This window comes from Roseateles sp. (assembly GCF_039595595.1).
Lineage (GTDB): Bacteria > Pseudomonadota > Gammaproteobacteria > Burkholderiales > Burkholderiaceae_C > Roseateles.
On record NZ_JBCNLG010000015.1, the window covers coordinates 1 to 57,671 of the forward strand.

At 69.7% G+C, this 57,671-nt stretch carries 40 protein-coding genes and 1 pseudogene (1 of these 41 running past the window's edge); 15 read left to right on the forward strand and 26 right to left on the reverse strand.

The window, feature by feature from the left end; genetic code table 11:
* The 7 genes and pseudogenes from ABDW61_RS17310 to ABDW61_RS17340 form a co-directional block, all read left to right on the forward strand.
* Positions 1-109 (forward strand): annotated as a pseudogene (locus ABDW61_RS17310) (IS110 family transposase); the annotation flags it as partial.
* A gap of 195 nt (positions 110-304) precedes the next feature.
* On the forward strand, positions 305-1,066 hold the full coding sequence (gene trmB, locus ABDW61_RS17315; protein ID WP_343640402.1) for a tRNA (guanosine(46)-N7)-methyltransferase TrmB: 762 nt from the start codon (positions 305-307) through the stop codon (positions 1,064-1,066).
* Positions 1,067-1,104: 38 nt separating this feature from the next.
* On the forward strand, positions 1,105-2,334 hold the full coding sequence (gene coaBC / locus ABDW61_RS17320) for a bifunctional phosphopantothenoylcysteine decarboxylase/phosphopantothenate--cysteine ligase CoaBC (protein ID WP_343640404.1): 1,230 nt from the start codon (positions 1,105-1,107) through the stop codon (positions 2,332-2,334).
* A 48-nt stretch (positions 2,335-2,382) separates the two neighbouring features.
* Positions 2,383-2,832: a dUTP diphosphatase gene (gene dut / locus ABDW61_RS17325; protein WP_343640406.1), complete on the forward strand. Its 450-nt coding sequence runs from the start codon at positions 2,383-2,385 to the stop codon at positions 2,830-2,832.
* Between the two features lie 138 nt (positions 2,833-2,970).
* Positions 2,971-5,193, forward strand: a complete 2,223-nt coding sequence (locus ABDW61_RS17330; protein ID WP_343640408.1) for an Ig-like domain-containing protein — start codon at positions 2,971-2,973, stop codon at positions 5,191-5,193.
* Between the two features lie 55 nt (positions 5,194-5,248).
* Complete coding sequence (locus ABDW61_RS17335; RefSeq protein ID WP_343640410.1) at positions 5,249-6,457, forward strand: nucleotide disphospho-sugar-binding domain-containing protein; 1,209 nt, start codon at positions 5,249-5,251, stop codon at positions 6,455-6,457.
* A gap of 10 nt (positions 6,458-6,467) precedes the next feature.
* A complete protein-coding gene (locus ABDW61_RS17340; RefSeq protein ID WP_343640411.1) occupies positions 6,468-7,220 on the forward strand; it encodes a class I SAM-dependent methyltransferase in 753 nt (250 codons plus the stop codon).
* A 44-nt stretch (positions 7,221-7,264) separates the two neighbouring features.
* Here the strand turns inward: ABDW61_RS17340 and ABDW61_RS17345 are convergent, their stop codons facing one another.
* The 5 genes from ABDW61_RS17345 to ABDW61_RS17365 all read right to left on the reverse strand — a co-directional run bounded on the left by ABDW61_RS17345 (position 7,265) and on the right by ABDW61_RS17365 (position 14,364).
* Positions 7,265-10,654, reverse strand: coding sequence for an amidohydrolase family protein (locus ABDW61_RS17345; RefSeq protein ID WP_343640412.1), 3,390 nt, complete (start codon positions 10,652-10,654; stop codon positions 7,265-7,267).
* Positions 10,655-10,819: 165 nt separating this feature from the next.
* Positions 10,820-11,662, reverse strand: a complete 843-nt coding sequence (locus ABDW61_RS17350; RefSeq protein ID WP_343640414.1) for a hypothetical protein — start codon at positions 11,660-11,662, stop codon at positions 10,820-10,822.
* The gene (locus tag ABDW61_RS17355; protein WP_343640415.1) at positions 11,659-12,276 is read right to left on the reverse strand and encodes a hypothetical protein; all 618 of its coding nucleotides are present in this window, start codon (positions 12,274-12,276) and stop codon (positions 11,659-11,661) included. The genes ABDW61_RS17350 and ABDW61_RS17355 overlap by 4 nt, the downstream gene beginning before the upstream one ends.
* A gap of 458 nt (positions 12,277-12,734) precedes the next feature.
* A complete protein-coding gene (locus ABDW61_RS17360; protein WP_343640417.1) occupies positions 12,735-13,973 on the reverse strand; it encodes a type II toxin-antitoxin system HipA family toxin in 1,239 nt (412 codons plus the stop codon).
* Positions 13,954-14,364: a helix-turn-helix transcriptional regulator gene (locus tag ABDW61_RS17365; protein ID WP_343640418.1), complete on the reverse strand. Its 411-nt coding sequence runs from the start codon at positions 14,362-14,364 to the stop codon at positions 13,954-13,956. The genes ABDW61_RS17360 and ABDW61_RS17365 overlap by 20 nt, the downstream gene beginning before the upstream one ends.
* A gap of 220 nt (positions 14,365-14,584) precedes the next feature.
* On the opposite strand from ABDW61_RS17365, the gene ABDW61_RS17370 reads away from it, so the two are divergent.
* Entirely contained in the window at positions 14,585-14,812 is a 228-nt protein-coding gene (locus ABDW61_RS17370; RefSeq protein ID WP_343640420.1) for a hypothetical protein, read from the forward strand.
* A 72-nt stretch (positions 14,813-14,884) separates the two neighbouring features.
* Here the strand turns inward: ABDW61_RS17370 and fusA are convergent, their stop codons facing one another.
* The gene (gene fusA, locus ABDW61_RS17375) at positions 14,885-16,987 is read right to left on the reverse strand and encodes an elongation factor G (protein WP_343640422.1); all 2,103 of its coding nucleotides are present in this window, start codon (positions 16,985-16,987) and stop codon (positions 14,885-14,887) included.
* Positions 16,988-17,258: 271 nt separating this feature from the next.
* Here fusA and ABDW61_RS17380 point away from each other — a divergent pair, with 271 nt between their 5' ends.
* Positions 17,259-17,558 (forward strand): hypothetical protein, encoded by a 300-nt coding sequence (locus tag ABDW61_RS17380; protein WP_343640424.1) that lies wholly within the window; start codon positions 17,259-17,261, stop codon positions 17,556-17,558.
* Between the two features lie 156 nt (positions 17,559-17,714).
* Entirely contained in the window at positions 17,715-21,719 is a 4,005-nt protein-coding gene (gene purL / locus ABDW61_RS17385) for a phosphoribosylformylglycinamidine synthase (RefSeq protein ID WP_343640426.1), read from the forward strand.
* A gap of 47 nt (positions 21,720-21,766) precedes the next feature.
* Here purL and ABDW61_RS17390 read toward each other — a convergent pair whose 3' ends face one another.
* The 9 genes from ABDW61_RS17390 to ABDW61_RS17430 form a co-directional block, all read right to left on the reverse strand.
* Positions 21,767-23,137, reverse strand: coding sequence for a hypothetical protein (locus ABDW61_RS17390; RefSeq protein WP_343640429.1), 1,371 nt, complete (start codon positions 23,135-23,137; stop codon positions 21,767-21,769).
* 189 nt (positions 23,138-23,326) lie between these two features.
* Complete coding sequence (locus ABDW61_RS17395; protein ID WP_343640430.1) at positions 23,327-24,331, reverse strand: LLM class flavin-dependent oxidoreductase; 1,005 nt, start codon at positions 24,329-24,331, stop codon at positions 23,327-23,329.
* Positions 24,332-24,386: 55 nt separating this feature from the next.
* Positions 24,387-25,475: a trypsin-like peptidase domain-containing protein gene (locus ABDW61_RS17400; RefSeq protein WP_343640431.1), complete on the reverse strand. Its 1,089-nt coding sequence runs from the start codon at positions 25,473-25,475 to the stop codon at positions 24,387-24,389.
* Positions 25,476-25,509: 34 nt separating this feature from the next.
* The gene (locus ABDW61_RS17405) at positions 25,510-26,052 is read right to left on the reverse strand and encodes a response regulator (protein ID WP_343640432.1); all 543 of its coding nucleotides are present in this window, start codon (positions 26,050-26,052) and stop codon (positions 25,510-25,512) included.
* Positions 26,049-29,936 carry a response regulator gene (locus ABDW61_RS17410; RefSeq protein WP_343640434.1) on the reverse strand — a complete coding sequence of 1,296 codons (3,888 nt, stop codon included), beginning with the start codon at positions 29,934-29,936 and terminating at the stop codon, positions 26,049-26,051. Before ABDW61_RS17410 ends, ABDW61_RS17405 begins: the two co-directional genes overlap by 4 nt.
* Entirely contained in the window at positions 29,933-33,235 is a 3,303-nt protein-coding gene (locus tag ABDW61_RS17415) for a response regulator (protein WP_343640435.1), read from the reverse strand. Before ABDW61_RS17415 ends, ABDW61_RS17410 begins: the two co-directional genes overlap by 4 nt.
* Positions 33,236-33,352: 117 nt before the next feature.
* The gene (locus tag ABDW61_RS17420; protein ID WP_343640552.1) at positions 33,353-34,537 is read right to left on the reverse strand and encodes a two-component system response regulator; all 1,185 of its coding nucleotides are present in this window, start codon (positions 34,535-34,537) and stop codon (positions 33,353-33,355) included.
* Positions 34,538-34,566: 29 nt separating this feature from the next.
* The gene (locus tag ABDW61_RS17425; RefSeq protein WP_343640436.1) at positions 34,567-38,130 is read right to left on the reverse strand and encodes a response regulator; all 3,564 of its coding nucleotides are present in this window, start codon (positions 38,128-38,130) and stop codon (positions 34,567-34,569) included.
* Between the two features lie 154 nt (positions 38,131-38,284).
* Complete coding sequence (locus ABDW61_RS17430) at positions 38,285-39,067, reverse strand: hypothetical protein (RefSeq protein ID WP_343640438.1); 783 nt, start codon at positions 39,065-39,067, stop codon at positions 38,285-38,287.
* Between the two features lie 301 nt (positions 39,068-39,368).
* Between ABDW61_RS17430 and ABDW61_RS17435 the strand changes: the two genes are divergently transcribed.
* Genes ABDW61_RS17435 through pdeM form a run of 4 tightly spaced genes read left to right on the forward strand, consistent with a single transcriptional unit; the run spans position 39,369 to position 45,464 of the window.
* On the forward strand, positions 39,369-40,454 hold the full coding sequence (locus ABDW61_RS17435; protein ID WP_343640439.1) for a ligase-associated DNA damage response exonuclease: 1,086 nt from the start codon (positions 39,369-39,371) through the stop codon (positions 40,452-40,454).
* A complete protein-coding gene (locus tag ABDW61_RS17440; protein WP_343640441.1) occupies positions 40,451-42,178 on the forward strand; it encodes an ATP-dependent DNA ligase in 1,728 nt (575 codons plus the stop codon). Before ABDW61_RS17435 ends, ABDW61_RS17440 begins: the two co-directional genes overlap by 4 nt.
* A complete protein-coding gene (locus tag ABDW61_RS17445) occupies positions 42,175-44,730 on the forward strand; it encodes a ligase-associated DNA damage response DEXH box helicase (RefSeq protein ID WP_343640443.1) in 2,556 nt (851 codons plus the stop codon). The genes ABDW61_RS17440 and ABDW61_RS17445 overlap by 4 nt, the downstream gene beginning before the upstream one ends.
* The gene (gene pdeM, locus ABDW61_RS17450; RefSeq protein WP_343640445.1) at positions 44,727-45,464 is read left to right on the forward strand and encodes a ligase-associated DNA damage response endonuclease PdeM; all 738 of its coding nucleotides are present in this window, start codon (positions 44,727-44,729) and stop codon (positions 45,462-45,464) included. Before ABDW61_RS17445 ends, pdeM begins: the two co-directional genes overlap by 4 nt.
* 152 nt (positions 45,465-45,616) lie before the next feature.
* Here pdeM and ABDW61_RS17455 read toward each other — a convergent pair whose 3' ends face one another.
* From ABDW61_RS17455 to ABDW61_RS17495, 9 genes are all read right to left on the reverse strand, one after another.
* Complete coding sequence (locus tag ABDW61_RS17455) at positions 45,617-45,853, reverse strand: hypothetical protein (protein WP_343640446.1); 237 nt, start codon at positions 45,851-45,853, stop codon at positions 45,617-45,619.
* Positions 45,854-46,118: 265 nt separating this feature from the next.
* Entirely contained in the window at positions 46,119-46,658 is a 540-nt protein-coding gene (locus tag ABDW61_RS17460; RefSeq protein WP_343640448.1) for an MgtC/SapB family protein, read from the reverse strand.
* The gene (locus tag ABDW61_RS17465; RefSeq protein WP_343640449.1) at positions 46,655-48,388 is read right to left on the reverse strand and encodes an ABC transporter ATP-binding protein/permease; all 1,734 of its coding nucleotides are present in this window, start codon (positions 48,386-48,388) and stop codon (positions 46,655-46,657) included. Before ABDW61_RS17465 ends, ABDW61_RS17460 begins: the two co-directional genes overlap by 4 nt.
* A 295-nt stretch (positions 48,389-48,683) precedes the next feature.
* Positions 48,684-49,277, reverse strand: a complete 594-nt coding sequence (locus ABDW61_RS17470; protein ID WP_343640451.1) for a hypothetical protein — start codon at positions 49,275-49,277, stop codon at positions 48,684-48,686.
* Positions 49,278-49,432: 155 nt separating this feature from the next.
* Complete coding sequence (locus ABDW61_RS17475) at positions 49,433-50,632, reverse strand: FAD-dependent oxidoreductase (RefSeq protein WP_343640452.1); 1,200 nt, start codon at positions 50,630-50,632, stop codon at positions 49,433-49,435.
* Between the two features lie 81 nt (positions 50,633-50,713).
* Positions 50,714-51,751 carry a serine hydrolase gene (locus ABDW61_RS17480; RefSeq protein ID WP_343640453.1) on the reverse strand — a complete coding sequence of 346 codons (1,038 nt, stop codon included), beginning with the start codon at positions 51,749-51,751 and terminating at the stop codon, positions 50,714-50,716.
* A gap of 141 nt (positions 51,752-51,892) precedes the next feature.
* Positions 51,893-52,366, reverse strand: a complete 474-nt coding sequence (locus ABDW61_RS17485) for a hypothetical protein (RefSeq protein ID WP_343640454.1) — start codon at positions 52,364-52,366, stop codon at positions 51,893-51,895.
* A 2-nt stretch (positions 52,367-52,368) separates the two neighbouring features.
* Complete coding sequence (locus ABDW61_RS17490; RefSeq protein ID WP_343640456.1) at positions 52,369-52,863, reverse strand: hypothetical protein; 495 nt, start codon at positions 52,861-52,863, stop codon at positions 52,369-52,371.
* A 110-nt stretch (positions 52,864-52,973) separates the two neighbouring features.
* On the reverse strand, positions 52,974-55,064 hold the full coding sequence (locus ABDW61_RS17495) for an ATP-dependent helicase (protein ID WP_343640458.1): 2,091 nt from the start codon (positions 55,062-55,064) through the stop codon (positions 52,974-52,976).
* A gap of 190 nt (positions 55,065-55,254) precedes the next feature.
* Here ABDW61_RS17495 and ABDW61_RS17500 point away from each other — a divergent pair, with 190 nt between their 5' ends.
* Entirely contained in the window at positions 55,255-56,109 is an 855-nt protein-coding gene (locus tag ABDW61_RS17500) for a hypothetical protein (protein ID WP_343640459.1), read from the forward strand.
* Here ABDW61_RS17500 and ABDW61_RS17505 read toward each other — a convergent pair.
* Positions 56,024-57,079 carry an ABC transporter ATP-binding protein gene (locus ABDW61_RS17505; protein WP_343640460.1) on the reverse strand — a complete coding sequence of 352 codons (1,056 nt, stop codon included), beginning with the start codon at positions 57,077-57,079 and terminating at the stop codon, positions 56,024-56,026. The genes ABDW61_RS17500 and ABDW61_RS17505 overlap by 86 nt on opposite strands.
* 13 nt (positions 57,080-57,092) lie before the next feature.
* On the reverse strand, positions 57,093-57,671 hold the 3' portion of the coding sequence (locus ABDW61_RS17510; protein WP_343640461.1) for a carbohydrate ABC transporter permease. The gene runs 306 nt beyond the window's last position; the window shows 579 of its 885 coding nt (coding positions 307-885); the start codon falls outside the window, past its right edge; it ends in the stop codon at positions 57,093-57,095.

A 57,671-nucleotide genomic window follows, 5' to 3' on the forward strand; every position in this document is an offset into this window, starting at 1 on the left:
GGGAAAGGCCTACAAGGTCGCCATGACCGCGTGCATGCGCAAGCTGCTGATCATCCTCAACGCCATCCTCAAGTCCGGTCAACCATGGAGGCAAATCGAGAGCGCTTGACACGGTTGCTCTCCCCCTCGCGGGGGCGAGGGAATGAGCCCGGCGAGGGAACGATTCCGGTGAGGGAATGATTCCGGCGAGGGAACGAATTCAACTCCCTCGCCCCGCTTGCGGGGAGAGGGCAGGGGAGAGGGGTCTTCGAAGTACATCAATGCCGGCCGATAGAATCCCGCCCCTCGTTCCCTGATTCCCGACATGTCCGATTCCATCGCCCCCATCGACGATCCCATCGACAGCGACGACGCTGGCGATTCGCCCGCAGGCGAGAGCGCGGCGCACCCGCGCGCCCGCATCCGCAGCTTCGTCGTGCGCGCGGGCCGCATGGGCACGGGGCAGATCAAGGCGCTCGCGGAACTGGGCCCGAAGTTCGTGCTGCCGTTCAAGCCCGAGGCGCTCGACTACGAAACCGTCTTCGGCCGCAAGGCTCCGGTGGTGTTCGAGATCGGCTTCGGCATGGGCGGCCCGACCGCGCAGATCGCCCGCACGCTGCCCGATGTCGACTTCATCGGCTGCGAGGTCCACGAGCCCGGCGTCGGCGCCTTGCTGAAGCTGATCGGCGAGCAGGACATCCCCAACATCCGCATCTTCCAGCACGACGCCGTCGAAGTGCTGGACAGCATGATCCCGAAGGCCTCGCTGGCCGGCGTGCACATCTACTTCCCCGATCCCTGGCACAAGAAGCGGCACAACAAGCGCCGCCTGGTGCAGCCGCCGTTCGTGGCCAAGCTGGTGCGGCACCTGGCTCCGGGCGGCTACCTGCATCTGGCCACCGACTGGGAGCCCTACGCGCAGCAGATGCTCGAGGTGCTGTCCGCCGATCCGGACCTGGTCAACGCCTCGACCCGCCCCGACGGCTACGCCGACAAGCCCGAATACCGTCCGCTGACCAAGTTCGAACACCGCGGCCTGAAGCTGGGCCATGGCGTCTGGGACCTGGTGTTCAAGCGCAAGGGCTGAGCCGCGCTTGCGCAGCCGCGCTGGTAGAGTTCCGCCCCATGTCCGAATCCAACTCCCTCGCCGGTCGGCATGTGCTGCTGGGCCTGTCCGGCGGCATTGCCTGCTACAAGATCGCCGAGCTGACCCGGCTGCTGGTGAAGGCTGGCGCGACGGTGCAGGTCGTGATGACCGAGGCCGCCGAGGCCTTCATCACGCCGGTGACGATGCAGGCGCTGTCGAACCGGCCGGTGTTCACCAGCCAGTGGGATGCGCGCCCCGAGAACAACATGGCGCACATCAACCTGACGCGCGAGGCGGACGTGATGCTGATCGCGCCGGCGAGTGCCGACATGATCGCCAAGCTGGCACAGGGGCGCGCGGACGAGTTGCTGTCGCTGACGGCGCTGGCGCGCCCGGCGCAGCGCTGCGCGCTGCTGCTCGCGCCGGCGATGAACCGCGAGATGTGGGCCCACCCCGCGACGCAGCGCAACCTGGCGCAGGTGCAGGCCGATGGCGCGCGCGTGCTGGGCGTGGGCAGCGGCGACCAGGCCTGCGGCGAGGTCGGCGACGGCCGCATGCTGGAGCCGCAGCAACTGCTCGAGCACGTGATCGCGCATTTCCAGCCGAAGGTGCTGGCGGGGCGCAAGCTGCTGATCACGGCGGGCCCGACCTACGAGGCCATCGATCCGGTGCGCGGGATCACGAACCGCTCGAGCGGCAAGATGGGCTTCGCGATCGCGCGCGCCGCCGCGGAGGCCGGAGCCGAGGTCACGCTGGTGGCCGGCCCGGTGCACCTGCCGACGCCGCTGGGCGTGACGCGCATCGACGTGCAGAGCGCGCGCGAGATGCTCGACGCCGTGTTGCCGCGGGCGGCGACGCACCAGGTGTTCGTGGCGACGGCGGCGGTGGCGGACTGGCGTCCGGCGCAGACGGCCGAACACAAGATCAAGAAGAACGCCAAGGCCGGCGAGGCGGTCGCGCCCGAGCTGACGCTGGCGGAGAACCCCGACATCCTGGCGACGGTCGCCGCGTTGCCGCATCCGCCGCTGTGCGTGGGTTTCGCGGCGGAGAGCCAGGACCTGATCAAGCATGCGCGCGAGAAGCTCCAGCGCAAGAACGTGCCGCTGATCGTGGCCAACGTCGGCCCGGCGGCCTTTGGTCAGGACGACAACGCGCTGACGCTGGTCGACGCGCGCGGCGAACGCGAGCTCTCGCGCGCCGACAAGCTGACGCTGGCCCGCGAGCTGGTGCGCGAGATCGCGCAGCGGCTGACGACCTACGGCGCCTGAGCCCGGCGCCGGCCTTCAGACATCCCGATTCCTCTTTCGACTGATTCCATGACCACCATCGATCTGAAGGTGCTCGACCGCCGCATGGCCGAGCAGCTCCCCGCCTACGCGACGGCCGGCAGCGCCGGCCTGGACCTGCGCGCCTGCCTGGACGAGGCGATCACGCTGGCGCCCGGCGACACCGTGCTGGTGCCCACGGGCCTGGCGATCCACATCGGCGACGCGGGCCTGGCCGCGATGATCCTGCCGCGCTCGGGCCTGGGTCACAAGCACGGCGTGGTGCTGGGCAATCTGGTGGGGCTGATCGACTCCGACTACCAGGGCCAGCTGATGGTCAGCGTGTGGAACCGCGGCAAGGACGTGTTCACGATCCAGCCGATGGAACGCATCGCGCAGATGGTGATCGTTCCGGTGGTGCAGCCGACCTTCCGCGTCGTCGACGATTTCGACGCGTCCTCGCGCGGCGAGGGCGGGTTCGGGTCGACGGGCAAGGCCTGACCCCGAACACGGCTCCCTTCTCCATGGGCCGGTCTGTTCAAGATGGGCCATGGCCGTGCCGACGGAGATCCGTTTCAAGCGAGTGCCGGATGACGTGCTCATCGACAAACTCATCGACTTTCCAATCGTTGAGATCCGATGTCGATGTCAGAACGCCAAGCAGTGAACCCGCCCTCCCAACGCGCCAAGCAGGTGCGCAAGCGCAAGTCGGCGGACAGCGGGGAGGATGTGGCCGTGGTGGCAGACGCGGGGGACAGTGCCGCGCAGGCATCCCCGCATAAGGATGGGGCGGACGTCGAGCCCGATGGCCGAGGTCTCGAGCCTGATGGCCGAGGTCTTGAGGCGATCGAGGGCTTGATCGGCCTGGCGGGCCTGGGCGTCGTCGGCGCGGCCGCAGCGGGACTGCGTGGCGGCGGCTCAGGAGGTGGGGAAGTGGTCCCGGCCACCGCAGCCGTCGCAACGAACGCCCTGTTGCCCGCCGTTGGAACGTCGATCCCGGGGCGCCCGGAACCTTCGGTCTCGCAGCCTGTGACTTCGACGACGAAGTCGCTCGACCCGGTGGAGGAGACGGATGCGAAGGTCCCCGGAGCCAACCGGCCGGGCGTCGTCGAGCCGAAGACCGAGCCGAAGATCGAACCCGAGGTTGATCTGAAGATCGAATCCAAGGTTGATCTGAAGATCGAACCCACGGTTGATCCGAAGATCGAACCCACGGTTGATCCGAAGATCGAACCCACGGTTGATCCGAAGTTCGTGTTGCCGGTCGAAGTCGACACCTCGCCGCCTGCTCGCCCCACCGTCGCGTTGAAGCACGACACCGGCGTCAGCGCCACGGACGGCATCACGAGCGACTCGACGATCACGGTCTCGGGACTGGAGCAGGACGCCACATGGCGCTACAGCCTGGATGACGGCAAGACCTGGCGGGATGGCCTCGGGTCGGAGATCTCGGACATCAGATTCGATGGCGCCCACACGGTGCAAGTGGTCCAGACCGATCGGGCGGGGCATGTCAGCGAGGCGACGTCGTTGACATTCACGCTTGACACCGGCGCGCCGACCCTGTCCTTGAAGAGCGATACCGGGCGCATGAAGTACGACGAGGCGGCGGATGAAGACGTGCTCGAGGACGAGGCTTACGGGCGCGATGGCGTGACCAAGGACGGCACGCTGATCGTCTCCGGCCTCAAGGAGGGCGCGAGTTGGCGGTACAGCCTGGACGAGGGCAAGCATTGGACAGCCGGTGCCGGGAACGAGATCGAGTCACGCGAGTTGGGCGCCGACGGCAGGAAGACGGTGTGGGTCAGCCAAGCCGTTGCCGGTGAGGAGAGCGGTGTGTCGACGTTCTCCTTCGTCCTCGACACCCACGCGGATCGCGTCGTCCCAAGGTTGAAATCCGTCGACTCCTGGGACCGGGAGAATCATGCGGTCACCTCGGAGCCGGTGATCGTGTTCGACGGATTTGAAGAGGGGGCTGTGGCAAGTTGGAAGATGTACGGCGGCAAGCCCTGGGAAGGGCGCCCTAGCGGCTCCAGCCACGCGGCTGAATTCTCCTTCGTTGGCGACGTGCCGTCGGGCAGAGTTCGACTGAATGACGTCATCCAAACGGACATCGCGGGTAACAGCTCGCCAGGCACGCCAGAGTTTTACTTTGTTATCGCTCCGCCTGACGCGGGCAAGCCGGGTTTGATTGACACCGGCGCGCCGACCCTGTCCTTGAAGAGCGATACCGGGCGCATGAAGTACGACCGGGCGGCGAAGGAATTCCTGCTCGAGGACGAGGCTTACGGGCGCGATGGCGTGACCAAGGACGGCACGCTGATCGTCTCCGGCCTCAAGGAGGGCGCGAGCTGGCGGTACAGCCTGGACGAAGGCAAGCATTGGACAGCCGGTGCCGGGGACGAGATCGCGTCAGGCGAGCTGGGCGCCGACGGCAGGAAGACGGTGTGGGTCAGGCAAAAGGACGAAGACGGAGAAAGCGGCGTGTCGACGTTCTCCTTTGTCCTCGACACCCACGCCGGTAAGCTCCTCCCCAGGTTGAAGTCCGTCGACTCCCGGGACCGGGAGAATCGTCCGGTCACCTCGGAGCCGGTGATCGTGTTCGACGGATATGAAGAGGGGGCTGTGGCGAATTGGTACATGTACGGCGGCACACCCGGTCCCGGCTCCAGCCCCACAGCAGAAGTCTCCTTCGTTGGCAAGCTGCCGGGGGGCGAAGTTGGACTGAGTGGAGTCATCCAAACGGACATCGCGGGTAACAGGTCGCCATACGCGCCCGAGTTTTACTTTGTTTTCGCTCCGCCTGACGCGGGCAAGCCGGGCTTGATGGTTCCCCCGTCCGATTCGATATTTCCAGGATGAATCTCCGTGCCCATGCCCGCGATGCGCAGGTGTTCAGGCGGGGAAAGTCCTCGGCGTGAAGACGTTCGTGTTGTGCTGGGAGCTCGGGGCAGGGCTGGGTCACGTGGGGCGGCTGGTCCCGATCGCGAAAGCCCTGGAGGCGCGCGGCCATCGTTGCGTATTGATGGTGCGGGACCTGGTCCAGTCGGGCGGGCTGTTGCGGGAGCTGGGACTGCCGGCGCTGCAGGCGCCGGTCTGGCTGCACCACGTCGCCGGTCTGCCGGATCCGCGGGTGAGCTTGCCGGAGATCCTGCTCGGTCAGGGTTACCTGCTCGCCGCCACGCTGTCCGGTCTGGTGGGCGGCTGGACCTCGGCGTTGGAGACGATCGGCGCGGACGCGGTGATCGGCGACTACGCGCCCACGGCGGTGCTGGCGGCGCGCGTGCTCGGCTTGCCGTCGATCACGGTGGGACTCGGCTTCTACATGCCGCCGGATGCGCATCCGATGCCGTCCTTCCTGACCGGCGCGGCCGTGTCTGCGCAGCGGCTGCAGCAGGCGGACGCGCGAGTGCTCACGACCGTCAACGCGGTACTGGACGCGGCTGGGCGCGCGCCACTGGCGCGCGTATCGACGCTGTTCCGCGGCGATGCGCCGCTGCTGTGCACATGGCCGGAGCTCGACCACTACGGCCGCGGCGCGCTGCCGCCCGGACAGCGATGGCTGGGGCCGAGCTTCATGACCCGGGGCGGCGAGCCGCCCGCGTGGAACGACGGAGACGGCCCCCGCGCCTTCGCCTATCTGAAGGCCGGGCACCTGGCCAGCGCCGACGCGCTCCGGGCGCTGGTCGCGGCGGGATGCCAAACCTTGTGCTACATGCCCGAGGTGGCTGCGGGACGGGCACCTCCCGTGAGTTCGCCGCTGATCCGCTACGCGAAGGCGCCGGTGGACGTCGCTGCGGCGATGAAGGACTGTCGGCTGATGGTCACGCATGCCGGCGAGGCGACCGTCGTGCAGGGCCTGATGGCCGGCGTGCCGGTGCTGATGCTGCCGATGCACCTGGAGCAGGCGCTGATGGCGGCGCAGGTCGCGCGCAGCGGCGCGGCGATCGACGCCAATGGCATGAAGGGCCCCGGCCCATTGACGACGGCCGTGCGGCGGCTGCTGCACGAGCCCGCCTTCGCCGCACAGGCGCGCGCCTTCGCCGAGCGGCATGCGACCTTCGATCAGCAGGCGCAGATCGAGGCGATCGCCGAGGCGGCGCTGGGGCTGCTGCGGTTGCACTGAGGGAAGCAAGATGGACCAGCGCCAGAGTCAGGCATTGAGCACGTCCGAGCCGTACGACGGCGATTTCTACGCCCGTCAGGTCGCTGGCAGTCTGTCCTCGGCTCGGCGGTATCTCGATCACCTGTTCAGTTTCTGGCGACCAGAGCGCGTCGTCGATCTCGGTTGTGGAAGAGGGGCGTGGCTGGCGGTATGCGGCGAGCATGGCGTTCGCGAGCTGGTGGGCGTGGATGGAGGCTGGGTTCGCCAGGACATGATGCTGGACCCGCGCATCGAGTTCCGCCAAGCGGATCTCCAGGCCCCCCTCACGCCCCACGCCGATTTCGACTTGGTGATTTCGCTGGAAGTGGCGGAGCATTTGCCGGCTTGTGCGTCGGATCGCTTCGTGGACACGCTGGCCGCTCATGGAGGCGCGTTGCTGTTCGGTGCGGCCTTCACCGGTCAACCCGGCCAACATCATGTCAACACCCGGCCCCATAGTTTCTGGGCGCGAAAGTTCGCCGAACGGGGCTTCGACCTCTTCGATCTGTTTCGTCCGCGGTTCTGGGCCGATGAGGCCGTTGAGCCGTGGTATCGGCAGAACACGTTCTTGTACGTCCGGAAGGAGCATGCCCTTTGGCGGGCGCTTCAACAGGCGGGCCAGAGGCCGATCGAGGACGCAGGATTCGTTGACTGCGTGCACCCCTGGCTATATTTGGGCATGATGCGGGCGCTGAGCCGCTGTCAAGCGCTGCTCGCGCAGCGCGGTGGCGCTGGCCTGGAATGACAGGGCCGGGTGAGGAAGGGGCGTCCCGGCGCCCCTTCCGTCGTTCAATCCCCGTGCCCATGCCCCTCTTCGACGCCCGCAGCCGCCGCATCCACCGGCGCGCTCGCATTCACGCCGTCGAAGAAGAACGGCTTGCGCGCCTTCTTCGCCGGCCAGACTTCGTTCATCGACGGGATGTCGAAGACCTTGCCGCCCTGCATGACCTGTGAGATGCGGTCGCTCTGCCGGATGTCCTTGAGCAGGTCCCCGTCGACGATCACCAGATCCGCGAGCTTGCCCGTCTCGAGCGAGCCGATGTCCTTGTCCAGTCCCAGGTAGCGCGCCGGGTTCAGCGTCGCGGTGCGGATCGCCTCGAGCGGGGTCATGCCGCCCATGCCCATCATCCACATCTCCCAGTGGGCCCCGAGCCCTTCGCGCTGCCCGTGCGCGCCGATGTTCACCGGCACGCCGGCGCGCTGCAGTTCGGTGGCGGTCCTGGCGACCTGGATCACGTTGAAGTCCTCCTCCGGTGCCGTCTCGCGGCGCACGCTGCGCGGCTCCAGCACCGCCTTGGGCACGAACTGGCTGAGGATCGGATGGCGCCACACGTCGGTGCGCGCGTACCAGTAGTGCTCGCCGTCGAGGCCGCCATAGGCCACGTTCAGCGTCGGCGTGTAGCCCACCTGCGTCTGCGGCCAGAGCTGCTTCACGTCGTCGTAGACCTTGGCCACGGGCAGCGCGTGCTCGATGCCGGTGTGGCCGTCGATGACCATGCTCATGTTCATCTGGAACAGCGAGCCGCCCTCGGGCACGACCATCATCTGCGTCTCGCGCGCGGCCTCGAGCACCTGCTGGCGCTGATCGCGGCGCGGCTGGTTGTAGCTCTTGACGCTGATCGCGCCGGCCGACTTCAGCCGCTTCAGATGCGTCCGCGCGTCCTCCAGGCTGTTGATCACCGCGCTGAAGTCGGCCTTGGCGCCGTACAGCACCGTGCCGGTCGAGAAGATCCGCGGTCCCACGACGCGGCCGGTGCGCTGCATCTCGGACTGCGTGTAGATGTCGCTGGTGCGGTTGGACGGGTCATGCAGCGTCGTGAGCCCGAACGCCAGCGACGCGTAGTTGACCCAGCTCTGCTGCGGAATGATTTCGCTCTCGGCCATGGTGCCGTGCCAGTGCGCGTCGATGAGGCCGGGGATCACGGTCTTGCCGCTGGCCTGGATGGTCTGCGTGCCGGCGGGGATGGCCACCGACGCGCGCGGCCCGATGGCGGCGATGCGGTCGCCGTCAACCAGGATGGCGCCGTCCTCGATGACCTCGTCGGGCTTGCTCGCGTTCATCGTGACGATGCGCGCGCCGACGATCGCGATGCGGCCCTTGGGCTTGTCGGCGGTCAGCGTCAGCGTGATCGGCGCGCCGCGCTCGGCCGGCTTGAAGCCGGGCTGCAGCGCCTGCGCCAGCGGCACGGTGAAGAGCTCGTTGCCGAGCGCGTAATGCAGCGCATAGGGCCGCGACTTGCCGTCGCCGGACCAGTCGAGGTCGTCGCCCGCGTTGACGTCGAGCTTCCTGACCGGCATCGCGTCGGCCTTGGGGCCGACGGTCTGGAGCTTGCCGGCTGGTGCGAGCGGCGTGACGTAGGTGTGGAAGCGCTCGGTGAAGCCCAGCCACTGGCCATCGGGGGACACGGTGAAGCGCGTCGCGAATTCGCTCTTGGCGACGGCGAGCTCGCTGTGCTCCGCCAGGCTCAGGCGGATGAGCTGGTGGTTGCTGTCGACCTCGCCGGTCTGCTGGCGGCGGGTGACATAGAGCGTGTCGTTGTCGGCGCCGAACTGCGGCGCCTCGCCGTCCTTGGTGACGCGGCGCGGCTGGCCCTTGCCATCGGCCGAGGCGACGTAGATGCCGGGTTCCAGGCTGTTCCAGGGCGAGGTCAGGTAGCCGCCCTTGGCCTTCTGATACGCGATGGCCTTGCCATCGGGTGAGAACGCCGGCGACAGGTACTTGCCGGGCTCGGGCGTGACGACGGTGTCGCGGCCGCTTGCAAGGTCGAGCGTGCGGACGCGGCCTTGCTCGGCATCGTTCCAGCTGACGTAGACGAGCTGGCGTCCATCGCGCGAGAACGAGGGGAAGTATTCGAAGCGATCGGTCTGCGCGGTCAGGCGCTTCGCTTCGCCGATGGGCTGGCCATCGCGCAGCTCGCTCGCGTAGAGGTAGCCCGCGGACGAGAACACGACGCGGCGGCCATCGGGCGAGACCTTCACCCAGCGCAGCATCTTCGAGTCGAAGCGCGCTGGCGCCACCTCATGCGCGAAGCGGACGGCGGGGGAGACCTGGCGTTCGTCCTTCACGTGGAAGGGGATCTCGGCGGCGGAGGCCTTGAACGGATCGATGCGCCAGAGCTTGCCCTGGGCCCAGGCGACGACCTGCTTGCCATCGGGCATCCAGGCGATGCCGGGGTAGACGCCGTGGACGGACCAGGACTCCTGGAGGTCGCGTTCCATGCCGGTCCAGGCGGGGAACTCGCGGCCGGTCTTGAGGTCCTTGAGGAAGAGGGCGGTGCGGCTGCCCGAGGCGTCGCGCAGGCGGCGGATGAAGGCCAGGTACTTGCCGTCGGGCGAGGGCGTGGGGCGGATCGCGCCGCCGGCGCCGGTGACGAAGGGCTCGGTGGTGCCGTCGGTCAGGTCCTGGCGATAGATGCGGAAGATCTCGCCATTGCTGTCCTTGTTGTATTCGAACTGGCGGCCCGGGGTGCTGTCCTGCGAGTAGTAGAGGTATTTGCCGTCGGGCGAGAGCGCGGGCTCGCCGAGGTCCTTCTGCCAGTTCGGCTTCTCGTTGAGCTGCTGACCCTTGCCGCCGTCCAGGTGATAGAGCCAGATCTCGCCGCTGCCCAGCGAGCGCGTGCCGGTGAAGTGCTTGCGGGCGGCGATGTACTTGCCGCTGGGGTGCCAGACGGGGTTGTTGAGCAGGCGGAAGTCTTCGGTGGTGAGGGCGCGGGCGTTGGCACCGTCGGCATCCATGACCCAGATGTTGTCGCCGCCGCCGGCGTCGGAGACGTAGGCGATCTGCTTGCCGTCGGGGGAGAAGCGGGGCTGCATCTCCCAGGCGATGGAATGGGTGAGGGCCTTGGCTTCGCCGCCGTCGATGGGCATCACGTAGAGGTCGCCGAGCAGGTCGAAGACGACGCGCTTGCCATCGGGGCTGACGTCGACGGACATCCAGGTGCCGGAGCGGACGTCGAGCGTGGCGGTCTTCTTGTCGCCGGGGGGCTGGTTGACGTCCCACTTGGGAGCGGAGGCCGAGGCGGCGGGCGCGGGCGCAGCGGTGGGAGTGGGGACGGGGGCGTCGGCGGCGAACGCCGCAGCCTGCAGCGCGAGACCGAAAGCGATCACGCCCGCGCGGGCGGGCGTGACGGTGAAGAGGCTGGGGAGCGAGGTCGGCTTCGTGAGCGTCTTGGTCGGCATGGGGCACCCTGGGATGAAGAGTGCCGGGAGCATATTCGGCGGCCCCGGGCCAACCCGGGAGGGTTTGCGAGGGCGTGACGAATGGCGGTGCGAGGAACGCGCCGATGGCTGTGTCCGGTTTGGATCAATCTGCTGGTAGCAGGTATGACCAGGGTGGGCCCGCTATCAGATTCGGACTCCGATCGTTGGAGCCAGCGGGTCTTTTTTCAGTATCTCCAGAAGCCTTTTTGACTCGGCGATATCGCTTGTCGTCGCGGCTCGGAGGATATCCGACCTAATCATCGCCATATTTTCTGCGGGGCCTCCCATATCTACGTAGAGCTCCGCGACCACCAGTGCCATCGCAAGGTCTCTTTTGCCGAGTGTTCCGTCGAAGTAATAGCCGGCCGTTGTCGGAAACGCTTCGAGGACGCCACTCGAAATCAGCGAGAAGAGATGGCCGCGCGCCTTTGACTCGATGGCTTGTCGGTCGGCGTCGGAGAGGTCGGGGGCTTGAGAAAAGAGCACCTCTGCCTGGCCACCGTAGAGCCACATGGCGTAGAAATCACCATTCCTGGCGGCTTTGTCGAGCCAGTCGAATGACTGAATCCGGTTGGGAATCCAGTCGTCGGCCGAATGGGACGGAGTGCCCCAGAGGCTTGGCGCCCGATTGGCGACAGCGAGGAAGGCAGCAGCCGAGACCCCGGATTCTCCCTTGCGGGCCCTGTCCAGTATTTTCTGCGGCTCGGAAAATGCCTGAGGCAGCCACCGGTCGGCGGCGGCTTTTTGCTCCTGGAATCGCTTATTTTCCGGACTTTCCATGCTGGAGTTTTGGATTGGGATCTTGGGAATTGGCTTTTCCCGGGATTGTGCCGATGCGGCACCAGTTGGCGGCGCTTCATAATATTGAGCGCTGACATCCGGCCTGGTTTTAGGAATATTCGTGTCGGCGTTGCGATCAGCAGCGAAATATCCCGCCGTTACCGCGATGGTGCCAAGCAAGAGGATGCCGTAGATTAATTTTCTCATCCGCAACTCCCCGCCTCCATCGAGATGATATCGCCGCCGACGTATCCGGAGCCAGTCTCACAGCTTCCGCCGCCGCAAGCTTCCCAACGGACCCACGTGTTTTCCCGAGTGACCGAGCCAGCGGAGCAAGCGTTCGTCCCATCTCTCGAACCGGACTCTCCGTCGCCCCCTGAATTGCTTCCGCCGCTTCCGGAATTGGCCGTGCGCCGGGGGATCGTCTTGCCGGTACAACCTTCCTGATATGAGTTCTTCAATTTCATCTGAGCCCATGCACCGGTCACCTTGTTGAAGAGGTAGTGGATGACGTATTTGTATTCTTGCTCGGTGGCTTCGTTTGCACGGCTCCAATCATTTTGGTATTCGGTGAATTCGTACTTCTCCCAACCTTCGCTGCCCGGGTAGCGAGGATCGCGCATATCGGCGGCTCGAACGATCACGGGGCCGATAGGCACTTTACGAACGCCGAGCATGTAATTGAGATTGTCATACACGGCTGCTTCGCGTTGGCATTCTGGCTGGCGATTCTCTGCTGGATCTGATCGCGCAGGAGGGGCCAGCAGACAAAACGTCAAAAGAATGGCCAGCGCTTTTCCACAAAGGAGTTCAGTCTTCACTCGCACCTCCGAAGGATAGCTGTCGCTCAAAACGTTGAGCGCGCCGCCCTTGGTAGTGCTCCGAGCGCTTAGATACTAGGGGGTTTCCCGCGGTTGGGAGGTATGTAGAGTGTCTTTTTCGGACGGAGCGCAGCCCGAGCGCTCGCGTGACGCACATGAGCGAGCTCACGGAGGATTCCTGACCCGCTTCTAGTCGATAGATCACTTCCCGGACTCTGAAGGCATCTCGCGCGAGCGCTGATATGGACATGCCGCGCGCTTCACGGCGCGCCTTCAGGATCAGTCCGACGTCCTCGGGGAAGCTTGCAGGGCGGTTTCAAGCTTCAAGTGCAACACCTCTGACGAGGTCCAGGGTCAACATTGAGAAGACTCCTGGGGCGTATGCCAATTCAAAATCTTACGTGGTCGTCCGTTGATTGATTCCTCGACGGCGGTGAACTGCTGATGGGAGACCTAGCTCAGCGCCCGTGCATGAGCCCCTCTTCCCAAACCGCGGAAAGCTCGTTCAACAACGTATTCGGAATGCGCGCGTCCCCAACTGCCTGTTGGAGGGTGGCTTGCATTGCCTCAGCAATGCGCGAGAGCACGGCCTTCGGATCCGAGGTGCCGCACAACCTGCCGAACTCGATCAGCTCTTCCGTCGTGGGATAAGCCTTCGTTGCATGGCGACCGGAAAAGAGTTTGAGCGCCATCGTGCGGTCCACCAATTCGGGCCCGCCCGCGTATTGCGTGTAGCGGTACACGGATGTCGTCACGACGTCGAACATGGGCGCGAGCCAGGCGTCTTCGGCCGACCGGTACAGCACGCCGAAATTCTTGAGATGCGCATCCCCGTTATGAACCATCACCGAGAAGGCAACCTGCTCGAAGAACCGGTGCAACTGCGATGGCGGCAGATTGATCAGCACCAGTAACTCGGCGATGCGCTGATAGCTGCCGTGATATTTGCGGTCGGACAGGATGTCCCGCACCCGTTTACCCGACAGCGCGGCCAGATCCTCGAAACCAAGGCGCTCGATATTGCCGCCCGGGTGCGAAATCACATCGAAGCGATCAACAAGCAGAAGTTGCCCGTCATCGGAAAGGTCAAAGCCCGGCACTTCGATACCGGCCCGCTTGGCTGCGCTCAAGCACAGGAACTCGTTGGCCGCCAGGCCAGGGTACGCGGGGCTGGCCGCCTTGACGATAAGTGACGGAATGGGAACCGTCGGCCGGTCCGGCACCATGATCTTCGGCTGCATGCCCGCGATCCCAGCACCCGTGTTCAGGTAGGCGCGAACAAGCTCGTCGAACAACTCCGGCGTGTAGCGCATCCGGAGCAGCGAATCCCGACTCAAGGTCTGGGGGCGAGGGGAGGGCACCGCTCCCGGCATCGTGAATCCCAGACGTCCGATGCCGTTCTCCCCGATCAGCGCGAGCAAGTGCATCGGCGTCGTCGGCTGTTTGGGGAACAGCTGCCGGATTCTCATGAACAGATCGCCTTCCGGGAGGTTCTGGTCCATGGAGGGAAATAGATCTCCGGACTGCCACGTCAGCTTCGCGCTAGGTGGCATTAACAGTGATACGGAAGGCTGTTCGAGCGATGGATCGAGGTAACGAAACTCGTAGGTAGAGCCCTTGACGAGCTGTCCCGCCTGACGCAGAGCGCCGATGCTGACGTCCAGGACGGGCAATTTGTCAGGCAGCATCGTCGTCATCCCGAGCGAATCGCTCCGCGAGTTCCTCCATCGTCGGCATTCCTGCCCGTTCGAAACGGATGCGCAGGCCCAGGGCCCTGACCACAGCCATGAGCGAGGACACGGTGGACTCTTGCCCTGCCTCAAGGCGGTAGATGACCTCGCGCACGCGGTTCGACAGGGCGGCCAGCTCCGTTTTCGAGAGGCCTTTGGCCTCCCGTTGTTCCTTCAGGATCAGTCCGATGTCTTCGGGAAAGCTTGCAGTGTCAGGCATGGCTTGCAATTTAGGCTGTAACTTGGATTTTTGCAAGCTATAGCTTGCGATCGCTGTCTTTCGATCGTCAGCTATGGCTTGCATTTCAGCGAAGAACTGCACCTTTTGTAAGCTATGGCTTGCGTTGTAAATCGGCAAGGAACTTGAAGCTGCTGCGGGCCCGGGAAACTGCAGACCTTCACTCGCCCGTAGCTCGCCACGGACTGGCGTCGGACCTGACCTTGGTCATGGTCCCGCCGCGTTCGCAAATTTTCAGAATGATGCTCACCTCTTCGGCTGGGAGGTATGACAAGCCCACGTTTGCCGCGATGTTGGGCGATTACAAAAGGGCCAAGGCCATCTGGTTCTGGCTGATGCAATGAAGCGACTTCTTTTCACGATCCTTGGCGCAGCGCTGTTTGACCGCGTCTCCTACGCGCTGGTGGAGCTCTTCGCGCTCTGGTACGCCCCGCGCTACATCAAGTCCGATTCGGACATAGGCAACTCCTTCATGGCCGCCTTGGGACTCATCGTCCTGTGCTCGATCGCGGGCGGCGTGCTGGGATTCCGGCGGACCAGCCGCAAGGCGCCGGCACCGAGACCATGAAAAGAAAAACGGGCCGCGCATGCGGCCCGTCTGTTTCGGCGCGTCAAGCGCCGATCTGCTCGTCGATTCGGATCACTTGGCCCGCGCCGTCATGATCGCGTCCGCGACGTTCTTCGGCGCTTCGGAGTAGTGCTTGAACTCCATCGTGTACGTCGCGCGGCCCTGCGTGGCCGAGCGCAGCGAGGTCGAGTACCCGAACATCTCCGACAGCGGCACCTCCGCCTTGATGATCTTCCCGCCGCCGACCATGTCGTCCATGCCCTGCACCATGCCGCGCCGGCTGGACAGATCGCCCATCACCGTGCCCGCATAGTCCTCCGGCGTCTCGACCTCCACGGCCATCATCGGCTCCAGGATCACCGGGCTGGCGCGGCGGCAGGCTTCCTTGAAGCCCAGCGACGCCGCCATCTTGAACGCGTTCTCGTTCGAGTCCACGTCGTGGTACGAGCCGAAGGTCAGCGTGACCTTCACGTCCACCACCGGATACCCCGCCAGCACCCCATTGGGAAGGGTGTCGATCACCCCCTTCTCCACCGCAGGGATGTACTCGCGCGGCACCACACCCCCCTTGATGGCGTCCACGAACTCGAAGCCCTTGCCCGCCTCCTGCGGCTCGACCGTGAAGACCACGTGCCCGTACTGGCCCTTGCCGCCGGACTGGCGCACGAACTTGCCTTCCACATCGCTCACCGACTTGCGGATCGTCTCGCGGTACGCCACCTGCGGCTTGCCGACATTGGCCTCGACGCCGAACTCGCGCTTCATCCGGTCGACGATGATCTCCAGGTGCAACTCGCCCATGCCCGAGATGATGGTCTGCCCCGACTCCTCGTCCGTGCGCACCCGGAAGGACGGATCCTCCGCCGCCAGCCGGCCCAGCGCGATGCCCATCTTCTCCTGGTCCGCCTTGGTCTTGGGCTCCACCGCCTGCGAGATCACCGGCTCCGGGAACACCATCTTCTCCAGCGTGATGATCGACTCCGGATCGCACAGCGTCTCGCCCGTCGTCACGTCCTTCAGGCCCACGCAGGCCGCGATGTCCCCCGCCAGGATCTCCTTGATCTCCTCGCGCTGGTTCGCATGCATCTGCAGGATCCGGCCAATCCGCTCCTTCTTCCCGCGCGTCGGGTTGAACACCGAATCCCCCGATTTGAGGATCCCGGAATACACCCGCACGAAGGTCAGCTGACCCACATAGGGGTCGGTCATCAGCTTGAAGGCGAGGGCGCTGAACTTCTCGTTGTCATCGGCCCGGCGCGTCGTGTCCTTCTCGTCGTCGTCGGTGCCATGCACCGGCGGAATGTCGATCGGCGACGGCATGAAGTCGATCACCGCGTCCAGCATCCGCTGCACGCCCTTGTTCTTGAACGCCGTGCCGCACAGCATCGGCTGGATCTCGCCCGCGATCGTGCGCTGACGGATCGCGCGCTTGATCTCGGCCTCGTCCAGTTCCCCGCTCTCGAGGTACTTGTTCATCAGTTCCTCGTCCGCCTCGGCCGCCGCCTCGACCATCTTCTCGCGCCATTCCTCCGCCTTGGCCTTCAGATCGGCCGGGATGTCCTGGTACTCGAATTTCATGCCCTGCGACGCGTCGTCCCAGATGATCGCCTTCATCTTCAGCAGGTCGATCACGCCCTTGAACTGGTCCTCCGCGCCGATCGGCAGCACGATCGGCAGCGGGTTGGCCTTGAGCCGGTCCACCATCATCTGGCGCACCCGGTAGAAGTCCGCCCCGATCCGGTCCATCTTGTTCACGAAGGCCAGCCGCGGCACCTTGTACTTGTTGGCCTGACGCCAGACCGTCTCGGACTGCGGCTGCACGCCGCCCACCGAGTCGTACACCATCACCGCGCCGTCCAGCACGCGCATGGACCGCTCCACCTCGATCGTGAAGTCCACGTGCCCCGGGGTGTCGATGATGTTGATGCGGTGCTCCGGATAGGACAGGTCCATGCCCTTCCAGAAACAGGTCGTCGCGGCCGACGTGATGGTGATGCCGCGCTCCTGCTCCTGCTCCATCCAGTCCATCGTTGCCGCGCCGTCGTGCACCTCGCCGATCTTGTGATTGACCCCGGTGTAGAACAGGATGCGCTCCGTCGTCGTCGTCTTGCCGGCGTCGATGTGCGCCGAGATGCCGATGTTGCGGTAGTGCTCGATGGGAGTCTTGCGGGACATGCTGGTCTCCAGTGGCGATGAACGACCCGCGCGCCTGCTCTCCTCGCAGTCGCGCGCCGGTCCAAAACCGGTCAATGTAGCGACAAGCCATGACAGCCGCCATCCGCCATCCGGAAGAGCCCGCCGGCACCGGGGCTGAGCCCCGCCCCCGCCACGCGCGCCACCCCCGCGAATGAGGGTGCGGCAACTGGGCGAAGGGTGGTGTTCCCGCCCGGTTACGTCATGGGACCTCGATACATTCGGTCACTTCAACAGTCAGGGAGAAGACGAGATGTTGCGTGCTTTGGCAGGCCTGTTGTCATCAGGCCCGGCGACTCTTGCACTGGCCGCCACCGTGGCGGCGGCACCCGGGGCGGTCAACGCCGCCGTCGCCGAGGGCATGACCTGCACGGTCCCGGACGGCTGGTGGTCGCTGGATCGCGACCGCCCGACCCAGCCCGAGCCGGTCAAGGTGCTGGCGCTCAAGTCGCTGGTCACCGGCGCGCCGGGCGCCTGGGTCCAGCCGCTGCGCGGCAAGCTCGCGGACCAGCAGCTGCACCTGGCGCTCGACCGCCTGACGGAGTGCCACTGAACGGGCCCGGACCTGCGCAGAAGGCCGCGCGGAGCCACCGCCGGCCAGCGCCCAGGAGCGCGGCCCGCAGGGGGTAAACCCGGGCCGTGCGGCCGCGCTGGCTAGAATGCCGGGCTCTCCGCCGCGGCGCGCGCGGCGCAAACCCCCCGGGATCCCATGGCCAGCACCACCTCGTCCAAGCATCTGATTCACTTCGAGGGGGGCAATGCCCTCTCGTCCTTCCGGTCCGCGGCGCTGCTGGCGCGCCTGCAGGCCGTCAGCGACCGCATCGCCGCCGTCCACGCGCGCCACGTGCACTGGGTCTGGACCGATGCCGCGATCGACGCCGAGGGCCGTTCCAAGCTCGCCTCGCTGCTGGACTACGGGGACCGCTACGAAGGCCCGTCGGACGGCGCGCTGATCGTCGTCGCCCCGCGCCTGGGCACGCTGAGCCCCTGGGCCTCCAAGGCCACCGACATCGCCCACAACTGCGGCCTGGCGATCCACCGCGTGGAGCGCGTCACCGAGTTCCGCCTGACGCTGAAGTCGGGCCTGCTGGCCGGCCTGACCGGCGGCGCCAAGCCGCTGTCCGAGCAGGAACTGCTGGCCTGCGCCGCGCTGCTGCACGACCGCATGACCGAGAGCGTGCTGCTGTCGCGCGAGGCCGCCACCCATCTGTTCGACGACAAGCAGGCCCAGCCGCTGGCCCACGTGGACGTGAGCGGCCGCGGCCGCGCGGCGCTGGTGGAAGCCAACGCCGCCTGGGGCCTGGCGCTGTCCGACGACGAGATCGACTACCTGGTCGCCGCCTTCCAGAAACTGGGCCGCGATCCGAGCGACGTCGAACTGATGATGTTCGCCCAGGCCAACAGCGAGCACTGCCGCCACAAGATCTTCAACGCGCAATTCACCATCGACGGCCAGCCGCAGCCGCTGTCGCTGTTCGGGATGATCCGCAACACCGAGAAGGTGTCGCCGCAGCACACCGTCATCGCCTACGCCGACAACGCCGCCGTGATGGAAGGCCACGCGATCGAGCGCTGGATCCCCGCCGGCGACCGCCGCGCGCCCCGGTACGAGGCCCGCGCCGAGACCGCCCATGTGCTGATGAAGGTCGAGACGCACAACCACCCGACGGCGATCTCGCCCCATCCGGGCGCCTCCACCGGCGCCGGCGGCGAGATCCGCGACGAGGGCGCCACCGGCCGCGGCTCCAAGCCCAAGGCCGGCCTGACCGGCTTCTCAGTGTCCAACCTGCACCTGCCGGGCCTGTCCGAGCCGTGGGAGAAGGACCCCATCGGCAAGCCGGCCCACATCGCCAGCGCGCTGCAGATCATGACCGAGGGGCCGCTGGGCGGCGCCGCGTTCAACAACGAGTTCGGCCGCCCCAACCTGGCCGGCTACTTCCGCGTCTTCGAGCAGGACGTCGACGGCATCCGCCGCGGCTATCACAAGCCGATCATGATCGCCGGCGGCCTGGGCGCGATCCGCGCGGACCTCACGAAGAAGATCGAATTCCCCGCCGGCACGCTGCTGATCCAGCTGGGCGGCCCCGGCATGCGCATCGGCATGGGCGGCGGCGCGGCGAGCTCGATGGCGGCCGGCACCAACACCGCGGACCTGGACTTCGACTCGGTCCAGCGCGGCAACCCCGAGATCCAGCGCCGCGCGCAGGAGGTCATCAACCACTGCTGGGGCCTGGCCGAGCGCAACCCCATCCTGGCCGTGCATGACGTCGGCGCGGGCGGCATCTCCAACGCCTTCCCCGAGCTGGTCAACGACGCGGGCCGCGGCGCCACCTTCGACCTGCGCCGGGTCCCGCTCGAGGAGAGCGGCCTGGCGCCCAAGGAGATCTGGTGCAACGAGAGCCAGGAGCGCTACGTCCTGGCGATCGCGCCGGAGAGTCTGGCGCTCTTCACCGCGATGTGCGAGCGTGAGCGCTGCCCGTTCGCGGTCGTCGGCGTCACGACCGCGGAGCGGGAACTGGTGCTGGAGGACGGCGCCGGCGGCGAGCGCGCCATCGACATGCCGATGGACGTGCTGCTGGGCAAGCCGCCGAAGATGCATCGCGACGTTCAGCGCGTCGCGCGCTCGGGCGGCGCGCTGACGCTGGACGGCGTCGAACTGGCCACGGCCGCGCGCACCGTGCTGCGCCACCCGACGGTGGCCAGCAAGCGTTTCCTGGTGACCATCGGCGACCGCACCGTGGGCGGGCTCAACCACCGCGACCAGATGGTCGGTCCCTGGCAGGTGCCGGTGGCGGACTGCGCGGTCACGCTGGCCGATTTCAAGGGCTTCGCCGGCGAGGCGATGAGCATGGGCGAGCGCACGCCGCTGGCCGCCGTCGACGCGCCCGCGTCCGGCCGCATGGCCGTGGCCGAGGCCATCACCAACCTGCTGGCCGCGCCGATCGAGCTGTCCCGCGTGAAGCTGTCCGCCAACTGGATGGCCGCCTGCGGCGAGCCGGGCGAGGACGCCGCGCTCTACGACACCGTCAAGGCCGTGGGCATGGAGCTCTGCCCGGCGCTGGGCGTGTCGATCCCGGTCGGCAAGGATTCGCTGTCGATGCGCACCCGCTGGACCGAGGACGGCGCGGCGAAGCAGGTCACCGCGCCGGTGTCGCTGATCGTCACCGCCTTCGCCTCGCTCGGCGACGTGCGGGGCACGCTGACGCCGCAGCTGCGCGAGGGCGACACGACGCTGATCCTGGTGGACCTCGGCCAGGGCCGCATGCGCATGGGCGGCTCGATCCTGGCGCAGACGCTGAACCAGTTCGGCCCCGAGGTGCCTGACCTCGACGATCCGGCGCTGCTGAAGTCGCTGGTCGCGGCCGTCAACGAGCTGCGCGGCCAGGGCCGCCTGCTGGCCTACCACGACCGCAGCGATGGCGGCCTGTTCGCCGCCGCGGTCGAGATGGCCTTCGCCGGCCAGCGCGGCGTCAGCCTCAACGTCGACATGCTGGTCACCGAGGGCGACGGCATCAGCGACAGCCGCGCCGAGATGGGCGACTCCAAGAACTGGGCCGCGCAGGTCAGCGGCCGCCGCGACGAGCTGACGCTCAAGGCGCTGTTCAACGAGGAGCTGGGCGCCGTGCTGCAGGTCGCCACGGGCGACCGCGACGCCGTGCTGCAGACGCTGCGCGCGCACGGCCTGTCCAAGGTCTCGCATGTCGTGGGCAAGACCAACGACGCGAAGCAGGCCGAGGTCTGGCGCGATGCGAAGAAGGTCTTCGCCGCGCCGCTGCACGAGCTGCAGCAGGAATGGGACCAGGTCTCCTGGCGCATCGCCCGCGAGCGCGACAACCCCGCCTGCGCCGATCAGGAACACGCGCTGGCCGGCGCCCCCGGCAAGGGCCTGCACTGGCTGCCCAGCTTCGACGTCAAGGACGACGTCGCCGCGCCGTTCATCGCCAGCGGCGTGCGTCCCAAGGTGGCGATCCTGCGCGAGCAGGGCGTCAACTCGCATGTCGAGATGTCGTATGCGATGGCGCAGGCCGGCTTCGACGCCTACGACGTGCACATGAGCGACCTGCAGGCCGGCGCCGTCGACCTCAAGGACTTCAAGGGCTTCATCGCCTGCGGCGGCTTCAGCTATGGCGACACGCTGGGCGCCGGCGAGGGCTGGGCGCGTTCCATCCTGTTCAACCCGGTGCTGAAGGCGGCCTTCGAGGCCTTCTTCGCGCGCCCGGACAGCTTCGCGCTGGGCGTGTGCAACGGCTGCCAGATGCTGGCCGCGCTGTCGCCGATGATTCCTGGCGCGCAGCACTGGCCGAAGTTCGTGCGCAACCGCAGCGAGCAGTTCGAGGCCCGTCTGGCGCAGGTCGAGATCGTCGACTCGCCGAGCATCTTCTTCACCGGCATGGCCGGCAGCCGGCTGCCGATCGCGGTCGCGCATGGCGAGGGCTTCGCGGACTTCTCGCAGCGCGGCAATCCGGAGCAGGTGCTGCGCGCGATGCGCTACGTCGACGGCGACGGCCAGCCGACCGAGCAGTACCCGCTGAACCCGAACGGCAGCCCGCAGGGGCTGACCGCGGTGACCACGGCCGATGGCCGCTTCACCGCGCTGATGCCGCACCCGGAGCGGGTGTTCCGCAACATCCAGATGAGCTGGACCGGCGGCGACGCCAGCGAGTTCAGCCCCTGGATGCGGATGTTCCGCAACGCGCGCAAGTGGGTGGGTTGAACTCCACCGCCTGAAGAGGGCGCCCGCTGGCGAGGCCGGCGCTTCGCTCAGGGCTGCAGGGGCCACGGCCCCTGCATGCGGTCCTGGCCGCGCGGATCGCCGGCGTGCGTCCAGATGCCCTGCATCTGCCGCGCGCGCCCTTCGGCGCCACCGCCGCGCGCCGAGATCTGATGGGGACGGCACACCATCACATGCATGGCCGTGCCGTCGAAGTACAGGCCGAGGTTGCCTCCCGAGTGGTCCGGATTGAGTCCGGTCGGATCGCAGGCGCGCCCCGGCGCCAGGGTCGTGGGCAGACGGATGCCGCCCAGGCGCGAATCGCCAATGGAGCGCGGATCGCTGAAATCGCCGAAGCCGTGGCGCACGGCGATCCGCCCCTCCCGGAGCTCCACGTCGCCGCGCGTGATGACCAGGTTCGCGCTGCGGCCGGCGGCGCCACCCACCTGGACGTCGCCACTGACATCCACACGGCGGTCGAAGCGGGCGTCGGCGGTGACTGCCAGCTTGCCGACGTTGAGGAGGTCCTTTGCGTTGAAGTCCCAGTTCTCCGTCGGCTTCGCCGAGCCGTCCTGGCAGGTGGCGCCGATGACGTTGCCGCACTTCGGCGTGTGCGGTGATCCCCCCGGGCCGACGCGCTGGAAGGTGGCCAGCACGCCCGGCACGCCATCCCCCGGTGCCGTCCCGTGCAGCGGGTTGCTCGCCGCGGGACTGCTCGGCCCGCGCAACCGGCTCGCGGCCTGCGGTGTGTCGCCGGGCCAGGAGGCCACGCCATACGGCCCGGCCGCGCGTAGCGCCGCGTTCAGCTGCGCGCCGTGACCATAGGGCAGGTCGCCGGCGGCGAAGAAGGGCTGGGTGTTGAACACCGTGACCGAGAACGCCGGCGCCGAAGCGCCACTCGCGGCTGGCGCCGGGGCGCAATGCTCGATGCAGCGGATGGACACGGCCCAGCGCGGCTCCGCGGGCTCGCCGGTGCGTCCGTCGATGACCTGGTTGCCATGCCTGAACGGCAGCGCGTCATTGACGTCCATGAAGCCCAGCCCCTGGAGTTCCCGGGCGGTGGGTTGCAACGCGTTGGCCACCGGCGGCTTGTCGCCGATCCGCAGGCCGCAGTCCGGCGGCAGCGGCGGCGCGGCCCGTGTCGCCGAGGCCAGCGCCAGCTCCGCGCAGCGCGCCGGCCGCCCCGCCAGCGCCGTGCCGTGCGCCTGTACGTAGCGCCGCGCGCCGTCGCTCAAGGCCGCCAGCTTCTGGCCGGCATGGCGTCCGATGTCGACCATCTGGTCGAACTGCCGCAGACGCGTCGCGCCAACATAGAACACGATCGACACGAGCGTCGCGAAGCTGAGCTCCAACAGGCTGAACCCGGACTGGCGGGCGGGAACGCGCCGGCGGGCGGTGCGTGATCGGACTCGGGCGGACATGCGAAGGGGCTCCTGGCGTCAAGGACGGAGCCCGGCATGCTCGCAAGCCGGCGCGCGCGCGGCAATTCGCGCGCTTGAGCGCCGGCGGCGCGGACGCTCCCCGATCGCGGTGGCCGCCTGCCTGAAGGCCGTGGTTGCGCTGCGCGCGGCGCACGCCAGCCGGCTTCGGTGCCGGTTTCAGCGCCGGATTCAGGCCAGCGCCGTCTCCGCCGCCACGCCGGCCAGCAGCTCGTACGAGCGGCGGCGCGCGGCCGCGTCATGCAGCGCGCAGGCGACGATGAACTCGTCCGCGCCGGTGCGCGCCTGCGTCTCGCGCAGCCCCTCGCGCACCGTGCGCGGCGAGCCCACGATCGCCTCGGCCAGCATCCGCTCCACGGCCAGCTTCTCGCCGGCCGTCCACAGCGCGTCCATGTTGTCGACCGGGCGCGGCAGCGGTCCGCGCTGACCGCGCTGCATGCCCAGGAAGCGCTGCTGCAGCGAGGTGAACAGGCGCTGCGCCTCGGCATCGGTGTCGGCGACGACGACGTTGAGCCCCACCATCGCATACGGCTTGGGATGGCGCGCGCTGGGCCGGTACTGCTCGCGGTACATCTCCAGCGCCTGCATCAGCATCGCCGGCGCGAAGTGCGATGCGAACGCGAAGGGCAGGCCCAGATAGGCGGCCAGCTGCGCGCCGTAGAGGCTGGAGCCCAGCAGCCATACCGGCACCTCGGTGCCCTGGCCGGGGATGGCGCGCACGGCCTGACCCTCCTGCTCCGGCGCGAGGTAGCTGATCAGCTCCAGCACGTCCTCCGGGAATCGGTCCTCGTGCGCGGTCGCCAGGTGGCGGCGCAGCGCGCGCATCGTCGGACCGTCCGTGCCGGGCGCGCGGCCCAGGCCCAGGTCGATGCGGCCGGGGAACAGCGTCGCCAGCGTGCCGAACTGCTCGGCGATCGTCAGCGGCGCGTGGTTGGGCAGCATGATCCCGCCGGAGCCGACGCGGATCGTCGACGTCGCGGCGGCGATCTGGCCGATCAGCACCGCGGTCGCGGACGAGGCGACGCCGTCCATGTTGTGATGCTCGGCGACCCAGTAGCGCGTGTAGCCGAGCCGCTCGGCATGGCGCGCCAGCGCGAGGCTGTCATGGAGCGCCTGCGCGGCGCTGCCGCCCTCCACGATGGGGGCGAGGTCGAGGATCGAGAGTCGGGCTTGCATGGGCGCGCAGTCTAGGCGCGCTCGCGGGACCGGGGCGGCGTCAGGGTTATCGCGATCAATCGCTGGTGAGCTGGGCCTGGACCTGGCGCGTCTTGCCGCCATTCCAGACCGACAGCGTGACCTTGTCGCCGACCTGACGCTCCTCGAGTTCATTGAGCAGCTCGTCCAGATCGCCGACCGGTTTGCCGTTGACCGCGGTGATCACGTCGCCGCCGACGATGCGCCCGTCGCGGCCGCGCATGAAGGGCTGCAGCCCCGCGCGCTGCGCGCCGCCGCCGGGCCGCAGCCCGATCAGCACCACGCCCTTGGGCAGGCGCAGCACCTGGCGCAGCTGGTCGGTGCCGGCGGTCAGGCCCAGCGCCGGGCGGATCACGCGGCCATGCTTGATCAGCTGCGGCACGACGCGGTTCACCTCGTCGGCCGGGATCGCGAAGCCGATGCCGTTGCTGCCGCCGCTGGGGCTGTAGATCGAGGTGTTCACGCCGATCAGCCGGCCGGCGGAGTCCAGCAGCGGCCCGCCGGAATTGCCGGGGTTGATCGCGGCGTCGGTCTGGATCGCGCCGCGGATCGTGCGCTGCGTCATCGATTCGATCTCGCGGTTCAGCGCCGAGACGATGCCCCGCGTCAGCGTCTGGTCCAGTCCGAAGGGGTTGCCGATCGCATAGACCGTCTGGCCCACCTGCAGGTCCTTGCTGGCGCCCATGGGCACCGGTTGCAGCTTTTCGCGCGGCGCGGCGATGCGCAGCACCGCCAGGTCCCGGTCGGGATCGACGCCCACCAGCGCGGCGTCGTACGAGGACTGGTCCGACAGCGTGACCTTGGCGGCCGAGGCGCCGCGGATCACATGGAAGTTGGTGACGATGTGACCCTGTTCGTCCCACAGGAAGCCCGAGCCGGTGCCGCTGGGCACCTCGGTCACGTTGCGCGAGAAGAAGTCGCGCTGCTGCGCCAGCGTCGTGATGTGGACCACCGACGGCGACAGCTTGCGGAACACCGCGATGTTGTTCTGCTCCTGGGCGTCGAGCGGGCCGCGCGGCGTCACCGGGCGGGGCTGGGCGCCAGCCAGCGTCAGGGCGGTGAGCAGGAGGGCGAAGGTGGCGGGAAGGCGCGTGGCGCGCAAGACCTGGCGCGGTCGGACGGGCATGGCGGTGAAAGGGGCATCGAGGCGATGCGCGCGATTATGACGAGGCCGGCGCGTGGCCGGACTGGCGCGCGATCTCGGCCTCCAGCTGGGCCGCGCGCTCGCGCAGCAGGTCGGCCGCCGCCTTCAGACGCAGGTGCGTGCGCACGCGCGCCAGCAGGATGGGCGGGCTGATGGGCTTGCTGATGTAGTCCTCCGCGCCCAGCGCCAGACCATGGCTCTCGTCGGCCACGTCGGAGCGCGAAGTCAGGAACAGCACCGGGATGTCGCGCGTGGCGGCATCCGCCTTCAGCCAGCGGCAGATCTCGTAGCCATCCATGTTGGGCATCAGCACGTCCAGCAGGATCAGGTCGGGGCGCGGCGTCTGGGCGGCGATGCGCAGCGCGCGGTCACCAGTGGTCGCGACCTTGACCCGGTGGCGGTCCTTCAGCAGTTCGTAGAGCTGCGACAGGATCTCGGGGGAATCGTCCACGACCAGGAGGACGGGGCGCGTGTCGGCGATGTCAGCGTCCGCGGCGCCCGCTTCGGCGCTGGCTTCGGCGTTGGCTTCGGGATTGGAAGGGGGAGGGTGGTCGTTCATGGCGTGTTTCCTGGGCGGCTGGTGCGACCCGCCGCTGGTTCGTCGTCGCCGGGCGGCTCGGCCGCATCGAGCAGCCGCAACGCGGCCTCGAAATCGAAGCGTGCCGCGGCTTGCGCGGCCTCGCGCAGCCGTGCGGCGCGCGCGGGATCGAGCTCGCTGCCCATCTGGTCCAGCGTCCTCGCCAGCGTGTCGGCGGTTTCCGCCGCCACGCCGTCGTGACCGGCCAGTTGGCGCCGCCACCGTGCCAGGTCCGCCATCAGCCGCTCGACCTGGTCCGCCGGGGGCGCGGCAAGATCCGCGCCCGGCAGGGTCACGCCCGGCGGCAGCGAGGGGGCCGGCGGCACCGGCAGCGTCTGCAGCGTCTGATCCAGCCCCTGCAGCAGCCGCCTCAGCGCGGCGCTGGCGGTGGCCGCCAGCTCGCGCCGGCGCGGCGCGGAGGCCTCGGCGCGGCACGCTTCCTCCAGCGCCGTGGCGGCCTCGCACAGCGTCATCGCGCCGATGGTGGCCGAGGCGCCCCGCAGCGCGTGCGCCAGCCGCTCGAGCGGCTGCGGATCCTCGCCGTCCGCGGCCTCCTCCAGCCGCGCGGCCGTGGCCTGCTGGGTGTGGTGGAACACGCGCAGCAGTCTCAGGTAGAGCGCGGTGTTGTTCGCCGCCGTCGCCAGGCCGGTGCGCGCTTCCAGCCCCTCGATCGCCGGCACGGGGGAGGGCGCCTCGGCGCAGAGCGGGCCGCCGCCGGCCGCCGGATCGTCCGGGTCCGCGGGCGGCTCCAGCGCCTCGCCGGCCGCGTCCGCAGCGTCCGCGACGTCCATGGCATCGGCCGCGCGCGGGCGCACCCAGCGGACCAGCGTCTCGAACAGCGCGTCGGCATGCAGCGGCTTGGCGATGTGGTCGTTCATGCCGGTGGCCAGGATGCGGACCCGGTCGGCGCCCGTCGCGTTGGCCGTGAGCGCGATCACCGGCAGGGCGCGCCAGCGCGGGTCCTCGCGCAGGCGGCGCGTCGCCTCGTAGCCGTCCATCTCCGGCATCTGGCAGTCCATCAGCACGCCATCGAAGCCGCCGGGCGACGCGCGCAGCAGGTCCAGCGCGATGGCGCCGTTGGCCGCCAGCGTCACCGCGACGCCGGCGCGCGACAGCAGGTCCTCGGCCAGGTCGCGGTTCACGGCGATGTCGTCGACGACCAGGATGCGCGCGCCTGCAAGCGCGCGCATCGCGGCGCGCGTGGCCGCCTGACGGCGCGCCTGGACGGCGCCGGGGCTCTCGGCGGGCGGGGACGCGCCGAGCACGCCGCGCAGCATTGCCGCCGTCACCGGCTTGGCGAGCACGGGCGGCCGGTGGCCGGTGGGCAGCCGCGACATCGCCTCGTAGAGCGTCTCGTCGTTGCTGAACGCGGTGACCAGCACGATGCGCGGCGGCCGGGTGAATTCATCGAGCATCAGCGACGCCGTGGACAGGCCGTTCATCTCGGGCATCCGCCAGTCGATCAGCATCCAGTCGAAGGGGCGCCCGGCGAGCGCCGCGGCGCTCGCCATCCGCAGCGCAGCGCGCCCGCTGGCGGCCATCTCCGGCACCAGCCCCTGGGCCCGGCACAGGGCCGCGAGCAACTCGCGCGCGACGCGGCTGTCGTCGACCACCAGCACGCGCGCGCCCGTCCTGGCGGCGGCGGCGAGGCCGGCACCGGCGTCCTCACCCTGATCCCCGTCCTGTACGCCGACCCGCACCGCGAAATGGAAGGTGCTCCCGACGCCGGGCATCGTCTCGACCCACAGGCGCCCGCCCATCATGTCCACGAGCTGCCGGCAGATGGCCAGCCCCAGGCCGCTGCCATCGGGCGAGGTCGGTTCGGCCTCGTCGAGTTGGCGGCGCACCTGCGCCAGTTGCGCCGGCGTCAGGCCGGGCCCGCCATCGCTGACGCTGAACTGCAGCAGGACCTCGCCGCCCGCCGGCGCCAGGCCTGGCCCGATCCCATCGCCGGCCTCGCCGACCTCGCCCGGTTCGCCCGGTCCCTCGGGTCCCCCGGGCGCGGCGAGCGTCACGGCGATCACCACTTCGCCTTCGCCGGTCACCCGCGCGGCCTGCTTGCCCAGCTGTGTCAGCACCTGTCCCAGCCGCAGCGGATCACCCACGAGCGCGGCGGGCACCTCCGGCGGCACGTTCAGCAGCAGTTCGACGCCCTTCTGCTCCAGTCCCAGGCCCAGCACCTGCACCGCGTGGTCCAGCACCTCGCCCAGCTCGAAGGGGATGTGTTCCAGCGTCAGCCGGCCGGCCTCGATGCGGCTGAAATCCAGGATGTCATCGATCACGCCCAGCAGGTTGCCGGCCGCGTCGCGGGCCTTCTCGACGTAATTGCGCTGGCGCGCATCCAGTTCCGTCTCCAGCGCCAGCTCGGACATGCCGATGATCGCGTTCATCGGCGTGCGCAGCTCGTGGCTCATGTTGGCCAGGAAATCGGCGCGCAGCCGCGTGGCGTTCTCCGCGGCCTGGCGCGCGCGGCGGATGTCGGCCTCCGCCTCGATCTGGTCGGTGAGGTCGGTGAGCCACAGCAGCAGGCCCCGCTGCTGCAGCGCCACCGGCAGGAAGATCGCCAGGCAATCGTGCCGCTGGCCGTCCGGGTCGAGCAGCGCCAGCTCCATGTCGCCCTCGCGCGGCTCGCCGCCGCGCAGCATCGCCGTGGCGCGATCGCGGCTGGCCTGGTCGGCGTAGACGTCCGGCCAGGGCTCGCCGACGCGCACGCCGATCAGTTGCCGCAGCGCCGGATTGGCCACCTGCACGCGCTCGTCCGCGATCACGCCGATGCCCACCGGGGTGCGGGCGATGATGGTCAGGTAGCGGTGCTCCTGCGCCACCAGCCGCTGCTCCAGCGCATGGCGCGCGACCCGCTGCTCCAGATGGCGCAGCAGCGCGGCCTGCAGCGCGAAGGCGATGAACGCGGCCAGCGCGCCGATCGCCAGTTGCGCGGGCAGGCTCAAGGCGTGGCGCAGGTCCGCCACGTACACCAGGTGCCACGGGCCGGCGGGATCGCCCCAGTCGATCGCGCGCGCCACGGCGGCATGACGGCGGCCCGCCACGGTCACCGTCGGCTGGGCCGGGTCGAAGGGCAGGGGCACCACACGGGCCGGGTCGTCGAAGCTGTGGCCGTACTGGCGGCTCGCGGCGAGCCGCTGCGTGCGCTCGGGCAGCGCCGGACCGGCCAGCGCCATCACCCAGGCCGGCTCGCTGGCGGCCATCACCACGCCATGGGGCGAGAGGAGCAGGCCGGCCGCATCCGCGCGCGAGCCCAGGAAGCGGTCGATCTGATCCGCCAGGTAGCGCGACGAGATCACCCCGATGATCGGCCCCTGCTCACCGGTGTCCGCGTAGATCGGCGCGCTCAGGAACACCGAGCGCCGCGCGGCGGTCAGGCTCGTCGCGATGAAGACGCTGGGCTGGCCGCGCATCGCCTGGCGGAAATACTCGCGGCCGCGCACGTCCTGCCCGATGGAGGTGGGCTGCACGTCGCCGCGGTTCCAGTCGCTGACGATGCGGCCTTCCCGGTTGACGATGAAGCTCAACTCCGCGCCGACATGGTCGGTCAGCACCGCCAGGGCGTCCGCGGCCGGGCGCGTGAGGCGCCCGACGTTGACGTCGCTCACGCCGGTGGCCATCTTCACCTCGGCGTTGACGCGGCCGGCCAGGCGCACGGCGCCCATCGCGCGGCTGTCCTCGGTCGTGCCCCTGAGGACCAGGCATTCGCGGTCGCTCCAGGTGTTCAGGCCGGCGCGCAGCGCCGCCTCCTCATGGCGGCGCGCCAGGTCCGCGGCCAGCGCGCCGGTGAGCAGCGCCAGCACGGCCGCGGCCAGCCAGTACAGCGGCCGATGGCCGGCGAGCAGCCGGGCGACGCGGTTCATCGCGCCCTCCGTCCGGCGGCCGCGCCGCCGTCCCAGCGCAGCAGGGCCAGCGCCTCGTCGAACTGGAAGCGCGCGACCGCTGCGGCGGCGCGCCGCAGCAGCACCGCCCGGGCTGACGGCGGCGGGCGGACCTCGAGGTCCATCAGCAGCGCCTGGGCCGACTCGAGCGCGCCGGCGTCGCCCGCGTGAAGCTCGCGCGTGAGCCGGCGCAGCAAGGCCTCGAGCCGGGCGGCCGGTTCCGCGGGGCGGAGCAGGGCGGACGCGGCCTGGGCGGCGGTCTCCGGGCCGCGCGGCACGAGCCAGCGCGCCAGCGTCTCGAACAGACGCTCGACGTTGAGCGGCTTGGGCAGGTGGTCGTTCATGCCGGCGGCCAGGATGCGCTCACGGTCGCCGCTCATCGCGCTGGCGGTCAGCGCGATCACCGGGAGCTCGCGCCAGGCCGGTTCGCGCCGGATGCGCCGGGTGGTCTCGTAGCCGTCCATGACGGGCATCTGGCAGTCCATCAGCACGGCGTCGAAGCCTTGCGGCGTGGACGCCAGCAGGTCCAGCGCCTGCTGGCCGTCGCCGGCGAGCGTGACCTCCAGGCCGGCCGCGCGCAGCAGTTCGGCGGCCAGCTCCTGGCTGCCGGGATCGTCCTCGACGACCAGCAGCCGCGCGCCCGCGAGCTGCATCATCGCCAGGCGCGTCGCGGTCCGGCGCCGCGGCACCGAGGGCGGGCGCTGGCTGGCGTGTCCGCTGGCCGCCGCGACGGCCTGCAGCAGGGTCGAGGCGGTGACCGGCTTGTTCAGCTGCACCGGCCGGTCGCGCGGGTCGAAGTCCGCCAGCGCCGCGGTCAGCGTCTCGTCGCGGCCGAAGGCCGTCACCAGCAGCACGTGCGGCGGGGCGGCCAGCCGGCCGTCCGCGATCAGGCGCGCCGCCTCCAGGCCGTTCAGGACCGGCATCTGCCAGTCCATCAGCACCAGGTCGTAGGGGTCGCGAGCCGCCTGGGCCTCCAGCACGCATTGCACGGCGCTGGCGCCATTGGCGGCGCGGTCCACGCGCATGCCGAAGCCCGCGCACAGGGCGCCGAGGATGTCGCGCGCGGCGTCGTTGTCGTCGGCGACCAGCACCCGCAGCCGCGAGACGTCCACCGGCACGGCCGGTTGCGCCGCGTGGGCTGCCGGCTGCAGGCCCAGCCGGACGCTGAAGCTGAAGGTCGAGCCCTGGCCGGGGCGGGAATCCACGCCGATGCTCCCGCCCATCAGCTCCACGAGCTGGCGGCTGATCGCCAGGCCCAGGCCGCTGCCGCCGTACTTGCGGCTCGTCGACGTGTCGGCCTGCACGAAGCTGGCGAACAGCCGCGCCGCGGCCTCCTCGCTCATGCCGATGCCGGAGTCGCGCACGCTGAAGCGCAGCTCGACCTGGCCGGGCGAGGCGCTGGAGGCGCTGGAGACGACCCGCTCCACGGCGACCACCACTTCCCCTGCCTCGGTGAACTTGACCGCGTTGTTGCCCAGGTTGACCAGCACCTGCCCGAGCCGCACGGGATCGCCGATCAGCGCGGTCGGCACGTCCTGAGGCAGGTGCAGCAGCAGTTCCACGCCCTTGTCCTCGGCGCGCAGCGCGATCAGGTTGACCATGTGGTCCAGCACCTGGTCCAGGTCGAAGGGGACGGCCTCCAGCGTCAGCCGTCCGGACTCCATGCGGCTGAAGTCCAGGATGTCGTCGATCAGGTCGAGCAGGCTGACCGCGGCGTCGTTGACCTTCTCCAGGTAGGTGCGCTGACGGGCGTCCATGCCGGTCTGCAACGCCAGATCGGACATGCCGATGATCACGTTCATCGGCGTGCGGATCTCGTGGCTCATGCTGGCCAGGAAGCTGGACTTGGCATGCGCCTCGGCCTCCGCGGCCTCCTTGGCGCGCAGCGCTTCGCGGGCCGCCTGGCGGCGCCGCGTGATGTCGACCAGCCACAGCAGCAGGGCGGGCTTGTCGCCCTCGTAGTCCAGCGGCATCGTCGAGAGCAGGAAGTCGCGCGGCTCGCCCGCGGTGTCGATCAGGCGCACGTCGACATGACGCCGCTCGAGCCGGTAGGCCATCACCTCGGCCATCACGGCGCGGCTCGCGTCGTCCGCGGCGCGGTCCGGCCAGCGATCCTGCAGCCGCATGCCCAGCCGCGAGGCCAGCGCCGGATTGGCGAACTCCACCCGCCCGTCCAGCAGCAGGCCCACGCCGATCGGCGCCATGTTGAAGATGGCGCGGAACTGGTCGGCGCGGGCCTGGATCTCCGCCACGTGCCGGGCGCTCTGGCGCCGCTGGGCAGCCATCAAGCGGGACAGCGCGGCGGCGGCGAGCACCAGGATGGCGGTCAAGGCCGCCGCCAGCGCCTGCTGGCGCGCCGGCACCACGCCGGCGAGGTCGTCCAGCAGCACCAGGCGCCACGGGCCTGCCGGGTCGTTCCATTCGACATTCGCGGCCGCGACCGCCAGGCGGCGGCCGCCGATCACCGCCACCGGCCCGGCGTCCGGGTCGAAGGGCAGCCGCCGGGTGGCGGCGGGGTCCTGGAACAGCGTGGCGTAGCGCCGCTCCTGCGTGAGCTGCCGCGCCCGCTCCGCGCTCACCGGGCCGATCAGCGTCATTTCCCAATCGGGCTGGCTGGCCGCGAAGACCACGCCGTGCGGCGACACGAGCAGCGCGCCGGCGTGGCGCGGCGACTTGATGATCCGGTCCAGCATCTGCGGCAGCTTGCGCCCCACCATCACGCCAATCATGCCGCTGGACTGCTGGTAGCCCGCGTAGATGGGCGCCGCGAACAGGATGGCGCGCTGACCCAGGCGGGCGCTGAGCGCGGTGAAGATGGAGGCCTGCCCCTGCAGCGCCTGCTGGACATAGGGGCGGTAGGACAGATCCAGTCCGATGGCCTGCTGCTCGGGGCGCTTGACCCATTCGGCGACGATGAGGCCGTCGCGGTTGATCACGAAGGCCTCGTCGCCTTCCATCGCGGCGGCGATGGCGGCCAGTTGAGCCTCGCCGGGCCGGTGCTGGCGGGCTTGCTGCGCATCGGTCTCCAGGGCCAGCGACTTGACGACCGGATCGAGCAGGCCGCTGATCTCGATCGCGCCCATCTCCCTGCCCGACCGCGTCTCCTGGAGCAGCGCGGTGGCCTCGCGATCTGCGGCCGTGCGCAGCGCGCGATGGTGGTCGCGCTCGAGCAGCCAGCTCTGCGTGGCGCTCACCCCGATGCCGGCCGCGATCGCGGCCAGGGCAATGCCGGTCCACGCCACCGCCTGCCGTATCCCCTCCCTCGGAATCGACGGACGCATCCTGTCCTTTGCACGTCGTCCGCGGCGACAGCTTGTCGGGTCTGGTCGGGCGCTCCCATCGCGCGCCGCTCGCCGTCGGACGGTGCCGGAGAGTGTTCGGCCGAGGGGCAGGTCTTGTCAAGGGGGCGGGCTGACGGTCTCCATCCATTCGCGCTTGCGCGCCAGCGCTTCGTCGTCATCGGCGAAGCGCCGGGCGATCTCCTGGAACTGCGGCTGGATGCGCAGGAAGGCCTCGACGATGTCGGGGTCGAAGTGCTGGCCCGCGCCCTCGGCGATGATGCCCGCCGCCTGCGCGTGGGGCATGCCGTCCTTGTAGACGCGCCGGCAGATCAGTGCGTCATAGACGTCGGCCAGTGCCATCAGCCGCGCCGACAGCGGGATCGCGTCGCCGCGCAGGCCCTGCGGATAGCCCGAGCCGTCCCACTTCTCCTGATGCGAGTAGGCGATGTCCTTGGCCGTCGACAGGAAGCCCACCGAGCTGCCCAGTTGCGCCTCGGCCTGCGCGATGGCGTCGCGGCCCAGCCGCGGGTGGGACTTCATGACCTCGAACTCCTCCGGCGTGTAGCGGCCCGGCTTGAGCAGGATGCGGTCGGGGATGCCGACCTTGCCGATGTCGTGCAGCGGCGCGGACTTGTACAGCGTGGCGATGTACTCGGGCGTCAGCATGGCGGCGAAGCGCGGATGGCCGCGCAGCGCCTCGGCCAGCGCGCGCACGTAGTGCTGGGTGCGCCTGATGTGGTTGCCGGTGTCGCTGTCGCGGGTCTCGGCCAGCGAGGCCATCGCCAGGATGGTCACGTCCTGGATCGCCGCGAGTTCGGCCGTGCGGCGCGCCACTTCCGTCTCGAGGAAGCCGGCCTTGTCGCGCAGGAAGTCCGCGCTGGCCTTCAGGTGCAGGTGCGTGCGCACGCGCGCCAGCACGATGGGCGGGCTGATGGGCTTGGTGATGTAGTCCACCGCGCCGAGCGCCAGGCCGCGCGTCTCGTCCGCCACGTCGGAGCGGGCGGTCAGGAAGATCACCGGCACGTCGCGCGTCGCCGCCTCGGCCTTGAGCCGCGCGCAGACCTCGTGACCATCCATGCCCGGCATCATGACGTCGAGCAGGATCAGGTCCGGGCGGGGATCCGCGCCGGCGATGCGCAGCGCCTTCTCGCCGCTGCTCGCGATCTTCACGCGGTAGCGCGGGCGCAGCAGCTCGCTCATCAGCGCGAGGTTGTCCGGCGTGTCGTCGACCACCAGCACGGTCGCGCCATCGGTCGGATCGGGGTCCGTCTCCGGCGCGCGGACCGCCGGGGAAGAGACCATCGGTGAGGCCATCGGTGCAGCGGTCGCGTTCATGCAGTGCTCCCGGAGGACGTGGGATCGGTGTCGGCCTGATGCGCGTCCTCGCGCAGCAGCGTCAGGGCCGCGTCGAAGTCGAAACGCGAGGCGGCGTCCGCCGCGCGGCGCAGCGCGCGCAGCCGCGCGGTGGGCAGCGGCAGGCCGTCGAGCATCGCCGACAGCTCCTGGGCCGTGTCCGCCGCCGTGGAGTCGCTGTCGTCGAGCAGGCGCTCCAGGCGCTGGAGCAGCGCTTCCAGCCGCGCCTGGGCGGCGGTGTCGATCCGGGCGGGCCGCGCCGGCGCGCTGGCGGCGGCGTCCTGTGCCATCGCCTCGCGCGCCAGGTGCCGGCCGAGCGACAGCAGCAGCGTCGCCAGCAGCGACTGCGTGCGGGTCAGCAGCGGATCGCGCTCGGCGGCGGGCAGGCGCTGGCCGCAGGCCTGCTCGAGCGCGCCGGCCGCCGCGGCCAGCGGCCGCGCGCCGAGCGTGGCGGCGGCACCGCGCAGCGAATGCGCCAGCCGCGTCATCGTGGTCCAGTCGGCCGCCGCCGCCGCCGCGGCGAAGCGGGCGGCGAAGTCGGTCTGCGAGTCGTGGAAGGTGCGCAGCAGCTTGCGGTAGAGCGGCAGGTGGCCGGCGGCGGTCGCCAGTCCCGCCTGCACGTCGAGCCCGGCGATCTGAGGCAGCCCGTCCGGCCCGGCGGCGCGCGGCTCGCCCGCGTCCAGGCCGGCGGTGTCCAGGCCGCCGTCCTCATCGAGCGCCGCCGCGCGCGGCCGGCGGGTGTCGACGCGCCGCCCGGAGCCGGAGCGCGTGTCCATCGGCATGCGCGCCGCGGGCAGGGCGGGCTCGACCCAGCGCGCCAGGGTCTCGAACAGCAGGTCGACGTTGAGCGGCTTGGAGATGTGGTCGTTCATGCCGGCCTCGAGGACCTTCTCGCGATCGCCGCTCATCGCGTTGGCGGTCATCGCGATCACGGGCAGCGCGCGCCAGCGCGGATCGGCGCGCAGCGCGCGCGTCGCCGCGTAGCCGTCGAGCACCGGCATCTGGCAGTCCATCAGCACGCCGTCGAAGCCGTCCGGCGCGCTGGCCAGCAGCTCGAGCGCGACCCGGCCATTGACCGCCAGCGTGACGTGCAGGCCGGCGTCCTCGAGCAGCGCGGAGACCAGTTCCTGGTTGAGGTCGTTGTCCTCGGCGACGAGGATGCGCGCCCCGGCCAGGCGCTGGATCGCCTCGCGCGCCGAGTCGCGCCGGCGCTGCGCCGCCGGCGCGGGCAGGTCGGCATGGCCGAGCGCCTCGCCGATCGCCCCCAGCATCGACGAGGCGGTCACCGGCTTGGTCAGCAGCACCGGACGGCGCTCGCCGCCCGCGGCGGCCAGCGCGGCGGTGAGGGCGTCATCGCGCCCGAACGAGGTCACCAGCACGATGGCCGGCGCGCGCTCGAGCCGGCCATCGCCGAGCCGGCGCGTGGCCTCCAGGCCGTCGATCACCGGCATCTGCCAGTCCATCAGCACCAGCTCGTAGGGGCGGCCGTCGGCCTGCGCGCGCTCGGCGTCGCGGATCGCCTCGGCGCCGTCGGCGGCGGTGCTCACGTCCAGGCCGAAGCTCGCGCCCAGCGTCGACAGGATCTCGCGCGCGGCGCGGTTGTCGTCGACCACCAGGGTGCGCAGGCGCGCCAGCTCGTGGGCCATCAGCGCGCGCCGCGCCGGCAGGTCCGATCCCTCGGGCTGCAGCGCGAAGCGGGCCGTGAAGTGGAAGGTCGAGCCCTGGCCCGGCGCCGACTCCAGCCAGATGCGCCCGCCCATCATCTCGACCAGTTGCTTGCAGATCGCCAGGCCCAGGCCGCTGCCGCCGTACTTGCGGGTGGTCGAGCTGTCGGCCTGGCTGAAGCTCTGGAACAGCCGGGCCTGCTGCTCGGGCGTCATGCCGATGCCGGTGTCGCGGACCCAGAAGTGCAGTTCGGCCTCCGGCGCGCAGACCGCGTCCAGCGAGGTCGAGGCATCGCGCGCCGCGGCCGGGCTGGCCGCGATGCCGACGATGATCTCGCCGCGGTCGGTGAACTTGGCGGCGTTGTTGCCCAGGTTGACCAGCACCTGGCCGAGCCGCAGCGGATCGCCGACCAGCGCGGTCGGGAGCTCGGCCGGGATGTTGAGCAGCAGCTCCAGGCCCTTGTCCTCGACGCGGAAGCCGATCAGGTTGACCAGGTGGTCGAGCACGTCTTCCAGGCGGAAGGGCACGCACTCCAGGCTCAGCTTGCCGGCCTCGATGCGGCTGAAGTCCAGGATGTCGTCGATGACGCCGAGCAGGTTCTCGGCCGAGCGGTGGACCTTCTCGATGTAATTGCGCTGGCGCGCGTCCAGGCCGGTCTGCAGCGCGAGGTGGGACATGCCGATGATGGCGTTCATCGGCGTGCGGATCTCGTGGCTCATGTTGGCCAGGAAATCGGACTTGGCGCGGGTGGCCTCCTCGGCGGCGTCCTTGGCCTGCTGCAGCGCCTCCTGGGCGCGTTCGCGCTCGGCCAGCAGCGCCTGCAGCTGGCGGTGCTGCGCCTGGAGCTCGAGGTCCTTGCGGTCGCGGGCCACGCCGTGCGCGAGGCTGCGCATCGAGGCCACCAGCAACCCGAAGGCCAGCAGCGCGACCAGGGCGGCGATGGTCAGCCGCGTGGACAGGGGCTCCAGCGCCTCCAGGTCGCCCAGCAGCACCAGGCGCCAGGGGCCGGCGGGATCGTTCCAGGCGACCTCGGCCTGGACGGCGGCGTGGCGCACGCCGTCGATCTCGACGACGGGGGCGGCGGGGTCGAAGCTCAGGCTGTGGGCGCGGGTGGCGTCTTCGAACAGCTTGCCGTACTGGCGCGAGGCGGTCAGCGCCCGCGAGCGCGCCGCCGTGGCGGCGCCGTCCAGGCTCATGCGCCAGTCGGGCCGGCTGGCGGCGAGCACCACGCCCTGCGGGGAGACGAGCAGCGCGCCGGCGTAGCTGCGGGTGTCGAGGAAGCGGTCGAGCGCGTCGGCGTAGAGCCGGGCGGCGACGACGCCGACGATCTCGCCGCTCTGGCCGGGCTCGCGGTAGATGGGCGCGGTCAGCCAGAAGGCGCGCTGGCCGGTGGTGATGCTGATGCCGGCGAAGACGTTGGGCTGGCCGCGCAGCGCCTGGCGGAAGTACTGGCGGAAGCTGACGTCCAGGCCGATGTTGATCAGGCCCTCGTCGTCCCAGCTGGCGATGATGCGGCCGGCGCGGTTGACGACATAGGCCTGCTGGGCGCCGACGCTGGTGGCGATGACCTCCAGCGTCTCGGCGGCGGGGCGGGTGCGGCGGGCGGCGTCGGTGTCGGTGAGCTGGGCGGCGGCCTTGAGGGCGGGGTTGACCTGGCCGGCCAGCACGACGGCGCCCATGCCCTTGCCGGTCAGGGTCAGGCCCTGGAGCGCGAGCGCTTCGCGCTGGGCGGCGTTGGACAGGGTGCGGTGGAAGTCACGTTCGAGCGAGCGCCGATGCGCCTCGCTGACCGCGATGCCGAGCGCGAGCGCCGCGACGGCGGCCGCGATCCAGGCGATCGGGCGATGCCGCAGCAGCCAGTCGGAGACACGACCCATCCCTTTCCCTCCCCGGAAGGCCCGGTCGGTGGCCGCCGGACCGTGGTGGATGAACGTCCGGGCAGTGTAGGGGAGTTGGGGCGGCTTGCGGGGGAGCGTGTCGCTCCCCCGCCTCCCGGGCATTCCGATCCGATTCAGCGCTTCATGCGAAACATCATTTCCAACTGTCCAGGCGATTCCTCAGCAGTTCCTTGCACTGCTCGCCCCTCAGGCCCTGCGTTTGCCACGTCAGGAGCGGGCTCAAGAGCGGTTCGATGTCCTGCCGCGTCGCCTTCTCGTTCACATACATCTGATCGAACGCATCCAGGACCGTAGTGAGAGGCTCGATATAGCCATATCGAACGGCCACGCCCAGCGGATGGAAGTCCGTTCCGTGCTTCCCCGCGTAATGAACTTGCCGCTTAATCCAGCCTTCTCGATGGAAGCCCAGCCCCTCGGCAATGTCCTGGAAAGTCAGTTCGTCGTTCTTGGCGGCATCGATGCAGGCCCGAAGCATCAACTCCAGGTTCTTGCCGCCTTCCTCCAGGGCTTGATCGAGCGCCGTGAGCCACACGCCGTCTTCCTCCCGGCACAGCAGCCGCCGAACGTCGTCCTTGCCGATCAGGTCGGCCTCCCGAAGCGATCGGATCGACGCCAGCACGACGCCCAACGCAGCGCCTGCGCTACGGTTTACGGCGAGGCCCGCGAGCGTGGAACTCCGGTTCATGCCGCTTCCGGGCGGGAGGTGGGCAAGGATGCGCATGAGGGCCGCCGCGGACAGATGCTTTGACGCCGCGAGCGTGTGGACGCCCTCCATGTAGGCCGTTGCAGCGCCCGCCGAAGAGGCGTTGTCCAACGCCGTCCTGCCGTGCCCGTTGTCGGCCAGGACGATTCGTTCAAGCCCTTCGGCCGAGAGAGGTTGCGGCTCGCTCTGCTCGCGCACCAATCGCTCGAACATCCGCTTCACTGCGGAAACATCGCCATCGTTAACTGCGCGGTGGAGGTCCGAGGGAGTCAATCGCCCCTCTGGGCCAGCCATGGAACGGTACTTGCAGAGGAAGGGGTCATAGGCGTCTGGCTGCAAGCCGGATCGTTGAGAACTGGACGAGGTGTACAAGGCGGGTCCTTTCAAGAAGCAAGCCATCAGTTGCGCTTGTCCGCGAATGGTTCTCGAACGACCTCGTACGCCTTGCCGATCCCGCGCGGACGCGGACTCGTCCTACAAGCGATGTGCGAGGGCAGGACTAGCATCGACGCGCATGCGTACGACGAACCCCGAATCGCGGACGATGGATGAGGACCTCGTCATCGCCCGCCCGGAAGGCCTGTACTGCCCGCCCGGCGACTTCTTCATCGATCCGTGGAAGCCCGTCGACCGGGCGGTGATCACGCACGGGCACAGCGATCACGCGCGCATGGGCCACGGCCACTATTTGGCTCACCGCGACAGCGCCGCGATCCTGAGGCGGCGGCTCGGCGGCGACATCACGCTGCAGACGCTCGGCTATGGCGAGTTCATCGAGCATCGTGGCGTGCGCCTGTCGCTGCACCCGGCCGGCCATGTGCTCGGCTCGGCGCAGGTGCGGCTGGAACACGGCGGGCGCGTCTGGGTCGCCTCGGGCGATTACAAGCTCGAGGCCGACGGCACCTGCGCGCCGTTCGAGCCGGTGCGCTGCGACACCTTCATCACCGAGTCGACCTTCGGCCTGCCCATCTACCGCTGGCCCTCGCAGGCGGCGCTGTTCGCCGAGATCGACGCGTGGTGGCGCCGCAATGCCGCCGCGGGGCGCGCGTCGGTGCTCTACGCCTACGCGCTGGGCAAGGCGCAGCGGCTGCTGCATGGCGTGGATGCGTCGATCGGGCCCATCGTCGCGCATGGGGCGGTGGAACCGCTCAACGCCGTCTATCGCGACGCCGGCGTGACGCTGCCGCCGACCTTCAACGCGATGGATCCGGCGCTCGACAAGGCGGCGCTGGCGCGCGCGCTGGTGATCGCGCCGCCATCGGCCGCGCGCTCGCCGTGGCTGCGCCGCTTCGGCGCCGATCCGGCCGATGCCTTCGCCAGCGGCTGGATGCAGCTGCGCGGCACGCGCCGGCGGCGCGGTGTCGATCGGGGCTTCGTCGTCTCGGACCACGCCGACTGGCCCGGCTTGATGACCGCCATCCGCGCCACCGGCGCGGAGCGCGTGATCGTCACCCACGGCAGCGTGCCGGTCATGGTGCGCTGGCTCAACGAGCAGGGCCTGCGCGCGCAGGCCTTCACGACCGAGTACGGCGAGGAGGACGCCAGCGACGCCGCGCAGCCCCAAGCCGGCAGCTCGCCCGCCGGAGACGCGTCCGCATGAAAGCCTTTGCCGCGCTCTATCGGGAGCTCGACGCATCGACGTCCAGCCTCGCCAAGCAGTCGGCGCTGCAGACCTACCTGCGCGACGCGCCGCCCGAGGACGCGGCCTGGGCCGTCTACTTCCTCGCTGGCGGCAAGCCGCGTCAGCTCGTGCCCACCAAGCTGCTGCGCGAGCAGGCCCGTCTGGCCGCCGGGCTGCCCGAATGGCTGTTCGACGAGAGCTACGAGGCCGTCGGCGATCTGGCCGAGACGATCTCGCTGCTGCTGCCCGAACCCGCGGAGGTGGTCGAGCGCCCGCTGTCGCAATGGATGACGGCGTTCCTGCTCCCGCTGCGCGGCCGGCCGCCCGAGGCGCTGGCCATCGAACTGCAGGCCCAGTGGGCTGCGCTGGCGGCGGAGCAGCGCCTGGTCTACTTCAAGCTGATCACCGGCGCCTTCCGCGTCGGCGTGTCCAGGCTGCAGGTCACGCAGGCGCTGGCGGCGGTGAGCGGGCTGGATCCCAAGCTCGTCGCGCAGCGCCTCATCGGCTACACGCACATCGGCGCGACGCCGACCGCGGACGACTACGCCGCGCTCATCGCGCCCGCCGCCGGCGACGGCGCCGCGGCGCGCGGCGCGCAGCCCTATCCGTTCTTCCTTGCTCATCCGTTCAACCTGCCGCTGGCGCAATTCGACGCGGCGCTCGGGCCGGCGCCGGACTGGCTGGTCGAATGGAAGTGGGATGGCATCCGCGCGCAGGTCGTGCATCGCGACGGCGAGGTCGCGATCTGGTCGCGCGGCGAGGAGTTGATCACCGACCGCTTTCCCGAGCTGCGCGCGATGGGCGAGGCTTTGCCCGAGGGCACGGTGCTCGACGGCGAGATCCTGATCTGGCGCGACGGCCGCGCGAGGCCCTTCGCCGAACTGCAGCAGCGCATCGGCCGCAAGACGTTGAGCGCGAGGCTGCTGCGCGAGCTGCCGGCCGCGCTGTGCGTCTACGACCTGCTCGAGGAAGCCGGCGAGGACCTGCGCGGGCGCCCGCAGCACGAGCGCCGCGAACGCCTGGAGCGGCTGGTGGCGGCGCACCCGCTGCCGGGGCTCGAGCTCAGTCCGCTGATCCGGGGCGAGGACTGGGCCGACCTGGCGCGCCAGCGCGAGCAGGCCAGGGCGCTGGGCGTCGAGGGCATGATGCTCAAGCGCCTGGACGCGCGCTACGGCGTGGGCCGCACCAAGGACGTGGGCGTGTGGTGGAAGTGGAAGATCGATCCGCTCTCCGTCGACGCGGTGCTGATCTACGCCCAGCGCGGCCATGGTCGGCGCGCCAGCCTCTACACCGACTACACCTTCGCGGTCTGGAACGGCCCGCAGGACGATCCGGCGCGGCAGCTGGTGCCCTTCGCGAAGGCCTACTCGGGCCTCACCGACGCGGAGATCCGCGAGGTCGACGCCATCATCCGCAAGACCACGCTCGAGACCTTCGGCCCGGTGCGCAGCGTCACGCCGACGCTGGTCTTCGAGCTGGGCTTCGAGGGCATCGCGCGCAGCGCACGCCACAAGAGCGGCATCGCGGTGCGCTTCCCGCGCATGCTGCGCCGGCGCGAGGACAAGCCGGTGGAGGAAGCCGACACCTTGCAGTCGCTGCAGGCGCTGCTGCCGGCGGGCACGGGCGAAGGGGCCGGTGAAGGGGCCGGTGAAGGGGCCGGTGAAGAGGCCGGTGAAGGGGCCGGTGAAGGGGTGGCTGAATGACGGCCTCGCCGGTGGACGCCTGGATCGACGCACAGGGCTGGACGCCGTTCCCCTTTCAGCGCCAGGTCTGGGCCGAGATCGCGGCCGGCCGCAGCGGGCTGCTGCATTCGAGCACCGGCAGCGGCAAGACCTTGGCGGTGTGGCTGGGCGCGCTGGCCGCGCTGCGCGGGGAGATCGGCGCCGAGGCGCGCCAGACAAGCAAGGAGGACAAAGAGGGCAGGGAAGGAAAAGCGGGTGGCAAGCCGATCGCGCCGCCGTTCTCCGTGCTCTGGATCACGCCGATGCGCGCGCTGGCGGCCGACACGCTGCGCGCGCTGCAGGCGCCGATGGCGGCGCTGTGCCCCGGCTGGACCGCGGGCCTGCGCAGCGGCGACACCTCGTCCTCGGAGCGCGCCGCGCAGGACCGGCGGCTGCCCACCGTGCTGGTGACGACGCCGGAGAGCCTGTCGCTGCTGCTGTCGCGCGCCGACGCGCGGGAGCAGCTCGGGCGGGTGCGATTGGCCGTCGTCGACGAGTGGCACGAGCTGATGGGCAACAAGCGGGGCGTGCAGACGCAGCTGGCGCTGGCGCGTCTGCGGCGCTTTCGGCGCGAGCGCGGCGGCGCGCTGATGACCTGGGGCCTGTCGGCCACGCTCGGCAACCTCGATGAGGCCTTGCGCACGCTGCTCGGCGCCGCGGACGACGCCCCGGGCCGGCTGGTGCAGGGCGAGACCGACAAGACGCTGGTCATCGACACGCTGCTGCCCGCGTCCATCGAGCGCTTCGCCTGGGCCGGCCACATGGGGCTGTCGATGCTGCCGCAGGTCGTGGAGGCGATCGAGGCCAGCGCCAGCTGCCTGGTCTTCACCAACATGCGCTCGCAGGCGGAGCGCTGGTACCAGGCGCTGCTGGAGGCGCGGCCCGATTGGGCCGGCGTGCTCGCGCTGCATCACGGCTCGCTGGATCGCGGGGTGCGCGAGTGGGTCGAGCTCGGGCTCAAGGAAGGCCGCATCAAGGCCGCCGTGTGCACGTCGAGCCTGGACCTGGGCGTCGATTTCCTGCCGGTCGATCGCGTGCTGCAGGTCGGCTCGGCGAAGGGCGTCGCGCGGCTGGTGCAGCGCGCCGGGCGGTCCGGACATGCGCCGGGACGGCCCTCGCGGATCACGCTGGTGCCGACCAACAGCCTGGAACTGGTCGAGGCCGCCGCCGCGCGCGCCGCGGTGCGCGCCGGCCAGATCGAGGCCCGCCACAGTCCGCGCGAGCCGCTGGACGTGCTGGTGCAGCATCTGGTCACCGTCGCGCTGGGCGGCGGCTTCCGGCCGGATGAGCTGCTGGACGAGGTGCGCGGCACGGTGGCCTACGAGACGCTCGGCGGCGAGGCCTGGCAGTGGTGCCTGGACTTCGTGCATCGCGGCGGTCCATCGCTGACCGCGTACCCGGACTACCAGCGCGTGGTGCCCGACGAGGAAGGCGTCTGGCGCGTGCCGGACGCGCGTCTGGCGCGGCGGCATCGCGTCAACATCGGAACCATCGTCAGCGACGCTGCCATTCAGGTGCAGTACATGGGCGGCGGCCGGCTCGGCACGGTGGAGGAGAGCTTCATCGCGCGGCTGCGCCCCGGCGATGTCTTCATGTTCAGCGGCCGGCTGCTGGAGCTGGTGCGCGTGGAGCAGATGACCGCGCTGGTGCGCCGCGCCGCCGCCGGACGCGCCGCGGTGCCGCGCTGGAACGGCTCGCGCATGCCCTTGTCGAGCACGCTGGCCGACGCGGTGCTGCGCGAGCTCGCGGCCGCCGACGCGGGCCGCTTCGACTCGCCGGAGATGCGCTGCGTGAAGCCGCTGATCGATGTCCAGCGCCGCTGGTCCGGCGTGCCGGCGCCGGACGTGTTGATCGCCGAGACCATGAAGTCGCGCGAGGGCTGGCATCTCTTCCTGCATGCCTTCGCCGGCCGGCAGGTGCATCTGGGCCTCGCCGGCCTGATCGCGTGGCGGGCGGCGCAGCCGGAGACGGGCACCTTCTCGATCGCGCTCAATGACTACGGCATCGAGCTGCTGAGCGCCAAGCCGATCGACTGGGCCGCGCGGCTGCCGGAGCTGCTGGCGTTGCGGCCGCTGGAGACGCTGCTGCGCGAGGTGCTCGCCAGCCTGAACGCGACCGAGCTGGCGCGGCGGCGCTTCCGCGAGATCGCGCGCATCGCCGGACTGATCTTCCAGAGCCATCCGGGCGAGCGCCGCAGCAACCGCCAGCTGCAGGCCTCGGCGACGCTGTTCTTCGAGGTCTTCCAGCAGCATGACCCGCGCAACCGGCTGCTCGCGCAGGCGGAGCAGGAACTGCTCACGCAGGAGCTGGACGTGCGGCACCTCGCGGCGGCGCTGGAGCGCATGAGCCGCCAGACGCTGCAGATCCACGCGCTGAAGCGGCCCACGCCGCTGGCGTTTCCGCTGATGGTCGAGCGCTTCCGCGAGAAGCTCAGCAACGAGTCTTTCGCCGACCGCATCGCGCGCATGGTGGCGCAGCTCGAGAAGAGCGCCGGTGAGGCCTGCGCCGGGCTGGGTGCGAAGATCAGCGGATGAGCATGCCGTCGAATGAAGCGCGGGGCGGGCGGCCCGATGCGCTGGGAAATGTCGATGCCCAGGGAGATGCCGATGCGCCGGCGGGGGCGCTCGCGCTGGGTCTGGCGGGCGAGCGGGTCTGGCTGCTGCCGGCCCGCGCGCTGTGGTGGCCGGCGGCCCGCACCGTCTTCGTCGCGGATGTCCATCTGGGCAAGGCGGCGAGTTTCCGGGCGCTCGGACAGCCGGTGCCCGCGGGCACCACGCGCGACAACCTGGACCGGCTGAGCGCGCTGATCGACGGCGTGCGCGCGTCGCGACTGGTGGTGCTGGGCGATCTGCTGCATGCGGCCGCGGCGCAGCAGGCGCAGGTGCTCGATCCGGTGCATCGGTGGCGCGAGCGCCATGCCGCCGTCGAGTGCCTGCTGGTGCGCGGCAACCACGACAGCCGGGCCGGTGACCCCCCGCCGTCATTGCGCTTCGACATCGTCGATGAGCCGCATCGGATGGGGCCGTTCGCGGCCTGCCATCATCCGCGCCGCGTCGAGGGCGCCCATGCGCTGGCGGGGCATCTGCATCCGGCGATGGTCCTGCGGGGGCGCGCGCATGAGCATCAGCGCCTGCCGTGCTTCTGCGAGGCCGACGGGCTGATGATCCTGCCGGCCTTCGGCGCGTTCACGGGGACGACGCTCGACGGCTTGCCAGCCGGGGCGCGCTGCCATGCCGTGGGGGGCGGCGCGGTGTGGGCGGCGCCATAGCGCCGCGCGGTCAGCGGACGGACGCGGACGCGGGCATGGAGGCGGGCACGGACGCGTCCGCAGGCTTGGACGCGGACATGGACATGAACGCGGGCGTGGCTGTGGACCTGGACCTGGCTTGAACGTGGTCGTCGGCGCTTGAGGGGGCCGGCTCAGATCGTGAAGCCGCCCACGTCGGTGTGGAAGTCGCCGACCTCGGTCCATTCGCGCAGGTCGGCCGGCACGGCGAAGCGCTCGGACAAGGCTTTGGCGGCTTCTTCCGCCGTGGCGAAGGAATCGCCCCAGGGCATGCTGTCGTGTTTGACGCGCCAGCGCCGCGACAGGCGAGGCTTGATCGTGAATGTGCCGTCCAGGCTCTGAAATACGTAGGTGATGGTGTCGAGGTCCATGCTGGGCTCCGGGCGCTCCGAGCGCCGACCCTATCGCACCTTGAGGCAACTGTCATACCCGCGTCGCGGATCAGGGCGACGCGCGCCCCGGGGTGAGGTCATGGTGATGTGTGTCACCGCCTGATCACCGCGCGACGGACTCCCTCGCCCCCGCGAGGGGGGACAGGGGCGGGGAGAGCAACCGTGTCAAGCGCTGCTGCTGACCAACTCCCTCGCCCCCCGCGAGGGGGGAGAGGGCAGGGGAGAGGGGGCGCTTCGGCGGCGCTCAGTCGAGCCGCGGCTCGTCGCGCGCCGCCGCCTGATCCGGCGCGGGGCGGCGGCGATGCCGCCGCTTGCGCGCGAACTTGGGCAGCAGCTCCAGGATGCCCAGCGCCAGCAGCATGCTCAGCACCGCCGTGGCTTCGCGCCCCAGGCCGCAGGCGACGCCGATCGCCGCCGTCATCCAGATGCCGGCGGCGGTGGTGAGGCCGTGGACCTGCTCCTCGTTCTCCAGCTTCAGGATCGCGCCCGCGCCGAGAAAGCCGATGCCGGCGATCACGCCCTGCAGCACGCGGCTCATGTCGGTCAGGTGCATGCCGCCCTGCTGCGGCACCAGCACGAACAGCGCCGCGCCCAGCGATACCAGCATGTGGGTGCGCATGCCGGCGGCCTTGCCGTGGTGCTCGCGCTGGAAGCCGAGGATGCCGCCGAGCAACGCGGCCAGCATCAGGCGCACCGTGATGCGGGTGATCTGCTCGACATCGGGAATGTCCGAGAACTCCGAGCGCAGCGTGGCGAGCACGGCGTCGGTCCAGGAAGGGGTCATGCGGGGTCCTTTCGCGCGGCGGCTGGCGCAGGGGGCTCCGCCTCCGCGCCGGCCTCGGCCGCGTCGAAATCGTAGCGGTCCGCCGGGTGCAGCGCCCACTCGCCGTTGCCCTTGAGCTCGAGCACGTGGCTGTGGTGCCGCAGCACGCCGCGCCGGTGGGCGATGCTGACCAGCGCGATGCCGTCACGGCACAGGCGCTCGTAGAGGCGGCGCTCGTTGCCGCTGTCGAGCGCGCTGGTGGCCTCGTCCAGGATCGCCATGCGCGGCCGGCGCACGAGCACGCGCGCGAAGGCCAGCCGCTGCTGCTCGCCCATCGAGAGCAGCTTCTCCCAGTCCTGTACCGCGTCCAACCCGCCGACGCGATCGGCGAGCTCGGGCAGGCAGACCTCGGCGAGGATGGCGCGCAGCGCGTCGTCATCGAGCTCGGTGCGCGTGTCGGGGTAGATCATCTGGCTGCGCAGCGTGCCGTGCTGGAGGTAGGGGCGCTGCGGCAGGAAGAACACGTCCTCCAGCGGAGGGTGCTCGATCGTGCCCTCGCCGCAGCGCCACAGACCGGCGATGGCGCGCAGCAGCGAGCTCTTGCCGCAGCCGCTCATGCCGGTGATGAGCAGGCTCTCGCCCGGCTGGAGCGCGACGTTCAGGCGCTCGACCAGCAGACGATCGAATTGCGGCGTGTAGAGCGTCAGGTCGCGCAGCGCGAGCTGCTCGGCGTGGGCGCTGCGGATGCGCTCGCGCGCGCGTTCGTCGCGCGGCTTGCGCTGGCGCATGACCTCGGACAGCGCATGCAGCCGGTCGATGCCGGCGACGAAGCGGCTCAGGCTCTCGAAGTTGTCGACGATCAGCGAGACGGCGGTCAGCACCGCGGCGAAGGCGCCCGCCGCCTGCACGGCCGCGCCGACCTCCAGCTCGCCGGAGAGCACGCTGTCCGCGAGGATCACGCTGGGCACCACCAGCGTCAGCTGGTTGAAGCCGCGCTGGAACAGATTGAGCGCGCGCTGCTTGCGGATCAGCTGCCAGTAGTTGCCGTAGACGGCGTCGAAGCGCTGGTTGATCTGGGCGCGTTCCTGCGGCTCGCCGCGATAGAAGGCGATGGATTCGGCGTTCTCGCGCAGGCGCATCAGGCCGAAGCGGAAATCGGCCTCGCGGCGCAGCTGCCAGAAGTTCAACTGGATCAGCGGCGAGCCGAAGACATACAGCGCCAGGAAGGTCCCCACCGTCGCGTAGATCGCCAGGAACAGCACCAGCATCTTGGACAGCGACCACAGCACCGCGGAGAACGCGATCAGCTGCATCGCCGAGCCCAGCATCAGCAGCGAGAAGTGGGTCGAGCGGCCGGTGAAGGTGTTGATGTCCTCGGAGATGCGCTGGTCGGGGTTGTCGATGTCGCCGGCGTTGCCGCTGCCGATCTCGTAATAGCGGCGGCCGTCGAGGTAGCCATCCAGGAAGCGCCCGGTGAGCCAGCGCCGCCAATGGTTGGAGAAGGCGTCGCGCATGTAGTAGTAGAAGGCGTACACCGGCACGGCGAAGGCCAGCACGATCAGGCTGTCGCGCACGGCGAGCCAGAAGCGCGAATGGTCGCGTGCGGCCAGCGCGGAGGTGAGCTCGCCGGTCTTGTCGTTGAGCAGCACGGCGAGCTGGGTCTCGCACAGCATCAGGACCACGAGCAGGAAGAGCAGCCCCCAGGCCGCCTTGCGCTGGTCGCCGAGCCAGTAGGGCCGGGCGATCTGCACGAACTGGCGCCAGGCCGCGGCGGACAGGCGTGGCGGGCGCCGGCGGCGGGCCTTGCGTTTGGGGGGCGCCGGGGCCGCGGGGGGCGTGGCGGAGGGGGCCGCCGAGGACGGCGACGGGCTGGAAGCGCCGGACGGCGGCAGGTCCGTCGCGGAAGAGGAGGGTGGAACCATGAGAGACGGACGCGGTCTGCCGAGATGGCTCGACAGTAGCTCCGCCGGCTCATGCGGCGGGTAGGACGAGGCCTACTGGTGGTGACGGAGGGAGGCGCGAGCGGCGCCTTCCTCCAACTGGCAGTCATGCCATGAACTTGGACAGGAGATAGGTGAGACCGCCTGCCGCCGCAGACGACCCGGCGGCCGACCGCACGCACCACTTGAGCAGTCGAATGTCGGAATCCTGGCCACTCAACTTGATCCGGTCGTCCACGGTGGCGATGACGGTGGCGAAGAACTCCTTCATGTCGCTCTTGGTCCGGTCGAGCATGGCCTCGAAATCCTTGCGCGACTTCTCGCGATGGGCTTCCATGGCGGCCAGCGATTCCTGGCGCAGCGCTTGCAGTTCGGTCTTGAACTCATGGCGGTGGTGATCGAGTTCGGCCTTGAACTCATGGCGATGGTGATTGAGCTCCGCCTTGAACTCGTCGCGATGACTGTGAAGCGCCTTCGCGAACTCGAGGCGTTGGTCGCTCAGTTCCTTGCGGAAGACCTCCTGGTCTTTCCTCATCGCGTGGATGTCGGCGCGAATCAAGGCGAAGCCTTCTCGCATCTCTTCCCGAAGCTTGTGGGTCTCGGCAACGTTCTGATCGAGCCGATACATCACCAGATTGAGATCCGGCGGCGTGTTGTGAAGCGGCGTGACGAGCGTGGGCGGGGTCGGGTGTGCGTGCATGCGTGGACTCCTGGACATGCGATGAAGGAGCCGTGAATGCTAGGAGTTCCGGGCTTTGCGGAGAGTGGCGAGAACCCCGAATCCGACTGAGGTTTGATCTCGCTCAACGGTTCCCGTGTTGCGGGTCCACTGGGCGTGGCGACCACCATTGCGACTCACACGAACAACGCCGCCAGCCGCTTCACGGCGTCCTCGCTCATGGCGCGATCGATGCTGCGATCGGGGTTGTTGAAGTCATGCTCGCCCTGGGCCTGCACGAGCAGGCCGTCGCGACGCGGCACGACCATCAGGTTGTGGCCGCGCCAGGCCACCATGTAGTCCACCTCCGGCTGTGGCACCAGGCGCGCGATCTGGCCGCGGACCGGGATCAGCGAGTCGTCACCGAACAGCGCCCGCGCGCCATAGCCGGTGCAGTTGACGATCGTGCGCTCGGGCAGTCCGGCCAGTTCGCGCGCGTGGGTGAAATCGCGGGTCACGATCTCGCCGCCTTCGCGGAAGAAGTCCTCCAGCAGCAGACGCTGGTACGGACGGATGTTGAAGGTCATCTGCGTGAAGCGCCGGGCGTGCGGCACCGGGAACGGGTGCTGCGCCGGCGTCAGCGCCATCGAGTGCGGATGCAGGTCGGGGATGAGCTCGAGCAGGTCGGGATAGTCCGGCTCGGTCGAGCCGCCGTGCGCGTTGGCATTGGGCAGCGGCTGGTCGAAGGGCGTGTCCGACAGCACATAGCCGTCCCGCCACTCGACCGGCGAGCCGGCCAGGCCCAGCAGGTCCTGCCAGGCCCGGAAGCTGTGGCGCGCCATCCGCTCCCACATCGCGTTGAAGGCCGGCGTCGCATGCGCCTCGGTGACGATGCGGGAGTCGGGCGACCACATGCCGGTCGCGAAGGTCGAGGCGACTTCGGGCGGACGCTCGCGGCAATAGATGCGGACCTTCAGCCCGGCGCGCTGGGCCACGCGCGCGGTCGTCAGGCCGACGGCGCCGCTGCCGATGATCGCGATCCGTCTGGCGCCGGTCTCGCGGATCAAGGGCAGCGCGCCCAGCGTCGCCGATCCCCACGACAGCGACCAGCCGGCGCCGCCATGGCCATAGTGATGGATGACCGTCTTCCCATGCAGCCGCTGCGCCTCGATGCGAGGCCCTTCAGCGCGGAAGGGGCGGGTGCAGACGGTGATGTCGACGATCCGGTCCGCCGAGACCCGCATGCGAGCCGGGCGCGGCGGCTCGGCGAAGGGGAGTGAGCCCGGAGCGACCGACTCGGCGCGCGGCGCCGCCGAATCGGGCGATTGGGCATGGCCGGCGAGCGGCCATGCGGCGGCCCAGGCGCTCGCGGCGCCGAGCCAGTGACGGCGGTTCATGGGGAACTCCTCGTGTCACCGGCTCGAGGCCGGAGGGATGGGACGCTTGGCCGGCTGGCTGCGCCCGCGATCAGATGGACGTCAGCTCAGCTTGGCGAGCGACTTGCGGATGGCCGCGGCGTCGCGCAGGCGCTGGGCCGAGCCATCGGCGTCCAGCAGCACGACCGTGATGGTCTGCCCGCCGCTCTTCATCCGCATCGCCAGGCAGCGGCCCGCCTCCTCGGTGTAGCCGGTCTTGGACAGGCGGATGTCCCAGCCCTTGGCGCCGACCAGGTGGTTGGTGTTGCGCAGCTCCCGCGGCCGGCCGTTGACCTCGACCTCGCTGGACTTGTCGCTGCTGATTCTGGCGATGACCGGGTAGCGGGCCGCCGCCGCGGCGATGCGGGCGACCTCGGTGGCCGTGGACGTGTTGGCCGGGGACAGCCCGGTCGGGTCGGCCAGCGCGGTGTGGCTCAGACCCAGCGCGCGGATCTTGGCGGCCACCGCCGCCTCATAGGCCGGCAGGCCGCCCGGGAAGTGGCGCGCCAGCGCCGACGCGGCGCGGTTCTCGGACGAGATCAGCGCCAGCTCCAGCGCCGCCTCGCGAGTCATCGTGGCGCCCACCTTCACGCGCGAGCGGCTGTGCTTGAGCCGGTCCACGTCGGCGTCATCGATGCGGATCTCCTCGTCCATGTCCTGCTTCGCGTCGAGCACCACCATCGCCGTCATCAGCTTGGTCAGCGAGGCGATGGGCACGACGGTGTCGGCGTCCTTGGCCATCAGCACCCGGCCGCTGTCGTCGATCACCAGCATGTGGCGGGCGTTGACCGGGAGCTTCATCAGCGGCGCCTCGGATGGGGCGGGGGACTGCAGGGGCGGGATCACATCGGGTTGCGGCGCCTGCGCGACCGCGGAGGCCGAGGGCGCCGGCGCGGAGGCAGACGCGGCGTGCGGGTCCGGCGTCACGACGCCCGAGGGGCTGATCGCGGCCGTGGTGGGGGAGGTGGTGGGGACGACGACCTCGGGGTCGCTGCTGGCGGCCTGCACGATCAGGCTGCCGCAGGTCAGCAGCAGCGCCGGCAGGGCGAGGCGCCAGTTCGTGTGGGCGAGGGTGCGGAAAACGGTGTCGCGGATCGTCACGGCGGTCGGGCGGGCTGGCGGCGGAGAAAGGGCAGCGGCGCGCTGCCCCAGGGGTCATGTGTTGACTGGCGCGAAGTTTAAATTCTTCCGGATCGGCGTCCATCGGGGGTTGCCGTAACGTGCGTTACGCAAGCGAAGCCTTCAGGTGAAGCGTGCGACGAAGGAGTCCCTGTAGCGGCGGAGTTTGGCGACGAACCCGCGTTCATCTTCACGACGACTCGCCGTCCGATGGCGCGATTCATCGTGGGGTGGCGGAACGAGGGTGGCGAAGACGTCTCCGACGCAGGTCAGACGCCGCTGCACCAAACGATAGAGGCCGCTCACGTTCATCCTGGAGTCGGTCTCCCGCCAGATCTCGCGCCCCTGGTCGTCCAGGATGGAGAGCACGGTGCGGGTGACCCATGGGTCGGGAGTCATTCCCTGGAACGGACACAGCTGTTGACATTGATGGAGGGCGAAGCGAAAGCCCATGTGGGTCGCTTCGTATCGCAACGCAGTGGGCGGGCGATTCGCGTCGCCCGGAACGGGCGGCGAGATCCGCCACTCGAGTTGTCGAAGCAGTGTCTTCGTGTGAAGGGAAGATGCGAGCAGTTGCGCTTCGATGTTGACGGACATGTTCACCCCCATTGCAGATCGGCGGAAGCCTGGGACAAATGAATCAAGGCGCGATTGAGCGCGTTGCGCGCGTCGTCGGCACCGACGGCGACCCGGGACGAATCGAGGTCGACGCGTCCTACCGTCTCTCGGATGTCTCGAATCGCCACCTTCGCGATCTCGCGCGACTCTGGCGTTGCGAATGGCAGCGCCGTTTCGAGCCTTGCAGATGCAGAGAGCAGCTCTTGGCGCAAGGGCGGCCATGGCACCGCTGGCTCTTCCAGCATTCGGTCCAGAGCGGCCAGGGAGAGCGTCAATTTCTCCGTGATGGACGGCAACTGTGCGCGCGATCGAAACGATAGGCGGACGTTCCGCACCTGCCACCACACGCCGATCGTGATCGCGAAGCTGATCAGTCCGGCGGCCGTGTTGATGTCCTGGATCCACTGCGGGATCAGGCTGGGAGGGCAAACCACTGCGAGAGTCGCGGCGGCCATGGCGATGAGCGGGCACTGCATGCGCCCATGCTAGGAGCGCTCGAGCTGGCCGCCGTGCACCGAGTTGCAACCGAGCGACGAACCCGGCGGGGGAGCACCGATGAGGGATTGCGTCGCCCCGAAGGGGGATCTCAGTCCCAGGCCTTGCGCAGCTTCGCCGCGACGTCCATCGCCGGCTTCAGCAGCTCCGGCAGCGCCGCCTGGGTCTGGTTGGCGGGGCCGACCTTGTCGAAGTGGCGCACCACCTTGCCGGGCAGGAAACGCGACACGCTGGCATAGAGATGGCGGTCGCCATGCCGCGTCTGCTGCGTCACGTAGAAGCGCTGCGGCACCATCACCGCCAGGTGGTCCTTGGCCCGCGTCATCGCCACGTACAGCAGCCGCCGCTCCTCCTCGATCTGCGCCTGCGCGCCCGTGCTCAGGTCCGACGGCATGCAGCCATCCACGCAGTTCAGCAGGTAGACCGCGTTCCACTCCTGCCCTTTGGCCGAATGGATGGTCGACAGGATCAGGTAGTCCTCGTCCTTGAGCGGCACGCCGGACTCGTCGCTGCTGGCTTCCGGCGGGTCCAGCGTCAGCTCGGTCAGAAAGCGCTCGCGCGAGCCGTAGCCCTGCGCGATCCGCGCCACCTGCTCCAGGTCGGCGAGCCGCACCGGCGCGTCGTCGTGCAGGCGCTCCAGGTGCGGGGCGTACCACTCGACGATCTCCTCCAGGTCCAGCGGCCATTGCGAGCCCGCGAGCAGGCGCAGCATCAGCGCGCGCAGGCCCGCCCACGGCGCGGCCGCCGCGCGCGGCGGCTCGAAGTCGCGCAGGGCCTGCGCGGGGTCCACCGCGGGCGACATCGCATCGAGCAGGCGGCGCGCGCTGGCCGGGCCGAATCCCGGCAGCAATTGGGCGACGCGGAAGCCGGCCAGCCGCCCGCGCGGGTTCTCGGCCCATCGCAGCACGCTGAGCACGTCCTTCACATGGGTGCTCTCGAGGAATTTCAGGCCGCCGAACTTCACGAACGGAATGTTGCGGCGAGTCAGCTCCAGCTCCAGCGGCGCACTGTGGCTCGAGGTTCGGAAGAGCACCGCCTGCCTTTTCAGCGTCAGGCCCTGCTCGCGGCGTTCGAGCACCTTGTCCGCGACCCACTGCGCCTGGCGCGCTTCGTCGTCGACGGTGACCAGCTGCGGCCGTTCGCTCGAGGCCTTGTCGGTCCACAGCCGCTTGTCGTGGCGCTCGCGCGCCATCGCGATCACCGCGTTGGAAGCGTCGAGGATGGTCTGCGTCGAGCGGTAGTTGCGCTCGAGCGCGACCACGCGCGCGGGCGGCTCGAACTGCGCCGGAAACTCCAGGATGTTGCGCACCTCGGCCGCGCGGAACGAGTAGATCGCCTGCGCGTCGTCGCCGACCACCGTCAGCCGGTCGCCGCGCGGCTTCAAGCGTCTGAGGATGGTCGCCTGCAGCCGGTTGGTGTCCTGGTACTCGTCGACCAGCACGTGCTGGAAGCGCGCGCCGAGCTCGGCCGCCAGCGTGTCGTCGCTCATCAGCTCGGCCCAGTAGAGCAGCAGGTCGTCGTAGTCGAGCAACTGCTGGTGCTGCTTCTCCTCGACGTAGGCCTTGAAGAGGCGCTTGAGCTCGTCGTGGACCGGAAAGCACCACGGGAAGTGCTCCTGCAGCACCTGGTCGAGCCGGGCTTCGCTGTTGACGGCCCGCGAATAGATCGTCAGGCAGGTGGCCTTCAGCGGGAAGCGCTCGGTGGTTTCGGCCAGGCCCTGGGCCTGGCGCTGCAGGCCCATCAGGTCCTCGGCGTCGGCACGGTCGAGGATGGTGAAGTTGGGCGCCAGGCCGATGCGGGGGGCGTATTCGCGCAGCAGGCGGGCGCCGATGCTGTGGAAAGTGCCCGCCCAGGGGAAGCGCGGCGACGCCTGCGTGCCGCTCAGGCCAAGCGCGCGATGCAGCATGCGGCCGGCGCGGCGCTCCATCTCGCCGGCGGCGCGGCGCGAGAAGGTCAATAACAGCAGGCGCTGCGGGTCGGCGCCGGACTGGATCAGGCGCGCGACGCGTGCGGCCAGCGTCTTGGTCTTGCCGGAGCCGGCGCCGGCGATCACCAGCAGCGGGCCGTGCGCGCGGATGCCGTGTTCATCGAGCCCGTGCTCGACCGCCGAGCGCTGCTCGGGGTTCAGGTCGGCGAAAACGTCGGCCGCGCGGGGCGGGGCGTCGGCAAGGGCGGAGGACATGGGGCGGCATCATAGCTGTATGCAAAAACAGTGAATGACGCTGATCGCTGCGAAGCGCTCAGTGCGCCTGTACGAACTCCCTCGCCCCCTGCCGGCGGCGCGCTTCTTGCGCCAGCGGCGGCCCGCGATGGGGATATCTGTTGAAGGGGTACGCGTATTGCCAAGCGGGAGCAAACTCCCTGCCACTGCCATGCTTCAAGTCCTCGTCATCCTCGCCGCCCTGTCCATGCCCCTCGTGGCCTGGGCCTCTCAGCGCGGCGTCTTCGGCCCCGACAACGGCACGATCTCGGACCGCTATCCGACCCTGCTGGTCGCGGACGGCTACGCGCTCTCCATCTGGGGCGTGATCTTCCTGCTCGACCTGGTCTTCGCCGTCTGGCTGCTGCGCGGTCAACGTCCAGTCCCCGATCGCGAGGGCCATCGCGATTCCCATCGCTGCCACTGGCTCGTCGTCGCCGGATTCGCGCTGACGGCGAGCTGGATGATCGTGTTCTCCCGCCAGTGGTTCTGGCTCGCGCTGGCCATCATCTGGCTATCGCTGATCTGCCTGCTGTGGGCGCTGATGCTCGTCGCCCGCGCCGTGCCGCGTGGCGCGCAATCCTGGCTCGCCGTGCTGCCGCTCGCGCTGCACACCGGCTGGCTCTCATTGGCCGCCTTCCTCGACACCGCGCAGACCGCCGTCGCGCAGCAACTGCTGCCCACCGTCGATCAACTGCCCTGGACGCTGGTGCTGTGGGCGCTCGCCGCCTTGCTGCTGCTGGTGGCCAATGCGCGGCTGCATGCGCCCGGCACCGGAGCGGCCGCGCTGGGCTATGCCGCCGCCGCGATCTGGGGACTGGCTGGCGTCTACGTCAAGCAGCGCGCCTCCCCGATGCCAGGGGCCGCCGGCTCGGCCTGGATCGCGCTGATCCTGGCCGCCGTGCTGGCGGCGCAGACCCTGTGGCTGCGCCTGCGGCCCCTCACGCCAGACGGCGCTCGTCCTTCGCGTCGAACAGATGAGCCGCTTCCGCCGCCCACTGCAGGTTCACCGCGTCCCCGACCTTGAGGTGCGGATTGCCCGCAACCCGCGAGGTGATCGGGCCCATCGCCGTGTCCACCAGCAGATAGGTCTCCGGACCGGTCGGCTCGATCATCTTGAGCCGCCCCTGCACGCCGCTGTCGCTCAGCCGGATGTGCTCCGGACGCAGTCCGTAGAGCACGCCGTCGCCCTTGAGCAGGGCCTGCTGCGCCGCGTTCACCGGCAGCGCCACGCCCTGCGCCGCCAGGCCGTCCGCGCTGCGCGCGGCGCTGACGAAGTTCATCGTCGGCGAGCCGATGAACTCGGCCACGAAGCGGTTCGCGGGGCGCGTGTAGATCTCCTCCGGCGTGCCGAACTGCTGCACCAGCCCGTCGCGCATCACCGCGATCCGGTCGCCCAGCGTCATCGCCTCGACCTGGTCGTGCGTCACGTAGACCGTCGTGGTGCGCGTGCGCTGATGCAGCAGCTTGATCTCGGCGCGCATCTCGATGCGCAGCTTCGCGTCCAGGTTGGACAGCGGCTCGTCGAACAGGAACAGCTTCGGATCGCGCGCCAGCGCCCGCCCCATCGCCACGCGCTGCCGCTGGCCGCCCGACAGCTGGCCCGGCTTGCGGTCCAGCAGATGGCCGATCTGCAGCATCTTGGCCACGCGCTGCACGGTCTCGTCGCGCTTGGCCTTGGGCACCTTGCGCATCTCCAGCCCGAACGCGATGTTCTGCGCGACGTTCATGTTGGGGTAGAGCGCATAGCTCTGGAACACCATCGCGATGTCGCGGTCCTTGCTCGGCAGGTAGGTGACGTCGCGGTCGCCGATGTGGATCGCGCCCGAGGTCGGGTGCTCCAGCCCGGCGATCATCGCCAGCAGCGTCGACTTCCCGCAGCCCGACGGGCCCACGAGGATCAGGAATTCGCCGGCCTCGATCGACAGGTCGATGCCCTTGAGGATGTCCGCCGCGCCGTAGCTCTTGCGGACCTGAGAAATGGTGAGCGCGCCCATGCGTTGACTCCTCTTAACCCTTGACGGCGCCGGCGGTCAGCCCGCGCACGAAGTACTTGCCCGCGACCACGTAGACCACGAGCGTCGGCAGCGCGGCGATCAACGCCGCGGCCATGTCCACGTTGTATTCCTTGACCGAGCTGGACGTGTTGGCCAGGTTGTTCAGCCCGACCGTGATCGGCTTGCTGTCGGCACCGGAGAACACGACCCCGTACAGGAAGTCGTTCCAGATCGAGGTGAACTGCCAGATCAGCGTCACCACGAGGATGGGCGTGGACAGCGGCACCACGATGCGCCAGAAGATCTGCCAGAACGAGGCTCCGTCCAGCGTCGCCGCCTTGATGAGCTCGTCGGGCAGGCCGGCGTAGTAGTTGCGGAAGAACAGCGTGGTCGAGGGCATGCCGGCCAGGATGTGGACCAGGATCAGGCCCCACACCGAGCTCGCGATGCCCAAGGCGCCCAGCACCTGGCTCATCGGCAGCAGCACCACCTGCATCGGCATGAACACGCCGAACAGCAGCAGCCCGAACAGCAGCTCGCTGCCGCGGAAGCGCCACTTGGTGAGCACGTAGCCATTGATCGCGCCCAGCGC

Bases quoted from the DNA above. Each gene is read 5' to 3' on its own strand.
- ABDW61_RS17360 (WP_343640417.1), bottom strand. From the start codon at position 13,973: ATGACGACGATGCTGCCTGACAAATTGCCCGTCCTGGACGTCAGCATC.
- pdeM (WP_343640445.1), top strand. From the start codon at position 44,727: ATGAGCATGCCGTCGAATGAAGCGCGGGGCGGGCGGCCCGATGCGCTG.
- ABDW61_RS17485 (WP_343640454.1), bottom strand. From the start codon at position 52,366: ATGTCCGTCAACATCGAAGCGCAACTGCTCGCATCTTCCCTTCACACG.
- ABDW61_RS17505 (WP_343640460.1), bottom strand. From the start codon at position 57,079: ATGGGCGCGCTCACCATTTCTCAGGTCCGCAAGAGCTACGGCGCGGCG.
- dut (WP_343640406.1), top strand. From the start codon at position 2,383: ATGACCACCATCGATCTGAAGGTGCTCGACCGCCGCATGGCCGAGCAG.
- ABDW61_RS17460 (WP_343640448.1), bottom strand. From the start codon at position 46,658: ATGACCCCTTCCTGGACCGACGCCGTGCTCGCCACGCTGCGCTCGGAG.
- ABDW61_RS17420 (WP_343640552.1), bottom strand. From the start codon at position 34,537: ATGGTCTCTTCCCCGGCGGTCCGCGCGCCGGAGACGGACCCCGATCCG.
- ABDW61_RS17395 (WP_343640430.1), bottom strand. From the start codon at position 24,331: ATGCAAGCCCGACTCTCGATCCTCGACCTCGCCCCCATCGTGGAGGGC.
- ABDW61_RS17400 (WP_343640431.1), bottom strand. From the start codon at position 25,475: ATGCCCGTCCGACCGCGCCAGGTCTTGCGCGCCACGCGCCTTCCCGCC.
- ABDW61_RS17405 (WP_343640432.1), bottom strand. From the start codon at position 26,052: ATGAACGACCACCCTCCCCCTTCCAATCCCGAAGCCAACGCCGAAGCC.
- fusA (WP_343640422.1), bottom strand. From the start codon at position 16,987: ATGTCCCGCAAGACTCCCATCGAGCACTACCGCAACATCGGCATCTCG.
- ABDW61_RS17490 (WP_343640456.1), bottom strand. From the start codon at position 52,863: ATGCAGTGCCCGCTCATCGCCATGGCCGCCGCGACTCTCGCAGTGGTT.
- ABDW61_RS17475 (WP_343640452.1), bottom strand. From the start codon at position 50,632: ATGAACCGCCGTCACTGGCTCGGCGCCGCGAGCGCCTGGGCCGCCGCA.
- ABDW61_RS17445 (WP_343640443.1), top strand. From the start codon at position 42,175: ATGACGGCCTCGCCGGTGGACGCCTGGATCGACGCACAGGGCTGGACG.
- ABDW61_RS17415 (WP_343640435.1), bottom strand. From the start codon at position 33,235: ATGCGTCCGTCGATTCCGAGGGAGGGGATACGGCAGGCGGTGGCGTGG.
- ABDW61_RS17340 (WP_343640411.1), top strand. From the start codon at position 6,468: ATGGACCAGCGCCAGAGTCAGGCATTGAGCACGTCCGAGCCGTACGAC.
- ABDW61_RS17495 (WP_343640458.1), bottom strand. From the start codon at position 55,064: ATGTCCTCCGCCCTTGCCGACGCCCCGCCCCGCGCGGCCGACGTTTTC.
- ABDW61_RS17380 (WP_343640424.1), top strand. From the start codon at position 17,259: ATGTTGCGTGCTTTGGCAGGCCTGTTGTCATCAGGCCCGGCGACTCTT.
- ABDW61_RS17500 (WP_343640459.1), top strand. From the start codon at position 55,255: ATGCTTCAAGTCCTCGTCATCCTCGCCGCCCTGTCCATGCCCCTCGTG.
- ABDW61_RS17425 (WP_343640436.1), bottom strand. From the start codon at position 38,130: ATGGGTCGTGTCTCCGACTGGCTGCTGCGGCATCGCCCGATCGCCTGG.
- ABDW61_RS17345 (WP_343640412.1), bottom strand. From the start codon at position 10,654: ATGCCGACCAAGACGCTCACGAAGCCGACCTCGCTCCCCAGCCTCTTC.
- ABDW61_RS17370 (WP_343640420.1), top strand. From the start codon at position 14,585: ATGAAGCGACTTCTTTTCACGATCCTTGGCGCAGCGCTGTTTGACCGC.
- ABDW61_RS17470 (WP_343640451.1), bottom strand. From the start codon at position 49,277: ATGCACGCACACCCGACCCCGCCCACGCTCGTCACGCCGCTTCACAAC.
- ABDW61_RS17430 (WP_343640438.1), bottom strand. From the start codon at position 39,067: ATGTTCGAGCGATTGGTGCGCGAGCAGAGCGAGCCGCAACCTCTCTCG.
- ABDW61_RS17440 (WP_343640441.1), top strand. From the start codon at position 40,451: ATGAAAGCCTTTGCCGCGCTCTATCGGGAGCTCGACGCATCGACGTCC.
- ABDW61_RS17410 (WP_343640434.1), bottom strand. From the start codon at position 29,936: ATGAACCGCGTCGCCCGGCTGCTCGCCGGCCATCGGCCGCTGTACTGG.
- ABDW61_RS17435 (WP_343640439.1), top strand. From the start codon at position 39,369: ATGCGTACGACGAACCCCGAATCGCGGACGATGGATGAGGACCTCGTC.
- ABDW61_RS17330 (WP_343640408.1), top strand. From the start codon at position 2,971: ATGTCGATGTCAGAACGCCAAGCAGTGAACCCGCCCTCCCAACGCGCC.
- ABDW61_RS17455 (WP_343640446.1), bottom strand. From the start codon at position 45,853: ATGGACCTCGACACCATCACCTACGTATTTCAGAGCCTGGACGGCACA.
- ABDW61_RS17390 (WP_343640429.1), bottom strand. From the start codon at position 23,137: ATGTCCGCCCGAGTCCGATCACGCACCGCCCGCCGGCGCGTTCCCGCC.
- trmB (WP_343640402.1), top strand. From the start codon at position 305: ATGTCCGATTCCATCGCCCCCATCGACGATCCCATCGACAGCGACGAC.
- coaBC (WP_343640404.1), top strand. From the start codon at position 1,105: ATGTCCGAATCCAACTCCCTCGCCGGTCGGCATGTGCTGCTGGGCCTG.
- purL (WP_343640426.1), top strand. From the start codon at position 17,715: ATGGCCAGCACCACCTCGTCCAAGCATCTGATTCACTTCGAGGGGGGC.
- ABDW61_RS17350 (WP_343640414.1), bottom strand. From the start codon at position 11,662: ATGAGAAAATTAATCTACGGCATCCTCTTGCTTGGCACCATCGCGGTA.